At 67.7% G+C, this 57,127-nt stretch carries 49 protein-coding genes and 4 pseudogenes (1 of these 53 cut by a window edge); 26 read left to right on the forward strand and 27 right to left on the reverse strand.

Annotation, left to right across the window (positions count from 1 at the left end):
• Positions 1–40 precede the first annotated feature (40 nt).
• The 3 genes and pseudogenes from U0177_RS15160 to U0177_RS15170 all read right to left on the reverse strand — a co-directional run.
• On the reverse strand, positions 41–337 hold the full coding sequence (locus U0177_RS15160) for a hypothetical protein (RefSeq protein ID WP_409571485.1): 297 nt from the start codon (positions 335–337) through the stop codon (positions 41–43).
• A 25-nt stretch (positions 338–362) separates the two neighbouring features.
• Entirely contained in the window at positions 363–797 is a 435-nt protein-coding gene (locus U0177_RS15165; protein WP_409571594.1) for an FGGY family carbohydrate kinase, read from the reverse strand.
• Positions 798–882: 85 nt separating this feature from the next.
• Positions 883–1,410: pseudogene (locus tag U0177_RS15170) on the reverse strand (FGGY family carbohydrate kinase); the annotation flags it as partial.
• Here U0177_RS15170 and U0177_RS15175 point away from each other — a divergent pair.
• Both U0177_RS15175 and U0177_RS15180 read left to right on the forward strand, forming a co-directional pair.
• Positions 1,346–2,071 (forward strand): alanine racemase, encoded by a 726-nt coding sequence (locus U0177_RS15175; RefSeq protein ID WP_409571486.1) that lies wholly within the window; start codon positions 1,346–1,348, stop codon positions 2,069–2,071. The pseudogene U0177_RS15170 and the gene U0177_RS15175 overlap by 65 nt on opposite strands.
• Positions 1,999–2,267, forward strand: a pseudogene (locus tag U0177_RS15180) (D-TA family PLP-dependent enzyme); the annotation flags it as partial. The gene U0177_RS15175 and the pseudogene U0177_RS15180, both read left to right, overlap by 73 nt.
• A 155-nt stretch (positions 2,268–2,422) precedes the next feature.
• Here U0177_RS15180 and U0177_RS15185 read toward each other — a convergent pair.
• The 16 genes and pseudogenes from U0177_RS15185 to U0177_RS15260 form a co-directional block, all read right to left on the reverse strand.
• Positions 2,423–3,677, reverse strand: a pseudogene (locus U0177_RS15185) (enolase C-terminal domain-like protein).
• Between the two features lie 188 nt (positions 3,678–3,865).
• Positions 3,866–5,185, reverse strand: a complete 1,320-nt coding sequence (locus U0177_RS15190) for a mandelate racemase/muconate lactonizing enzyme family protein (RefSeq protein WP_409571487.1) — start codon at positions 5,183–5,185, stop codon at positions 3,866–3,868.
• 286 nt (positions 5,186–5,471) lie between these two features.
• On the reverse strand, positions 5,472–6,290 hold the full coding sequence (locus tag U0177_RS15195) for an RraA family protein (protein WP_409571488.1): 819 nt from the start codon (positions 6,288–6,290) through the stop codon (positions 5,472–5,474).
• Positions 6,291–6,441: 151 nt separating this feature from the next.
• Positions 6,442–7,272 carry an NAD-dependent epimerase/dehydratase family protein gene (locus U0177_RS15200; protein ID WP_409571489.1) on the reverse strand — a complete coding sequence of 277 codons (831 nt, stop codon included), beginning with the start codon at positions 7,270–7,272 and terminating at the stop codon, positions 6,442–6,444.
• 237 nt (positions 7,273–7,509) lie between these two features.
• Complete coding sequence (locus U0177_RS15205) at positions 7,510–8,484, reverse strand: mannonate dehydratase (protein ID WP_409571490.1); 975 nt, start codon at positions 8,482–8,484, stop codon at positions 7,510–7,512.
• Positions 8,485–8,556: 72 nt separating this feature from the next.
• A complete protein-coding gene (locus tag U0177_RS15210; protein ID WP_409571491.1) occupies positions 8,557–9,630 on the reverse strand; it encodes a GntR family transcriptional regulator in 1,074 nt (357 codons plus the stop codon).
• A gap of 121 nt (positions 9,631–9,751) precedes the next feature.
• On the reverse strand, positions 9,752–10,543 hold the full coding sequence (locus U0177_RS15215; protein WP_409571492.1) for an SDR family NAD(P)-dependent oxidoreductase: 792 nt from the start codon (positions 10,541–10,543) through the stop codon (positions 9,752–9,754).
• 78 nt (positions 10,544–10,621) lie between these two features.
• The gene (locus U0177_RS15220; protein ID WP_409571493.1) at positions 10,622–11,779 is read right to left on the reverse strand and encodes a mandelate racemase/muconate lactonizing enzyme family protein; all 1,158 of its coding nucleotides are present in this window, start codon (positions 11,777–11,779) and stop codon (positions 10,622–10,624) included.
• A complete protein-coding gene (locus U0177_RS15225) occupies positions 11,776–12,750 on the reverse strand; it encodes a hypothetical protein (RefSeq protein ID WP_409571494.1) in 975 nt (324 codons plus the stop codon). The genes U0177_RS15220 and U0177_RS15225 overlap by 4 nt, the downstream gene beginning before the upstream one ends.
• A 224-nt stretch (positions 12,751–12,974) precedes the next feature.
• Positions 12,975–13,793: a carbohydrate-binding family 9-like protein gene (locus U0177_RS15230; protein ID WP_409571495.1), complete on the reverse strand. Its 819-nt coding sequence runs from the start codon at positions 13,791–13,793 to the stop codon at positions 12,975–12,977.
• Positions 13,794–13,801: 8 nt separating this feature from the next.
• Positions 13,802–14,716, reverse strand: coding sequence for a dihydrodipicolinate synthase family protein (locus U0177_RS15235; protein WP_409571496.1), 915 nt, complete (start codon positions 14,714–14,716; stop codon positions 13,802–13,804).
• A 109-nt stretch (positions 14,717–14,825) separates the two neighbouring features.
• Positions 14,826–15,836, reverse strand: a complete 1,011-nt coding sequence (locus tag U0177_RS15240; protein WP_409571497.1) for an ABC transporter ATP-binding protein — start codon at positions 15,834–15,836, stop codon at positions 14,826–14,828.
• Between the two features lie 2 nt (positions 15,837–15,838).
• Positions 15,839–16,804, reverse strand: coding sequence for an ABC transporter ATP-binding protein (locus U0177_RS15245; RefSeq protein ID WP_409571498.1), 966 nt, complete (start codon positions 16,802–16,804; stop codon positions 15,839–15,841).
• A 7-nt stretch (positions 16,805–16,811) separates the two neighbouring features.
• Positions 16,812–17,711 (reverse strand): ABC transporter permease, encoded by a 900-nt coding sequence (locus U0177_RS15250; RefSeq protein WP_409571499.1) that lies wholly within the window; start codon positions 17,709–17,711, stop codon positions 16,812–16,814.
• Positions 17,712–17,721: 10 nt separating this feature from the next.
• Positions 17,722–18,720, reverse strand: a complete 999-nt coding sequence (locus U0177_RS15255) for an ABC transporter permease (protein WP_409571500.1) — start codon at positions 18,718–18,720, stop codon at positions 17,722–17,724.
• A 79-nt stretch (positions 18,721–18,799) separates the two neighbouring features.
• On the reverse strand, positions 18,800–20,722 hold the full coding sequence (locus U0177_RS15260) for an ABC transporter substrate-binding protein (RefSeq protein WP_409571501.1): 1,923 nt from the start codon (positions 20,720–20,722) through the stop codon (positions 18,800–18,802).
• Positions 20,723–20,999: 277 nt separating this feature from the next.
• Between U0177_RS15260 and U0177_RS15265 the strand changes: the two are divergent.
• The 14 genes and pseudogenes from U0177_RS15265 (at position 21,000) to U0177_RS15330 (ending at position 36,746) form a co-directional block, all read left to right on the forward strand.
• Positions 21,000–24,303, forward strand: a pseudogene (locus U0177_RS15265) (DUF5107 domain-containing protein).
• A gap of 76 nt (positions 24,304–24,379) precedes the next feature.
• Positions 24,380–25,849 (forward strand): PQQ-dependent sugar dehydrogenase, encoded by a 1,470-nt coding sequence (locus tag U0177_RS15270; protein ID WP_409571502.1) that lies wholly within the window; start codon positions 24,380–24,382, stop codon positions 25,847–25,849.
• A gap of 23 nt (positions 25,850–25,872) precedes the next feature.
• A complete protein-coding gene (locus U0177_RS15275; RefSeq protein WP_409571503.1) occupies positions 25,873–26,658 on the forward strand; it encodes a FadR/GntR family transcriptional regulator in 786 nt (261 codons plus the stop codon).
• Between the two features lie 53 nt (positions 26,659–26,711).
• Positions 26,712–27,548, forward strand: coding sequence for an NAD-dependent epimerase/dehydratase family protein (locus U0177_RS15280; RefSeq protein ID WP_409571504.1), 837 nt, complete (start codon positions 26,712–26,714; stop codon positions 27,546–27,548).
• A 210-nt stretch (positions 27,549–27,758) separates the two neighbouring features.
• Positions 27,759–28,937: a mandelate racemase/muconate lactonizing enzyme family protein gene (locus U0177_RS15285; RefSeq protein WP_409571505.1), complete on the forward strand. Its 1,179-nt coding sequence runs from the start codon at positions 27,759–27,761 to the stop codon at positions 28,935–28,937.
• Positions 28,938–29,031: 94 nt separating this feature from the next.
• Positions 29,032–30,090 (forward strand): lactonase family protein, encoded by a 1,059-nt coding sequence (locus U0177_RS15290; protein ID WP_409571506.1) that lies wholly within the window; start codon positions 29,032–29,034, stop codon positions 30,088–30,090.
• Positions 30,091–30,249: 159 nt separating this feature from the next.
• Positions 30,250–31,251, forward strand: a complete 1,002-nt coding sequence (locus tag U0177_RS15295) for a sugar kinase (RefSeq protein ID WP_409571507.1) — start codon at positions 30,250–30,252, stop codon at positions 31,249–31,251.
• 115 nt (positions 31,252–31,366) lie between these two features.
• Positions 31,367–31,990, forward strand: coding sequence for a bifunctional 4-hydroxy-2-oxoglutarate aldolase/2-dehydro-3-deoxy-phosphogluconate aldolase (locus U0177_RS15300; protein ID WP_409571508.1), 624 nt, complete (start codon positions 31,367–31,369; stop codon positions 31,988–31,990).
• Between the two features lie 100 nt (positions 31,991–32,090).
• A complete protein-coding gene (locus U0177_RS15305; RefSeq protein WP_409571509.1) occupies positions 32,091–32,858 on the forward strand; it encodes a dienelactone hydrolase family protein in 768 nt (255 codons plus the stop codon).
• Positions 32,859–32,861: 3 nt separating this feature from the next.
• Entirely contained in the window at positions 32,862–33,908 is a 1,047-nt protein-coding gene (locus U0177_RS15310; protein WP_409571510.1) for an aldose epimerase family protein, read from the forward strand.
• A 233-nt stretch (positions 33,909–34,141) separates the two neighbouring features.
• Entirely contained in the window at positions 34,142–34,609 is a 468-nt protein-coding gene (locus U0177_RS15315) for a DinB family protein (RefSeq protein ID WP_409571511.1), read from the forward strand.
• A 463-nt stretch (positions 34,610–35,072) separates the two neighbouring features.
• The gene (locus U0177_RS15320) at positions 35,073–35,306 is read left to right on the forward strand and encodes a hypothetical protein (RefSeq protein WP_409571512.1); all 234 of its coding nucleotides are present in this window, start codon (positions 35,073–35,075) and stop codon (positions 35,304–35,306) included.
• Between the two features lie 104 nt (positions 35,307–35,410).
• Positions 35,411–36,100: a class I SAM-dependent methyltransferase gene (locus U0177_RS15325; RefSeq protein WP_409571513.1), complete on the forward strand. Its 690-nt coding sequence runs from the start codon at positions 35,411–35,413 to the stop codon at positions 36,098–36,100.
• Between the two features lie 115 nt (positions 36,101–36,215).
• Positions 36,216–36,746 carry a MerR family transcriptional regulator gene (locus tag U0177_RS15330; protein ID WP_409571514.1) on the forward strand — a complete coding sequence of 177 codons (531 nt, stop codon included), beginning with the start codon at positions 36,216–36,218 and terminating at the stop codon, positions 36,744–36,746.
• Positions 36,747–36,938: 192 nt separating this feature from the next.
• On the opposite strand, the gene U0177_RS15335 is transcribed toward U0177_RS15330, so the two are convergent.
• Complete coding sequence (locus U0177_RS15335; protein ID WP_409571515.1) at positions 36,939–37,382, reverse strand: hypothetical protein; 444 nt, start codon at positions 37,380–37,382, stop codon at positions 36,939–36,941.
• A gap of 210 nt (positions 37,383–37,592) precedes the next feature.
• Between U0177_RS15335 and cysK the strand changes: the two genes are divergently transcribed.
• Positions 37,593–38,525, forward strand: coding sequence for a cysteine synthase A (cysK, locus tag U0177_RS15340; RefSeq protein WP_409571516.1), 933 nt, complete (start codon positions 37,593–37,595; stop codon positions 38,523–38,525).
• A 256-nt stretch (positions 38,526–38,781) separates the two neighbouring features.
• Here the strand turns inward: cysK and U0177_RS15345 are convergent, their stop codons facing one another.
• Positions 38,782–39,456, reverse strand: a complete 675-nt coding sequence (locus U0177_RS15345; protein WP_409571517.1) for a BON domain-containing protein — start codon at positions 39,454–39,456, stop codon at positions 38,782–38,784.
• Positions 39,457–39,788: 332 nt separating this feature from the next.
• On the opposite strand from U0177_RS15345, the gene ada reads away from it, so the two are divergent.
• The 9 genes from ada (at position 39,789) to U0177_RS15390 (ending at position 51,250) form a co-directional block, all read left to right on the forward strand.
• Complete coding sequence (gene ada / locus U0177_RS15350; protein WP_409571518.1) at positions 39,789–40,850, forward strand: bifunctional DNA-binding transcriptional regulator/O6-methylguanine-DNA methyltransferase Ada; 1,062 nt, start codon at positions 39,789–39,791, stop codon at positions 40,848–40,850.
• A gap of 400 nt (positions 40,851–41,250) precedes the next feature.
• Positions 41,251–42,201: a DMT family transporter gene (locus U0177_RS15355; protein ID WP_409571519.1), complete on the forward strand. Its 951-nt coding sequence runs from the start codon at positions 41,251–41,253 to the stop codon at positions 42,199–42,201.
• Positions 42,202–42,214: 13 nt separating this feature from the next.
• Positions 42,215–43,105: a drug/metabolite exporter YedA gene (gene yedA / locus U0177_RS15360; RefSeq protein ID WP_409571520.1), complete on the forward strand. Its 891-nt coding sequence runs from the start codon at positions 42,215–42,217 to the stop codon at positions 43,103–43,105.
• Between the two features lie 60 nt (positions 43,106–43,165).
• On the forward strand, positions 43,166–45,745 hold the full coding sequence (locus U0177_RS15365; protein ID WP_409571521.1) for a glycosyltransferase family 39 protein: 2,580 nt from the start codon (positions 43,166–43,168) through the stop codon (positions 45,743–45,745).
• Positions 45,742–47,916 (forward strand): glycosyltransferase family 39 protein, encoded by a 2,175-nt coding sequence (locus U0177_RS15370; protein WP_409571522.1) that lies wholly within the window; start codon positions 45,742–45,744, stop codon positions 47,914–47,916. Before U0177_RS15365 ends, U0177_RS15370 begins: the two co-directional genes overlap by 4 nt.
• Positions 47,917–48,023: 107 nt before the next feature.
• Entirely contained in the window at positions 48,024–48,659 is a 636-nt protein-coding gene (gene thrH, locus U0177_RS15375) for a bifunctional phosphoserine phosphatase/homoserine phosphotransferase ThrH (protein ID WP_409571523.1), read from the forward strand.
• A gap of 109 nt (positions 48,660–48,768) precedes the next feature.
• Positions 48,769–49,701 (forward strand): glycosyltransferase family 2 protein, encoded by a 933-nt coding sequence (locus U0177_RS15380; RefSeq protein WP_409571524.1) that lies wholly within the window; start codon positions 48,769–48,771, stop codon positions 49,699–49,701.
• Positions 49,698–50,678 carry a YbhN family protein gene (locus tag U0177_RS15385; RefSeq protein ID WP_409571525.1) on the forward strand — a complete coding sequence of 327 codons (981 nt, stop codon included), beginning with the start codon at positions 49,698–49,700 and terminating at the stop codon, positions 50,676–50,678. The genes U0177_RS15380 and U0177_RS15385 overlap by 4 nt, the downstream gene beginning before the upstream one ends.
• 164 nt (positions 50,679–50,842) lie before the next feature.
• The gene (locus U0177_RS15390) at positions 50,843–51,250 is read left to right on the forward strand and encodes a FixH family protein (RefSeq protein WP_409571526.1); all 408 of its coding nucleotides are present in this window, start codon (positions 50,843–50,845) and stop codon (positions 51,248–51,250) included.
• 22 nt (positions 51,251–51,272) lie between these two features.
• On the opposite strand, the gene U0177_RS15395 is transcribed toward U0177_RS15390, so the two are convergent.
• The 6 genes from U0177_RS15395 to U0177_RS15420 form a co-directional block, all read right to left on the reverse strand.
• The gene (locus U0177_RS15395) at positions 51,273–54,011 is read right to left on the reverse strand and encodes a GAF domain-containing protein (RefSeq protein WP_409571527.1); all 2,739 of its coding nucleotides are present in this window, start codon (positions 54,009–54,011) and stop codon (positions 51,273–51,275) included.
• Complete coding sequence (locus tag U0177_RS15400; protein WP_409571528.1) at positions 54,008–54,595, reverse strand: SpoIIE family protein phosphatase; 588 nt, start codon at positions 54,593–54,595, stop codon at positions 54,008–54,010. Before U0177_RS15400 ends, U0177_RS15395 begins: the two co-directional genes overlap by 4 nt.
• Positions 54,592–55,026 carry an anti-sigma regulatory factor gene (locus tag U0177_RS15405; RefSeq protein ID WP_409571529.1) on the reverse strand — a complete coding sequence of 145 codons (435 nt, stop codon included), beginning with the start codon at positions 55,024–55,026 and terminating at the stop codon, positions 54,592–54,594. Before U0177_RS15405 ends, U0177_RS15400 begins: the two co-directional genes overlap by 4 nt.
• Before the next feature lie 189 nt (positions 55,027–55,215).
• The gene (locus U0177_RS15410; protein ID WP_409571530.1) at positions 55,216–55,446 is read right to left on the reverse strand and encodes a hypothetical protein; all 231 of its coding nucleotides are present in this window, start codon (positions 55,444–55,446) and stop codon (positions 55,216–55,218) included.
• Positions 55,447–55,521: 75 nt separating this feature from the next.
• Entirely contained in the window at positions 55,522–56,586 is a 1,065-nt protein-coding gene (locus U0177_RS15415; protein ID WP_409571531.1) for a 6-phosphofructokinase, read from the reverse strand.
• A 175-nt stretch (positions 56,587–56,761) separates the two neighbouring features.
• On the reverse strand, positions 56,762–57,127 hold the end of the coding sequence (locus U0177_RS15420; RefSeq protein ID WP_409571532.1) for a 2-oxo acid dehydrogenase subunit E2. The gene runs 687 nt beyond the window's last position; the window shows 366 of its 1,053 coding nt (coding positions 688–1,053); its start codon lies beyond the right edge, outside the window; its stop codon occupies positions 56,762–56,764.

Consider the following 57,127-nt stretch of genomic DNA (forward strand, 5'->3'; position numbering starts at 1 on the left):
AAACATCTGCGCCCACACCGGCTGCGCGCGCCGCCGCCGATCATGCGGGCGAACGCGGGCGCAGCGCCAGCCAGCAGCCGCTCGAAGCTGGGCGCTGGTGGCCGTAGGCCACGCCCTCAAACAGCGCGCGCAGCAGGTCGGCGCGGGCGTGCCAGCCGGCCAGGCCGTAGAAGCCGAGCGCGGGCGGCGGCCTGTGTGTTCGAGCCGTAGAGAAACGGTGAAACACCAGCGACGTAGCAGCGGGCGCGCGAGCGGCCACTTTCTCGCCGCAGACCTCGTAGGCCGAGACGCCGCGCGCCTGCGCTTCGGCGCGCTCCTCGGCGCAGAACTCGCGCACGAACCACTCGAGGTTGGCGGCCGAGCTAGGGCTGGCGTCGATCGTCAGCCAGCGGCCGAGCGTATAGCAGGCGCTGAATAAGCCGGGCCGCGCTTCGCCGGGGCGCGCGCCACCAGCGCGTTGACGCCCTGGGTGCCGACGGTGGCGCACAGCCGCCCCAGCTCGATCGCGCCTGCCCCAAGCGGCCCGGCACAGGCGTCGAACATCCCGGCTGCCACTGGCGTCCCGGCGCGCAGCCCGGTCTCGCGCGCGGCGGCGCCCACCACCTCGCCCGACGAGCGCGCTGTTCGTGGAGCGGCGGCAGCGCGCCGGCCACCTCGGGAATGCCGAAAGACTCGAGCAGCTCGGGCGCGTAGCCGCGCGTACGCAGGTTCAGCAGGCCGGCCGCGCCCATGTCGCCGAAATCGCTGGCGGGCACGCCGGTGAGCCGGCTGGTCACGAAATCTTTGATCAGCAGCACCGCGCCGATCCTGGCGTAGGCGGCAGGCTCGGCAGCTTGAGCCAGCGCAGCAGCGCCGCGGCTGGGCAGCGTAGGGCGTCTGGCCGATCGCAGGGCGCACCGCGTCGAGCACGCCGCGCGCCTGCCAGCCGGCGATCACGTCGGCGGCGCGCGTATCCATCGAGAGGATGCCGGGGCGCAGCGGCAGGCCGCGCTGGTCGAGCAGGTACAGGCCATTGCCGTAGCCGCACGCCCCGATCGCGGCGATATCGCCCGGGCGGGCGCCGGAAGCTTCGAGCGCGGCGCGGATGGCCGCAGCGGTGTCGCGCCACAGCTCGTCGGCCGGCCGCTCGGCCCAGCCGGGGCGCGGGTAACACACGGCGGCCTGGCGCGCAGCCGAGCCGACCACCGCGCCAGAAAGGTCGAACACCACCACCTTCGAGACGGTGGCACCGTTGTCGATCCCCAGCAGATATTCGGGCATGCGCACCCTCCTGCGGCGTGGCCAGCCGTGCGTGCTATAATGCGGCGGCGCCGGCCTCGTGAATACGACACGCAAGGATACCACAATGCACATCGACCAGCTCGAAACTCCGGTGGCGGTGGTGGATCTCGACCGGCTTGAGGCAAACATCGCGCGCCTTCAAGCCTACCTGAGCCAGCACGGCATCGCCAACCGGCCGCACATCAAGACGCACAAGATCCCCGAGATCGCGCACATGCAGCTGGCAGCCGGCGCGGTGGGCATCACCTGCCAGAAGATCGGCGAGGCCGAGATCATGGCCCAGGCCGGCATCCGCGATATCTTTCTGCCCTACAATATCGTGGGCGAGGCCAAGCTCGAGCGGCTGATGCGGCTGGCGCACCGCGCCCGGCTGAGCGTCACTGCCGACCCTGGAGGCGACGGTGCGCGGGCTCGCGGGCGCGCGCGCCGCGCCGGGCCACGGCTGCCGGTGCTGGTGGAGTTCGACGGCGGCGCGGCGCGCTGCGGCGTGCAGTCGCCACACGAGGCCGCCGAGCCAGCGCGCGTGATCGCCAGCAGCGACAGCCTCGAGCTCGGCGGGCTGATGACCTTCCCGACAAACGAGCGCACCGAGCCATTCGCGCGCGGTGATCGACTTGCTCGCGCCCGACGGCATCGCGGTGCGCGCGTCAGCGGCGGCGGCACGCCCCAGATGTGGCACGCCCACGAGCGCCCGCTGGTGAACGAGCACCGTGCCGGATGTATATCTTCGGCGATCGCAACACGATCGCGTCGGGCGCCGTCACGCCCGACACCTGCTCGTTTCGCGTAATCACCACCGTGGTAAGCCGGCCGACCGCCGATCGCGGCATTCTGGACGGCGGCAGCAAGACGTTCTCGTCGGATCTGCTGGGGCTCGAAGGCCACGGGCAGATCGTCGAGTACCCCGAGGCGCGCTCTACGCGATGTCGGAAGAGCACGGCCACGTTGATTTTTCGGCCTGCGCGCGCAAGCCGGCGATCGGCGAGCGCGTCAGCGTGATCGTAAACCACTGCTGCCCGGTGGTGAACCTGTTCAACCAGCTGATAGGCTGCGCGGCGGCCTGGTCGAGGTGGTGTGGCCAGTGGCGGCGCGCGGCGCGCTGCAGTAGGCCGCGCGCCGCCACCGGCGAGCCCGGAGCGAGCTACGGCGTCCAGAGCGTGCCGTCGGGCCAGCGGCTCTGCGTCCACTCGATCGGCACCACGTCGATCGGTACACGCGGCCGCGGCCTCGTCGATATCGACGCCCCAGCCGGGCTTCTCGTTCGCCCACACATAGCCGTTGCGCAGCTCGGGCGTACCGGGGAACACCTCGTACAGCGCCTCGCTAAAGTTGATCACCTCCTGGATGCCAAAGTTGTGGCACGCCAGGTCGAGGTGCAGGTTGGCGGCGTGGCCGATCGGCGAGACATCGCCGGGGCCGTGCCAGGCGGTGCGCACGCCAAACGCCTCGCACAGCGCGGCCAGCTTGCGCGCCGGCGTCAGCCCGCCGATCTGGGTGATATGCGTGCGGATGAAATCGATCAGCTGCTCGGCGATCAGCGGGCGCCACTCGAGCGGGTTGTTGTGCAGCTCGCCCATGGCGATCGGTGTGGTTGTCTGCTGGCGCAGCCGCCGGAACCACTCGATCTGGTCGGGCGCGAGCGGATCTTCGAGGAAGAACAGGCGGTATGGCTCGAGCGCCCTGGCCATGCGGATGGCGTCGATCGGCGCGATGCGCTCGTGGATATCGTGCAGCAGGAACAGGTCGAAGCCGATCTTCGAGCGCACGTACTCAAACAGCGGCGGGATCGAGCGCGCGTACACGTCGGCGTCGTAGTAGGCGCCGGGAAACGCGCTGTTCGGCCGGTCGAGCGTCTTCATGCGGTGGGTGGCCTGCGGCGCATCCTTGCTGGGCACGGCGGTAGCCGCGGTGATATCTTTCACGCGCCCGCCGTAGCCGCCCATCTGGCAGCGCACCGCGAGGTAGCCCTGCTCTTGGTACTTGACGACATTCTCAAGCACCTCCTGCGGGTCGCGGCCGTCGGCGTGGCGATACACCATGGCGGCCTCGCGGCACTTGCCGCCCAGTAGGTCGTACACGGGCATATTCGCGAGCTTGCCCTTGATATCCCAGAGGGCCATATCCACGCCGCTGATCGCATTGTTCAGCACGCCGCTGTTGCGCCAGTACGAGTTGACGTACATCATGTGCCAGAGGTCTTCGATGTTGCGCGGGTCGCGGCCCTGCATCAGCGGGTCGAGGTAGTCGTCGACGGCCTTGGCCACGACAGTGGCGCGCTGGGTGAAGGTGGCGCAGCCCAGGCCATACAGGCCGTCCTGGTCGGTCTCGACTTTCACAACCACCAGGGCGATGCCTTCAGGGGCAGTGAGAATCGAGCGAACCTTGGTGATCTTCATTGACTCTTCCTGTTCTGCATTGGTTGGTATACTATTCGACGATCACCCCACCCCCTGCCCCTCGCCTGCCATGGGAGGGGAATTTTGTTTGGCGATTGCGGCGGTCGCTTCGCGACTGCCGCAATCGCCAGTGCCGTTTCCCGCTCTCCTTTGGGGAGAGGAGGAAGGGGGTGAGGGAAAACCAGAAACTACGACCAGAGGCGATCGTGGCTGGGCACGCGATCCCAGTCGGGCGTCGGCTCGAACAGGCCCTTATCCCACTCGACCAGGTGCTCCCTGAGCACGTCTTCATTCAGCTCAAAGCCCAGGCCCGGCCCCTCAGGCACGCGGATGTAGCCGCGCTCGATGATCGGCTTGGTTTCGCCGGCGATGCTGATGAAGTCGCTCCAGAACGGCATCTCGGTGAAGTGGTGCTCGAGCGCGATGAAGTTCTCGGTGGCGGCGGCGCAGTGCACGCTGGCCATGGTGCTGACCGGCGTGCCGGCCATGTGCAGCGCCATGCTGATACCGTGCTCCTGGGCCAGGTCGCCGATCTTTTTGGTCTCGAGGATCCCGCCGCTGGTCGCTAGGTCGGGGTGGATGATATTCACGCCGCGCGCCTGGATGAGCGGGCGGAAGTTCTCGGCCAGGTAGATGTCTTCGCCAGTGCATACGGGTGTGTTGAGCGCGCGCTCGAGCTGCACCCACTTGTCGGTATACTGCCAGGGCACCATGTCTTCGAGCCAGGCCAGGTTGTACGGCTCGAGCGCCTGGCCCAGGCGGATGCAGTCGTCGATGCCGATATGCCCGAAGTGGTCGGCGGCGATCGGCACCTCGTCGCCCACCGTCTGGCGCACCTCGGCCACGTACTGGCAGATCGAGTCGATGCCCTTGGGCGTCAGGCGCACGTGGGTGAACGGGTGCTGGAGCTGGTGGATGTTCAGCATGCGATCGATCTTGTCCTCGGGGTCGCCCGGCAGCATGCCCTGCGGCCACGAGAGCATGCCGGGCTTGCCGATCAGCGGCTGCACGCCGACGTCCATCTTCAGCATGGTGAAGCCGCGGTCGAGGCGCTCTTGCAGCTTCTTCCCCATGGCCGTGCCGGTATCTTCGTTGGGCGTATCGCAGTACATGCGGATGCGGTCGCGGAACTTGCCGCCGGCCAGCACGTAGGCAGGCACGCCATAGGCCTTGCCGGCCAGGTCCAATAGCGCCATCTCGACGCCGCAGACGCCGCCGGCCTGGCGGCCGTGGTGGCCGAACTGCTTGATCTTGCGGAACAGCTTGTCGACGTTGCAGGGGTTCTCGCCCAGCAGGCGGCTCTTGAGCATCAGGGCGTAGGTTTTGCTCGCGAAATCGCGCACCTCGCCGTAGCCGCTGATGCCCTGGTTGGTATCGATCCGCACGATCGTGAAGAACCAGTTGTCCCAGCCGACGGTGGCGGTGCGCAGGTCGGTGATCTTCAGCTCGCTCGGGCGCGACGCGGTGCGGGCGTGATCTTCCGGGCGAGGTGATTGATCTGCTGTCATTGCTTTATCCTCACTATTTTACGACCAGGGACCAAGGACGAAGGGCGCATGTCTAGCGATAGCAGTGAACGCTCAGCGCCATCGCGGCGAGCATCCGTCTTTGGTCTTTCGTCGACCAGGAACCAAGAGGGCGCATGTCTAGCGATAGCAGCAAACGCTCAGCTCCATCGCGATAAGCATCCGTCTTTGGTCTTTCGTCGACCAGGAACCAAGAGGGCGCATGTCTAGCGATAGCAGCAAACGCTCAGCTCCATCGCTGCGAGCATCCGCCTTTGGTCTTTCGTCACTAGCCCCTGGCCTGCTTCCATGCCTGGAAGTCGGCCTCGATGTCGGCGCGCCAGTTCGGCACGTCGATCTCGCCGCTGGTGTACTTGCCTTCGCCGATGCGCAGCTTGCCGAACTCGTCGCGCACGCGGATGTCTTCGCTGGCCTCGACGACCTCCTGGGCCAGGTGTGGCGGGATGGCGATGATGCCGGTGGGGGTGCCGAGGATCACGTCGCCGGGCAGCACGGTGATGCCGCCGATGCGGATGGGGATGTTCAAGCCCGCCAGCGTCACATCGGCAATCGCAGTCGGGTCGACGCCGCGCACGTAGAAGTTCACGTCGCTGAGCTGCACCAGGCCCTGGTAGTCGCGGATGCCGCCGTCGATCACCGCGCCGGCACGGGTGCGCGTGCGCACGGCGGTGCCGAGGTTGTCGCCCACCACCGTGCCGTCCTTCACCTTGCCAAAGATATCGACCACCATCACGTCGCCGAGCTGCAGCGTCTCGATCACCCACGAGTTCTGGCCGCCGACGCTGGCGCGGCCCTCGCGCAGCCCGGCCTGCTGCACGGCGTCGTGGTAGTCGGGGCGGTGCGGCAGGAACTGCGCCGTCACCGCGCGGCCCACGGTGATCGTGCCAGGGTGGGTTTCCATCCAGCTACCTTCGAACTGGCGGTGGTAGCCGTGTTTGCGCAGCACGCCCCAGGCTTCTTCGGTCGTCACAAGCTTCATGCGCTCGAGCAGATCGTCGGGCACGCGCGGGCGGCCGTCGGCGAAGCGCTCGAACGGGTTCAGGCTGGTCAGCTCGATCAGGTCTTCGCGAGAGGGTTGGACATGCATTAGTTTCCTCCAATAGTACATCAGGCGGCAGGCGACAGTAATCTGTCAAAGTCAGGACATACGCGGTCGGCACTTTTTCGCCTGCGGCAGCTCGGTTTTTCCGCGCGCAGCGCGAAAAAACCGAGCACAATCGGTTAAAAAGTACCACCACTCACCGCTCGTCGTGGTTCCAGCCGAGCAGGCGCGTGGCCTTGCCGCTGTCGAAGAAGCTGTGGTTGCCGCTCAGGTCGCCGCGCACCGGCACGTCGGGGTAGAAGCGTTCCGCCAGCTCGAGCGAGGGCGTCTCGACGACGGTGGTGGGCGCAATGATAAAGAACACCTCGTGGCCTTGGAAGTCGGCGGTGACGCCCAGCAGGCAGGCGCGCGCCGCCGCAGGGCGGTGCGTCCAGGCCCACAGGTGCTTGGCCCGGCCGGTCTCGAGGTCGCGGTAGAACTTGGCCGGCGCGGCGGGATCGTCTGTCACCCAATGGAAGCGCAGGCTGGCGATGCGCATCTGCTCGTAGCGGCGCGCGAACGAGTCGCCCTGCTGCTCGCAGATCCACTTCGAGAGGCTGTACGGGTCTTCATTGTAGGTCGGGTGCTGCTCGTCGATTGGGAAGTAATCGTAGCGCGGCGCGCGGCTGTACGAGTGGCCGATCGCGTTGACGCTGGAGGCCTGGCACACCCGCCAGACGCCGGCCTCGGCGGCGGCACGCAGCGCGTTGTAGCTGCCGACGACGTTGTTGTTATGCACGACGTGGTCGGGGTGGTGGCCGGGCGAGGGAATGGCCGCCAGGTGGATCAGCGCATCGCAGCCGCGCAGCGCGCGCTCGAGCGCGTCGTAGTTGCCTATATCGGCCTCGACAAATGTTACGTCGGCGCGCGCCAGCTCGGCGGGCGGGCGGGCGCGGTCGATGCTCACGACGCTGTGGCCCTGCGTCAGCGCCAAGTCGATGACGGCGCGGCCGATGCCGCCGCTGCCGCCGGTGATTGCGATTTTCATACGTTTCCTGAACATTCGGCGCGGGGCGAAGCCCCCGCACTGTAAACTCTACGTGTAGGGCTTACCTGCGTTATTCCGTATCTCGATGCGCCGCTTGTTGCCTGCGGCAGCATAGTTGTGTGCGGTTTTCCGCGCTACACGCGGAAAACCACAGATAGATACACAGTGAAGTACCACTCTGCCGAAGGCTGAACGTGCCAACTGCGTAAGTCGTACCCTGATCAAGCGAAGCGCGTATTATTCGGCGTAGACCGCCTGGCGCAGGCCACGGATGTAGCCGATCGCGTACAGGCGGCCAAACGACGAGTAGCCGGCGTTGTCGTTGTTGTCGCCCTCGACTGTCGGCACGTGGTCGGGCCGCAGCACGCCATCGAAGCCAATCTCGCGGTAGGCTTTCATGCAGGCGAGCATATCGGTCTTGCCAGCGTCGTGCCAGGTTTCCTCGAACTTCTCGGGCGTGCCCTTCACATCGCGGAAGTGCACAAAGAAGATCTTGCCCTGGCGCCCGAAGTCGCGGATCACACCCGGCAGGTCGTCGGTCATGAGCGTGAAGTTGCCCTGGCACAGGGTAATGCCGTTCATTGAGCTAGGGGCCATGTCGAGCAGGCGCTGGTAGTTCTCGACGCTGCGCATGATCCGGCCGATGCCGCGGATCGGCGAGAGCGGCGGGTCGTCGGGGTGCATGGCCAGCTTGACGCCGGCCTTCTCGGCCACCGGCAGCACTTTCTGCAGGAAGTAGGCCAGGTTGGCCCACAGCTCGTCTTCGCCGATCGGGCCAAGCTCGGTTGGCGGCGCATCGCGCATTAGCGCATTGTCGTAGCTCGTCACCACCGAGCCGCCGCGCGAGGGCGTGGTGGTGGCGGTGCGCATCCAGTTGAAGTCGGTCATCCACTCGTAGCACCACACCGGGATGCCCAGCCGGCCCATGTTCTCGAGCAGCGTGCAGACGGTGGCAATCTCGTCGTCGCGGCCGGGCAGGCCGCGCTTGGCCTTGTTCAGCGGCGGCCGCGCCTCGATCACCGCCAGGTTAAAGCCGCCGCTCTCGTAGCGCTGCTTCATGCGCAGCAGCGGCATGTAATCCCACGGGGCGTCGGCGCCGTTGAACGGCTCGCCGAACGGCAGGCCGCCCACGGCCCAGTCGACGCCGGCCTGCTTGGCGAGCTTCCAGAGCGGCGAGGGGGTTGGCGGAAGGAACTCGGCGATGTGGATCATGCGGTACTCCTGTTCATAGCTTGCGACACTGAAAGTATGGGCGGAGGTGCGGCCGGCGCGGCCAGCGCTCGGTCACGGCGTGGGCGCGGCCGGCGCCGGCCCGGCCGAGCCGCGCAGCACCAGGCGCGGCTGGATGATCACGCGCCGCGCCGGGCCGTCGTAGCGGCCGGTGATCCGGTCTTGCAGCAGCAGCACCGCCAGCCGCCCGATCTCGCCGACGGTATGGTCGACGGTGGTGAGCGGCGGGTCGAGGTGCGCCGCGCTGGGGATGTTGTCGAAGCCGACCAGCGAGATGTCGGCCGGCACGCGCAGGCCGGCGGCGCGCAGCGCGCGCAGCACGCCCACTGCTACGATATCGATCTGCGCGAACACGGCCGTGAAGGCCACGCCGCGCGTCAGCAGCGCGCGCGCGCCTTGCTCGCCGCCGCGCTCGAGGTCATCGACCGCGATCGACACCTGGAGGGCCGGGTCGGCCGGCAGGCCGGCCGCGCGCAGCGCCTCGAGGTAGCCGTGGTAGTGGCGCGCCTGATGAGTGACGCCGATGTAGGCGATGCGCCGGTGGCCCAAGCCGATCAGGTGCTGCATCAGCTCGCGCGCCCCGCCGACGTGGTCGGTCGCCACCGAGTCGGCCGCGATCGTCTCGGCCTGGCGCACCACGAACAGAAACGGCTTGCCGGCGCGCGCGAGCCGGGCGTACGGCTCGGCGGCGATCTCGGCGCCGCTGGCGATCGCGATCACGCCCTTCACCGCAGGGTTCTCGGCGTAGCGCGCCAGGTATGGCGCCTCGCTGTGGCCGGCAAGTGTCGACTGGCCCAGCAGCAGCTGGTAGCCGGCGCGCTGGCCTTCGCGCTCGATCGCCGTCGCGAGCTCGCCAAAGTACGGGTTCGCCAACGACGGCACGATCAGCCCGAGCGTCGCGTGCTCGGCCGCCGCAGCGCGCGGCGAGGCTACGTAGGTGCCCGAGCCCGGTACGCGCCGCAGCAGGCCTTCGTCGATCAGCGCCTCGATCGCGCGGCGCACGGTGGTGCGCGAAAGCGTGTGCCGGGCCGCCAGCTCGCGCTCCGAAGGGATCAGCTGGCCGGCGCCGTAGTCGCCGCGCGCGATCGCCGCGCGTAGTGTCGCCGCAAGGTCGTTGGTTCGATGCACGCGTATGCTCGTCTGGTATCATACCGGTTGGCAAGCAGATTATACGCGCGCTGCGGTGTCGCTGTCAAGCGGCAATACGCGCCGCTCCATAGGCCGATCGGCCAACTGGTATGATACCAGTTTAGCTATCTTGCATCACGGCGCTGCGCCCGCCGTCGATCAGGATCGTCGTGCCCGAGATAAAGCCAGCCAGCGGGCTGCAGAGGAACGCGCACAGCGCGCCGACCTCGGCCGGCGTGCCGATCCGGCCAACCGGATGCAGCCGCTCGACCTGCGCGCGCTTGGCTTGGGGGTCGGCGAAGCGGCCAAACCACTCGACGTTCATTGGCGTGTCGATAAAGCCGGGCGCGACGCCGACGGCGCGCACGTGCGGCCCCCACTCGAGCGCCAGCGACTGCACCAGCGCCGGCAGGCCGGCCTTTGCGACATTGTAGGGGAAGCTGTTGGGGATGGTGAAGAAGGCGTGGTTCGAGGCGATCACAATCACCACCGGCTGCGCCGCCTGGTCGAGCCAGGGCTTGGCGGCTTGGGCCACGCGCCAGTGCGCCGCCAGGTTCAGGTCGAGGTTGGCGCGCCAGTCGTCGTCGTCGCAGCCGGCGGCGCCGACATTGTAGTTGCGCCCGGCGTTCGACACCACGATGTCGACGCCGCCGAGCCGCTCGGCACCCCAGGCCGCGAACGCGCGCGCCGCAGCGCCGTCGGCCAGGTCGGCGGCCTGGTAGAACGCGCGCCGTCCCTCGCGTTCGGCGCTGGCCACAAAGCGGGCCGCGCCATCGCTATCGGCCGGCTCGGCGGCGCAGCCGGCCACGTCGCAGCCGGCCTGCGCCAGCGCCAGCGCGATGCCCGCGCCGATCCCGCTGCTCACGCCCGTCACGATCGCCCGGCGATTGGTCAGATCGATATTGAGTGTCATAGGTTTTGAACCACAGAGACACAGAGAACACGTGCTTTTGGTTCTTTCGCCTCTGTGCCCTTTGTGCCTCTGTGGTGATTACAATTGGTCGACCGGCTTGCGGCGCTCCCAGCCGGCGCGGAACAGCGGCAGGAAGTTGTTCGGGTTATACGGATGTTTGGCGATCTCGTCGTAGTTCAGGTCGGTGCCCCATCCCACACGGTCGTCGCTCAGCTCGATATAGCCATCGCGCACGACGATCGGGTTCGTCAGGATCTCGGCGCTCCAATCGTCGTTGAATTCGTCGAAGATCTCGTGGATGAAGAAGTTGGGCGTGGCGGTGTTGAGGTGCGCGCACACCAGCGAGCACAGCGGCCCCTGCGCGCTGTGCGGGGCGGTCACGCCGTTGTAGGCGTTGACCATGCCGCACACCTGCTTCGACACCGTGATGCCTAGGTACTGTGGCTCGAGCTGGATGATCTGCACCGCGCCGTGCGACAGCAGCTCGCCGAACTGCTGAGCGCAGTAGTAGTCTTCGCCGCAGGCCACCGGCACCGGGCTGCGCCGCGCCACTGCCACCATATCGCTGATGCGCTGCGGCGGCACCGGCGCCTCGAACCAGCTAGGGTGGTAGGGCGCCATGGCCTCGGCGAACTGCAGCGCGGTGTGCACGCTGAAGCGGTTGTGGCCCTCCACCAGGATGTCGACATGCGGGCCTACCGCGTCGCGCACGGCGGCGATGATCTCGATCGCCAGGCCGAAGTCGGCGCGATCGACCACGCGCCACGCCGGGCCGAACGGGTCGAACTTGAGCGCGGTATAGCCGCGCGCCACCACGTCTTTGGCCTTGTCGTGGAAGCTTTGCGGCTCGCGCGGGCCGCGGTACCAGCCGTTCGCGTACACGCGCAGGCGCTCGTGGCAGCGCCCGCCCATCAGCTTGTAGGCCGGCTGCCCGGTGGCCTTGCCCATGATATCCCAGCAGGCGAACTCGATCCCGGCCAGCGCCGCGCCCTGGATCTGCCCGCCGTCGGAGTACACTTCGCGGAACAAGCGCAGCGAGTGATTCTCGACATCGAACGGCTCCTGGCCGATCACGAACTGCTTCAGCTCGTGGATGGCGGTCTCGACGGTTTTGGCGAAGCCGTTGAGCGTAGCCTCGCCAATGCCATGCAGGCCGGCGTCGGTATCGACGCGCGTGAACACCCAGTTCTTCCAGGCATTGCCGACGATATAGGTTGTCACGTTGGTGATCTTCATACGTTTAGCTCAACCTCCAGCCACCATGTGCGGCGTGCGCCGGCGGGCAGCTCTTCAAACAGATTGTACGCCGTCACCGCGTCGGCGAGCGAGTCTTGCGCGCCGATGCACGGCTCGAGCCCCAGGTTGTAGTATGGCGCGCCGCCGTCGAGGCCGAACGCGCCGAGGTTCAGCCACACGGCCACCTGCGGCAGCAGCGCGGCATCCCAGCGCATGCGCAGCTCGCCGTCGTGCGCGCGCAGCGCCGCCCAGCCCTCGGCCAGCGGCTCGCTCCACAGCTTGATCGCCGCGCCGGCATTGCGCTCGGGCAGCGCCGTCAGGTCCACCACGCCAGCGCGCCCTGGCACGCTCAGCGGGAAGCTCAGGCCGCGCTCGTGCAGCACGCCGCCGGGGGTGAAGCGCACGCCGTGGAAGCGCGCCGCCGCCGGCAGCAGCAGGCGCATCCCCGGCTCGATCGCCAGCAGCGGGTGCGCCGACCAGATCCAGCGCAGCGGCGCGTCGCCGGTATTCGCCACGGCATACTCAAGCCGCATGCGCGCCGACCCCGCCGCCAGCCGGATCGTGCGCTCAAAGGTGTAGGGCAGCGCGATACCGTGCCAGCGCGCGCCGATGCTCACGCCGCCATCGGCCTGCTCGATCGCGAGCGCGGCGGTCTGGCCCCACAGCTCGCCGTGATCCTGCACTGCCGCGCCCTGCCAGGGCGGCGATGGGTAGGCGCAGGCCGACACGCTGGGGAAGCACTCGTCCCAGCCGCCGGTGTCGGCCACGGCGGTGTACACCGCGCCGTGCGGCACGCGGCGGTAGGCCAGGCGCGGGTGCCGCCACAGCCACTCGCGGCCCGAGCGCCCGTCGCGCAGGCTGCCGAGCTTGCCGCCCAGCTCGGGCACGATCGACACGGCCAGCGCGCCGGTGTCGGCCTCAAGCGCCTCGAAGCCCTCGACGTTGCCACGAGTAACTACAACATCACGCATATCGGCAGTCTTCTTCAACAATCGCCAGAAGCACCCAGGAGCTACGCGCCTGGCGCGCTCCGCCTTCGGCAGAGCGCGCCCTGATGACGGATCGGTGTGCGGCTTTTTCACGCTCGGCGCAGAAGAACCGCATACAGCAGGATGGCAAGTACCTTAAGAAGCTGTCTGCAAAGGGTGGTTTGGAGGGACGAGGCCTCTCCAAACGCCGCTCTTTCTGGCAGGTTCTAAAGCTCGTCGACGTAGCGCGACGAGAACTGAACGTGTGTGAAGCGCTCGGGGATGTGGGTATCGAGCGAGCCGTGCGGCGTCCAGCACCAAGCCGGCTGTGGCTCGGGCAGCGCGCCGGCCACGCCCAGCTTCTCGAAGCGCCCAAAGAAGATCCGCCAGACATCGCCGTCGCGCGGCGGCAGCGCGCGCTCGCCGGCAAGCCAGCCCATGTCGGCCCACGGGAACGCCAGCTCGACGCGCCAGCCACGGTCGACGACCGAGCGGTCGTTCAGCGTGCCATCGACAAACACGGCGCTGCGGGCGCCGGGGAAATCCCAATCGACAAACGCCCAGCGCGCGCCGCGCGGGTGCGTGCCCCACCAGAAGCTCTGGCCGCTGCGATCGTAGTTGCCGGCGAACGAGAGCGCCTTGCGCCCGAGCAGGTCGAACTCGGGCACGTCAAAGCGGCTGCCACGAGTGTAGGCATCTTGCCAGATAAAAAACACCTCGTAGATCGTGCCGCGCGCGTTGATCTCGAACTCGTAGTAGCAGTCGCCGCCGTCGATAAACACCTCGACGTCGTTCTCCATAAAGATCAGCGAGTCGCGCTCGGTGAGGTGCGCCTCGACAAACGGCTCGTCGATCCAGAAGCCGACGTACAGGTTGTGCTCATCCCACAGCGCGGCGGCGCGCGTGTCGAAGAACGCCGGCTCGCCGGTGACCATATCGACAAAGCGCGGCGATCGCGGCGCGCGCTGCCAGGCCGCGTGATCGAGCCGGCCGTCGAGCGCGGGCGGGGTGCGTGTGCGGTAGCAAGTGTAGTCGGCGGGCGGCATAGGCGCTCTCACGAGCCTGGCCCGAGCCAGGCGGCGAATTCGTCGAGAAACTGCTCGACCTGCGCGATCTCGCGCGCGTCGAGCGCGTAGGCCGGGCTACGGCAGTAGTCGCTGGCGATAATGCCGCGCCGCTTCAGGATCAGCTTTTCGGCCCGCACGATCAGCTCGACGCCCTGCATCCAATAGCTGATATACGGCAGCAGCCGCGCATGGAGCGCCGCGAAGCCGGCCGGGTCGGCGTGCCACAGCCGCCACAGCTCGGCATACACCTCGGTGAACGAGCAGCCCGGCTGAATGCCCACCGCGCCGCGCGCCAGCACGTCGGGCATCTGCACGCCGGCGTAGCCCACCAGCGCGCCCAGGCGCCCGGCCGAGCGCTCGACCAGCTGCGCGACATAGCGGCCGGGCGGCTGGGTTTCGACTTTCACGAAATCGGCGTTGGGCAGCTCGTCGCGCAGCCGCAGAAACACCTCCGGCGCAATCCGCACGCCCGTCTGCGCCGGCGCGTACTGCACGATCACCGGGATGCGCACGCTGCCGATCACCCGCCTGAGGTGCGTCATGATCGCATCTTCGCCCGGCCCGAGGAAGAATGGCGGCAGCAGCATAAGCGCGTCGGCGCCCTGGTCTTCGGCGGCGCGGGCGCGCGCGGCCGCAACCTCCCAGCTATGGTCGGTGATCGAGATCACGCCGGCCACGTCGGGCGAGGCGCCGGTTTCGGCCAGCAGGAGCGCCTGCATGCGCGCACGCTCGGCGTCGGCGAGCTTGTAGAACTCGGTCGCCAGCCCGAACAGCGTCAGGGCGCGCGCGCCGCTGCCCAGCAGGTGGCGCACCAGCGCCACAAAGCTATCTTCGTCGAGCGCGCCGGTTTCGCTGAACGGCGCGGCGACGATCGGCACGATCCCGTGTATCTGTTTCGGCATAGCCACCGCGATCCAGCTTCTGGCGGGTGGCGGCCACGAATATGGCCGCCACCCGCCAGTGAAGTGCGAGGGGCATAGCCCCTCGCGCACCGCCTTTTCAAACAGGCTCTTATACCGGCAGCAGCTCCGAGAGCTGCTCAGAGGCAATCTGCGGGCTGGTAGCGTGCAGGTAGCACGACGTCGCCTGGTGCTTGTTCAGCTGAAACAGCGGCGGCGGCGTGACGCACTGCTCCATGGCGAACGGGCAGCGCGGCGCGAACTTGCAGCCCTCGCCGTGGCTAGCGCCCTCGGACTCCCTGGCCTTTATCTCAGTCTCGCCCCAGCGGCGGCTGAGGTCGGGCCAGGGGATCGAGTCGATCAGCAGGCGCGTATACGGGTGCTGCGGGTTTTTGATCACCGCGTCGACATCGCCGGCCTCCATCACCGAGCCGCGGTACAGCACAATGATCGACTTGGCGATATGGTAGGCGGTGGTGAGGTCGTGGGTGATATAGATGATCGAGACGCCATGGTTGCGCTGCAGGCTGCGCAGCGTTTCGAGAATATTCGCGCGCAGCGAGGCGTCGACCATCGACACCGGCTCGTCGGCCACCAGCAGCTTGGGCTTAAGCACCAGCGCGCGGGCCACGTTGATGCGCTGGCGCTGGCCGCCCGAGAGCTGGTGCGGGAAGCGGCCCAGAATATCTTCGGGGCGCAGGCCCACCGCCGTCAGCGCCTCTTCCATGCGGTCGCGCGCCTCGGCCTTGTTTTTCGCCAGCTTGAACTTCTTGATCGGCACCGTCAGCAGGTGGTCGACCGTATAGAACGGGTTGAACACCGCAAACGGATCCTGGAATACCGCCTGCACCTCGCGCCGGAACGACACGCGCGCTGCGCCGCTGAGCCGGCTGATATCCTGGCCCTGGTACAGGATCTGGCCCGAGGTTGGCGTGATAAAGCCCAGCAGCAGCATCGCCAGGGTGGTCTTGCCGCTGCCGCTCTCGCCCGCCACCGTCATGATCGTCGGCTCGTTCTCGGCGAGCTTGAGCGACACATCGTTGAGCGCAGTGGTGGAAGTGCGCGAGAGCACGCCGCGCGAGTAGGTTTTGGTGACGTTCTTCAGCTCTAGTAAATCTGGCATGTTCAAGCCTTTTCGGGGTATAGATGGCACGCCACGCGCCGCCCATCGTCCAACGTCTCAAGCTCGGGGCGTTTTGTTGTACACACATCCATCGCGTGCGGGCAGCGCGGGTGAAACGCGCAGCCGCTCGGCAGGCGCAGCAGCGAGGGCGCCAGGCCAGGAATACCCTGGAACACGCCCTTGTTGTCGAGGCTCGGCAGGCTGCTGATCAGCGCCTGGGCATACGGGTGCGCCGGGGTCGTGAACATCTGGCGCACGGTGCTCATCTCGGCCAGGCGGCCGGCGTACATCACCGCCACCTTATCGACGAACTGGGCCATCAGGCCCATGTCGTGGCCGATCAGGATCACGGCTGCGCCGATCTGCTTCTGCACGCGGTCGATCGTCTCCATCACCTGGCGCTGCGTTACCACGTCGAGCGCGCTGGTCGGCTCGTCGGCGATGATCACCTGGGGCTTGAGCAGAATGCCGATCGCGATGCAGACGCGCTGCTTCATGCCGCCGCTGAGCTCGTGCGCGTACATCTTGTACACCGACGGCTTGAGATCGACCGACTCGAGCGCGCCGACGCAGCGATCTTCGACGGCGAACTTATCGGCCTTAGGGTCGTGGGCGCGGATCGCGTCGGCCATCTGGTCGCCGATGCGCATCACCGGGTTAAGCGAGTTCATGGCGCCCTGCGGGATGTAGGCGATCTTGCTGAGGCGCGCCTTGAGCATGTCGTCATTCGAGAGCTTAGTCAGGTCGGTATCGCCGACGATCACCTGGCCGCCCTCGATCCGGCCGGGCGGCTTGATCATACGCATCATCGCCAGCGCCATGGTGCTCTTGCCCGAGCCCGACTCGCCCACCAGCCCGAGCTTCTCGCCGGCACTAAGCGCGAGCGTCACGCCGTTGAGCGCAATCGCGCGGCCGGTGTCGGTGTAGTACGAAACCTGGAGATCAATTACTTGGAGAACCGGGTTCATGGATGCACTACTCCGTTCTGCGCACGCGCGGGTTTGCCAGCTCGTCGAGGCCCATATTGATCAGCGCCAGCGAGCTAAAGATCAGCACCAGCCCCAGCGCCGGGAAAACCGGCCACCACCACCAGCCATTGAAAAAGGCCGACTGCCCTTGCGCAGCCCAGATCAGATTGCCCATGAGCGGCTCGCGCAGCGGGCCAAGGCCCAGCACCGAGAGGTACAGCGACGCGAACAGCGACACAAACACCTGGTTCACAAACGCGGCAGCGATGAACGGCAGCAGGTTTGGCAAGATCTCGCCGAAGATGATCCCCACATCGCCCACCCCCGAGAGCTTCGCCACCGAAACAAACTGGCGCTCTTTCATCGAGAGCACCTGCGATCGGATCACCAGCGTCGGCCCCATCCATGCCAGCAGCAGCACCACCACCGCCATGGTGTAGATCGTCACCGAGCGCTTGTCGAGCGAGCCGGCGATCACCACCTGGAGCAGGAATGCCGGGATGGGCGTGAGGATCTGGCAGATGCCTTTGATCAGCGCGTCGATCAGGCCGCCGAAGTAGGCCGAGATAAAGCCCAGCACCACGCCGATCAGCGTGCCGACGCCGCCGGCCAGCAGGCCGATCACCGCCGTCTGCCAGAGGCCCACCACCATCGCGGCCATCAGGTTGCGGCCGAAGAAATCGGTGCCAAGCGGGTATTTCAAGCTCGGCGGCTGCTTCGAGCGCACCGACAGCGGGTAGGCTTGCTTGGTGTCCACGGTCAGCAGGCCAAACACTGTGAAGCTGATCAGGAACAGCAGGATCAGCAGGCCGAACACTAGGCTTTTGTTGCGGCGCAGGTAGCGCAGCAGCAGCGTAAGCCGGCCGGGTTGCTGTACCTGGGGTTGGGGAATGGCAATCGTTGTCATCCTGGCCTCTCTATGCCTCACGAATGCGCGGGTCGAGCAGCGGGTAGAGCAGCTCTACGAGCACCATCAGCGACGCGACCGCAATAGTAATGAAGAGCACAATGCCGTAGATCACCAGGAAGTCGTTCGACTGGATCGCGGCAAAGAGCACCTGGCCAAGGCCGGGCAGCCCGAAGAACTGCTCGACCACAATGCCCGACACCACCACATTACCCAGAGCCAGCGCCAGGCCGGTCACCTGCGGCAGCAGCGCATTGCGCAAGTAGTAGTTGCGGAAGATCGTATAGCCGCTGAGGCCTTTGTGCTCGGCAAAGTTCACGTAATCTTCGCCCTGGATCGTCACGCCCATGCCGCGCATCGAGAGCACCCAGCCGCCCACCGTGCCGAAGATCAGCGAGAGCGCCGGCAGGATCTGGTGGCGAGCTACGTCGAGGATGAACGAAAACGACCAGTCGGGGATGCGCCCGGTGGAGTAGGCGCTGCCGAGCGGCAGCAGCTTGAGCCGGAACGCGATGAAGAACAGCAGAAACAGCGCCAGCAGCACTGGCGGCACGCCCTGCAGCAGCACAAACGGCGTCGCGATCGCCCGCAGCCAGCTCGGTGCGCGCGGCCAGGCCGCCACTGCCCCCAGCAGGTTGCCGAGCACAAACGAGAGCACGGTGGTGACAAGCAGCAGCGTGATCGTCCACGGCAGCGACTCGGCGATCAGATCCCAGACGGTTTTCGGAAACTGGTTCAGCGACACGCCGAGGTCGAAGCGCGCGATGCTGCCGATATACTCGGTATACTGCTGCAGCAGCGGCTTATCGAGGCCGAACTTGGTGTTCATCGACGCGATGATCTTTTCGAGGTCGCCGGGCGAGAAGCCGCCGGTGCGCGCCAGCTGGGCGAAGCGCTCGCGGATCGGGTTTTTGGGAGACAGGCGCGGGATGAAGAAGGTGATCGTCGAGGCGGCCCACACCACCAGCACAAGGAACAGCAGCCGTTGGATGATTCTTCTAGCGCTCACGATGGTATCCTTTGCACTCCAGGCGAATCGGTTGCCGAGCGGCGCCCGTATGGGCGCCGCTCGGCAACCGGTCAGGTCCTTACTGGGCCGGCTTGAGCTGGGTGATCACCAGCATACCGGTGTGCGCCCAGAAGGCACCGTTGGTGCCACCGGCGACGTTGGCCTTGGTCGGCCAGTTGGTCCAGTAGGTCTGGTTGTAGGGGATGCGGTGCAGCCACTGGATGATCGGGATGTCGATCGTGTCTTTCCAGTAGATCTCGAGCAGCTTGACCGCGTCGGCCTGGAACTTCGGATCGTCGCTGCCGAGCGGGGCCATCTCGTCGAGCAGCTTGTCGTAGTCGGGGTTCTTGTAGCGCGAGAAGCGGTTGTTACCGGCCGAGGTGCCCACCGACGCGCTGTAGCGGCTGTGGAACAGCTCGAACGCGGCGTACGGATCCTTCAGGCTGGCGCCATGGCCGAACATGTACAGGCCGGGCTTGCCGTCGGCCATGTTCTGGTAGGCGTCGGTGCCGAAGTTGACGTTGGCGTCGAAGCCGGCAGTCTTGAGCATCTCGACGAGCACCGGCACGATGTCCGAGTGGATGCCCTCAAAGCCGTTGATCACGGCGTTGACCGTCTTGCCGCCCTTTTCCCACAGGCCGTCGGCGTTCTTGGTGAAGCCGGCCGCGGTCATGAGCTGGGCGCTCTTGTCGAGGTTGAACTCGCGCGGGTTGTACTTGGCCTCCAGCGCCTTGACGGCTGGCTGGTCCACGAACTTCTGCAGGCCGGGGTACAGCGGGAACGGATAGATCGTCGAGACCTTCGCGCCGTCGTACACCACCTCGTCGATCTTGTCGCGGTCGATCGCCAGGCTCAGGGCCTTGCGCACGTTCGGGTCGTTGTACGGCTCGATCTGGGTGTTCATCCACAGCGAGTTGGGCCACCAGTCGAGGTAGCCAAACGGCGGCTCGTTGCCGGTGTGCGAGGTGATCTTGGGGTTCGAGTCGAGCAGCTGCTTGGCGACCGACGAGCGCACGTCCAGGATGGCGTCGAACTCGTTGTTGACCTCGCGCTGCACCACGATGTCCATGTTCTGGCCAACCTGGCCGCCGATGTTCACCATGACGATGCGCTTGACTTCGGGGAGCGCCTCGCGGCCGGCCTTGACCGCCCACCAGTCCTCGCGCAGGTCGAAGATCTTCTGGTTCTTGTCCCACTGCACCAGGTTGTACGGGCCGGAGTGGGGCATCTCGAGGCCGCCGGCGAAGGCGTTCACGTCGGCCTGCTTGCTCAGCACGTGCGCCGGCACAATCGGGATGCCGGTGTCGAACTTGAGCGTCAGCACCTCGAACTTGAAGCGCGGCGCGGGGATCTTGAACGTGACGACCACGGTCTTGTCGTCGACCTTCTTGACTTCCTTCAGGTACTGGTCGAACTGCGCGTGGTACGCCAGCTTCTCATTCTTGGCCTGGCCTTCGAACGTGAAGATCACGTCGTCGGCGGTCACGGGCGTGCCATCGCTCCAGGCAGCGTCTTTGTTGAGCTTGATCGTCAGCTCGGTGAAGTCGGGCTTGGTGTACTCCATGCTGTCGGCCAGCCACGGGATGTCTTTGTCGGCGAAGATCCCGAAGTAGTACAGCGGCTCCCACAGGAAGGCGTTGCCTTCCTGGTGGGTGTAACCAGGCACGGCCCACGGGTTCGTCACGCCGATCGGCGAGCTGATGCTCCAGCCGAGGTTGACGGTGCGATTGCGCGGAACGTCTTTGAGCGGGCCAGCCGAGAGCGGGCCGGGCTCGGCGGTCGCGGCCGCAGTCGGCTCGGCGGCAGGAGCCGCAGTGGCCTCGGGCGCTTTGGTGGGTTCGGCAGCGGGAGCCTGAGTCGCCTCAGGGGCGGCGGGCGCCTGAGTCGCTTGCGGGGCAGCAGGTGCCTGCGTGGCCTCGGGCGCGGCCGGAGTGCCGCCACCACACGCCGCCAGCACCATCATCGTAACGGCCAGAATGATCAGAAACTTGAGCTTGGTCATGGTTTGCGTCTCCTCCATTGGAGTAGTCGATCGGCTGGATTGATCGATCTGCATGCCACCATCGCGTTCGCTGGGGAGAGTGATCTGATCAGTGCTTCTTGGCAACACCTCCTTACGCTGCTTGTTCACTTTGCCTTTTTTTGACGGGGCGTTTATAATTCTAGGCGATGTGCGGCTTGCTGTCAACTGCGATGTGGCAGGTTTTCGAAACCGATTTCAAACCGGTGCTCCACACGCAGTGCGGCCAAGTCATTTGATCAGTTGTGGAGTTGCTGGTATGAGTGCATCGCGCGACACAGTGCGGGCGTGGGCCGAGACGGTCAGCATCCCCTCGTATGGCACCGGCCAGCCCGACAAAAACCCCATGTTTTTGGAAAAGCGCGTGTACCAGGGCAGCAGCGGCGTGGTGTACCCGCACCCGGTCGTCGATCGCGTCTTCGACGAGCGCGCGAACCAGCCCTACACCGCGGTGTTTCTCGAAAATCGCTACCTGAAGATCATGATCCTGCCCGAGCTCGGCGGCCGGGTGCAGATGGCGCTCGACAAGACCAACGGCTACCATTTCATCTACTACAACCAGGTGATCAAGCCGGCGCTGGTGGGCCTGGCCGGGCCGTGGATCTCGGGCGGGATCGAGTTCAACTGGCCGCAGCACCATCGCCCCAGCACCTTCGCGCCGCTCGACTGGCGGATCATCCACGGCGCCGACGGCAGCGCCACGCTGTGGTGCTCGGAGATCGAGCGCATGTTCTTTACCAAGGGCATGCACGGCTTCACGCTCTACCCCGGCCGGGCCTACCTCGAGATCAGCGTCCAGCTCTACAACCGCACCGGCACGCCGCAGTCGTTTTTGTGGTGGGCCAACCCGGCGGTGCACGTGAACGACGACTACCAGTCGGTGTTTCCGCCGGATGTGCACGCGGTGACGGACCACGGCAAGCGCGACGTGAGCGATTTCCCGATCGCCACCGGCACGTACTACAAGGTCAACTACGCACCCGGCACCGACATCTCGCGCTACAAGAACATCCCGGTGCCGACATCGTATATGGCCTACCACTCCGACTTCGACTTCGTCGGCGACTACGACCACGGGCGCCAGGCGGGCATGCTGCACGTGGCCGACCATCACCTGGTGCCTGGTAAAAAACAGTGGACGTGGGGCAACAGCGATTTCGGCCGGGCCTGGGATCGCCAGCTGACCGACGACGACGGGCCGTACATCGAGCTTATGTGCGGCGCCTTTACCGACAACCAACCCGATTTTTCGTGGCTGATGCCGGGCGAGGAAAAGCGCTTCAGCCAGATTTTCATGCCGTATAAGCTGATCGGGCCGGCGACCAACGCCAGCCGTGATGTGGTGCTGCGCCTGGAATGCGCCGGCGGCACGGCGCGGGTTGGCGTTTATGCTACCAGCCCGCGCGGCATCCGCGCCGAGCTGTGGCACAATGCCGGGGCGGGAAGCGCGCGGCTCTGGGAAGCCACCGCCGAGCTCTCGCCCGATCAGGTGCTGGCCGAGTCGGTCGCCCTGCCCGCAGACACGCGGCCCGAGCAGCTGACGCTGCGCGCCCACGACGCCGCAAGCGGGCGCGAGCTGCTGGCGTTCACGCCGCCGCCCGATACGCGGGCGCCCATCCCGGCGCCGGCCAGCGCGGCCAAGCCGCCGGCCGAGATTATATCAAACGAAGAGCTTTTTCTCAACGGGCTGCACCTCGAGCAGTACCGCCACGCCACCTACGCGCCCGAGCCGTACTACGAAGAGGCGCTGCGGCGCGACCCGCACGACAGCCGCTGCAACAACGCTATGGGGCTGCTACTGTACCGCCGCGGCAAGTTCGCGGCGGCTGAGCCGTTTTTTCGCGCGGCGATCGCCAGCCTGACGCGGCGCAACCCGAACCCCTACGATGGCGAGCCATATTATAACCTGGGTTTGGCGCTTGCAATGCAGGGCCGCGACGCCGCGGCGTTTGACGCGTTCTACAAGGCCGCCTGGAACGCCGCCTGGCAGGACGCGGCATTTTTCGCGCTGGCCCGGCTTGCCGCGCGCGCCGGCAATTTTGAACAGGCGCTGGAGCTGGCCGCCAGCGCGCTGCGCCGCAACTGGTCGCACCACCAGGCGCGCCACCTGACGATCGCGCTGCTGCGGCGGCTGGGCCGCGCCGACGAGGCGCAGCGTACGGCCGAGCTGGCGATCGAGCTCGATCCGCTCGACCTGGGCGCGCTGCACGAGCAGCAGCTGCTAGGGCGCGCGCCGGCCGCGCGCGTGCCGCTGACAGCCCACAGCGCCATCGAGCTGGCGCTCGACTACCGCCACGCCGGGATGTGGGCCGAGGCGGCGGCGCTGCTCGAGCGCGCCCGGCGACGACCCGCTGGCGCTGTACTTTGCGGCCGAGTGCTACGCCCAGGCCGGCGACGCGGCCGCCGCCGCCGATGCGCTGGCGCGCGCGGCGGCGCGCCCGCCCGACTACTGCTTCCCGCACCGGCTCGAAAGCGTGCCGGCGCTCGAGCAAGCGATCGCCGCGAGCCCGGCCGACGCGCGCGCGCCGTACTACCTGGGCAACTTCTGGTACGCCCACCGCCGCTACGACGAGGCGATCGGCTGTTGGGAGCGCGCGCGCGCGCGCGACCCTGAGTTCGCCACCACCCACCGCAACCTCGGGCTGGCCTACTTCAACAAGCGCCACGACGCCGACGGCGCGCGCGCGGCCTACGCCCGCGCCTTTGCGCTCAACCCGGCCGACGCGCGCGTGCTGTTCGAGCTCGATCAGCTCGAGCGCCGGCTGAACGCGCCGCCGGCCGAGCGGCTGGCGCGGCTGGAGCGCCACGCCGGCCTGGTAGCGCAGCGCGACGACCTGACGATCGAATATATCACGCTGCTGAACATGCACGGTCGCTACGCCGAGGCGCTGGCCGCACTGCTGGCGCGCCAGTTCCACCCGTGGGAAGGCGGCGAGGGCAAGGCCACCGGGCAGTATGTGCTGAGCCTGCTGGGCCGGGCCGATGCGCTGCTCGCCGCCGGCGAGCACGCCCACGCCGCCGAGCTGCTGGAGCGCGCGCTCGACTACCCGCACAGCCTGGGCGAGGGCCGCCTGCCGAACGCGCAGGCCAACAATGTGCAGTTCTACCTCGGGCTGGCGCGCGCAGGCATGGCCGACGCCGCCGGGGCGCGCGCATGCTTCGAGCGCGCGGCGCTGGGCGCGGGCGAGCCGACCTCGGTAATGTACTACAACGACCAGCCGCCCGACCTGATCTTCTACCAGGGGCTGGCGCGGCGCGCGCTCGGCCGCGCCGACGAGGCGCGCGAGCTGTTCGAGCGGCTGGTGGCCTACGGCCAGGCGCACCGCGACGACCCGGCGACGATCGACTATTTCGCGGTGTCGCTGCCGACGTTTCTGGTGTTCGACGAAGACCTGGCGCTGCGCAACCGCATTCACTGCCACTACATGATCGCGCTGGGCCGGCTGGGGCTGGGCGAGGCCGCGGCCGCGCAGCAGGAGTTCGGCGCGGTGCTGGCGCTCGACGCCAACCATCAGGGCGCGCTGATGCATTCGAAGCTGCTGGTGGGGCTGGGTGGCGCGTAGCGGAAGCCTGCTGTGGCAGGCCCTTGTACATCGCCGGCCGCCACGCGGCGGCCGGCGACAGAAACGGCAACACAGAATGACAAGCAGGTACTCACAACTACAGGCGCCCGGCCGCTGGCGCGCCCGCACGAGCGCGCTGGCGCTCGCGCTGCTGCTGGCCGGCTGCCAGGCCGGCGCGGCCGCGCCCACCGCCGCGCCGCCGGAGCCCACCGCCGTGACGGCCCCAACGCCCACCAAGGCCGCAGTCGCGCGCCAGCCGATCGCCGGCGGGCCGACGCTGCTGCGCGACGGCATCGCGCTGCGCAAGGTGGCCGATGTCGAGGGCGGCAGCATCCGGCTGGCGCGCAGCCCGGCCGACGGCAACCTGTACATCCTGAACGCGGCCCAGGGCCTGTACCGCGTGACGCTCGGCCCGCCCGGCGCGGTGGCCAAGCTGGCGGAAAGCACCGCAATCTTCACCGACGCGGTGCCTTCGGGCATGGCCTTCGCGCCCGACGGCGCGCTGTTCGTGGTGGGCAACCGCAAGGCCGGCACCACCCGCACCCAGGCGCTGGTGCGCAAGGGCACGCCCGGTGGCGGCGGCTTCAGCTGGCAAACCTTCGCCGCCACCGGCTCGTACCCGCTCAGCAACACGCCGTTCGATCACCTCTTTAACGGCATTGCCGTGAGCCCCGACGGCAAATACGTGTTTCTGAACAGCGGCTCGCGCACCGACCACGGCGAGGTCGAGGCCAATGGCGCGGCGTTCCCGAATACCCGCGAGGTGCCGGTCACCTCGGCGATCTTCCGGCTGCCGGCCGACGCCAGCAACCTGCGGCTGCCGAACAACGAGCAGGCGCTGCAGCCGTACCTGTTCGCCGACGGCACGCGCAACTCGTACGACCTCGAGTTCGCGCCGAACGGCGATCTGTTCGCCGGCGATAACGGCCCCGACGCCGACTACCCCGACGAGCTGAACTGGCTGCGCGAGGGCCGGCACTACGGCTTTCCGTGGCGCTTCGGCAGCCAGGACAACCCGCAGCAGCTCGCGAGCTACGACGCAAGCAAAGACAAGCGGCTCCAGCCCGACTTCACCGCAGTGCAGATCGGCGCCTACCGCAACGACCCGACCTTTCCCAAGCCGCCCGGCGCATTCACCGACCCGGTGGTGAACCACGGGCCGGCGGCGGTGCAGTTCCGCAGCGACGACGGCCAGGCCCACGACGCCGCCAAAGAAGGCACCACGCTCACGACCTTCACGCCGCACCGCTCGCCGCTGGGCCTGGTGTTTGCAACCGATCCCAAGCTGCCCGAAAGCCTGCGCGGCAGCGGCGACACGCTCAGCGCGTTTATGCTCAGCTGGGGCGCGGCCGGCGGCACGCTCACAGACAAAGGCCAGGATCTGCTGCACCTGACGCTGACCAAAGCCGGCGACAACTACAGCGCCACCGCCGAGCAGATCGCGCGCGACTTCAAAAACCCGATCGACGCGGTGATGATCGAAAACCGCCTGTACGTGCTGGAGTTCAGCAACAACAGCGCGCTCTGGGAGCTGACATTCACATAGGCGCAGGGGCGCAGAGTGAAGCTATGACACGAGATCCGCCAGCGAACCTCGAACCGGCCGCGTCGGCCGAGCTGCTCGCGCATGCCAACCCGGTGTTCCAGGTGATCTTCGACGACCTCAAGCAGCGTATTCGCCGCGGCGAGTGGCTGCCGGGCGAGCGACTGCCCAGCATCAGCCAGCTCTCGAAAACACTGGAGGTAAGCACCGGGTCGGTGCGCGAGGCGCTGCGCTCGCTCCAGTCGATCGGGCTGGTGAAGATCGAGCACGGCCGTGGCGTGTTCGTTACCGGCTGGCGGCCAACCACCGACCTGTCGCACTATTTTCAAAATCTTGGCACCGGCCTGATCCTGGCGCTGGCCGAGACGCGCCGGATCATCGAGCCCGAGCTGGCGGCGCTGGCGGCCGAGCGCGCGACCGACGGCGAGCTGGCCGAGATCGAGGCTTTGGCGAAAGAGATGGAGGACGAGGCGCTGCGCGGGCTTGATTTTGTCGAGCCTGATGTGCAGTTCCATCGCCGGATCGCCCAGTCCGCGCGCAACCCGATCCTGTTCCGCATGATGGAGAGCGTGAACGACCTGTTTCTCGAGAGCCGCCAGCTGACCTCGCTCGAGCCGGGGATGACCGCGCGCGCGGTGCGCTACCACCTGCTGATCGCCGACGCGCTGCGCAGCCGCAGCGCGGCGCAGGCGCGGCTGCTGATGCTGGCGCATATGAACGATACGCTCAGCGGCGTGCTGGCAGCCGAGAGCCACGCCCACCAGGGAGCCTCGGAAGGTCGCAGCCCGCCGAAGCTCCCGAAACCACTGTAGCACCGCTCGCCCAATGCGCTTGTACGCGGCGGGGTATCGAAGAAAGAGCAACTATGCGAATCGCTGTAACTGGCGGCAGCGGCGACCTCGGCCGCAACCTGGTGGCGTACCTGCTCGAGCAGGGCCACGCGGTGGTGAGCATCGACCGCGCGCTGCCGCCCATGCCAACCACCTGGCCGGCCCGCCGCGCCGAGCATATGGTGGCCGACACCCGCGACTTCGGCCAGATCGTCGCGGCTATTCGCGGCTGCGACGCGCTGATCCACCTGGCCGCGCACCGCTCGCCGGGCGGCAGCCCCGACACGGTGGTGTACACCGAGAACACCGCCGGCAGCTACAATGCCCTGAGCGCGGCGGCCACGCTCGGCATTACACGCGTGTGCCTGGCCTCGTCGATCAATGCGATCGGCGGGGCGTTCAGCCGCGCGCCACGCTACGACTACTTTCCGCTCGACGAGCAGCACCCGACGTATGCCGAAGACCCGTACAGCCTCTCGAAGTGGGTGCTCGAGCAGCAGGCCGATGCCTTCGCACGGCGCTACGAGCAGATGCGCATCGCCAGCCTGCGCTTTCACTGGCTGGTCGAGAGCCGCCAGCAGGCTGTCGAGCGCACCGCGTACTTTGGCCCCGGCGGCGTGCGCCACCTGTGGGCCTACACGCTGCTGGCCGAGGCCAGCCGGGCCTGCCTGCTGGCGATCACCGCCGACTTCCAGGGCCACGAGGTGTTCTATATTGCTGCGCCAAACACCGCCATGGCCGAGCCGTCGCTCGATCTGGCGCGCCAGCACTACGCCGACGTGCCGGTGCGCGGCGACCTGAGCGACCATCGCAGCTTCTTCGACTGCTCCAAAGCCGAGCGGCTGCTCGGCTGGAGTCATAGCAGCGAGTAAATAATCGCTCGGCTGTGTCATACGCTGTTCGCTTGATCACGCATAGATTGTGTTGCACGACGTGGCTTCGCCACGTCGTGCAACACAAAAAGAAATTTGAGGGCGGCGAAGCCGCCCCCAAACCCCCACCAAAGTGTACGTCATCAAGCGAATTTGGTGCCATCTGTGGACGTCCTGCAATTTCGCGATAGTACAACTGGAGCCAAGTCGATGCGTATCACCGACATCAAGCCCTACCCGGTGTGGGTGGGCAACCGCAACCAGCTCGTCGTGAAGGTCGAGACGAGCGAGGGCATCTACGGGCTGGGCGAATCCGGGCTGAGCGGGCGCGAGCTGGCGGTGATCGGCGCGCTCAAGCACTTCCGCGAGTTTCTGATCGGCAAGGATCCGCTGCAGCGCGGGCGGATCTGGCAGGAGCTGTACCGCAGCCAGTATTTCGAGGGCGGGCGCGTGCTGCTGGCGGCGCAGAGCGCGATCGATATCGCGCTGCACGATATCGCCGGCAAGGCGCTTGGCGTGCCGGTGTACCAGCTGCTGGGCGGCAAGCATCGCGACAGCATCCCGTGCTTCGCGACAGCGGCCGGCGGCACGGGCGAGCAGATGCTTGCCAGCATCAAGATGCTGTGGGAGCACGGCTGGAAGGTGATCCGCACCATGCCGCTGCTGCCCGCGCCGCCAAGCGATCCGGCGGTGTTCGAGCCGCGCGAGAGCATCGCCTACACCGCCGAGTGGCTGGCGCGCGCGCGCGCCGAAGTGGGCGGCGCGCTGACGCTGGGCATCGACTACCACCACCGCCTGTCGATCGCCGAGACCGCCTCGTTCTGCCAGCGCATGCCGCGCGGCACGCTCGACTTCATCGAGGAGCCGATCCGCGACGAGACGCCCGAGGCCTACGCGGCGCTGCGCAAGCTCACCGACATCCCATTCGCCGTGGGCGAGGAGTTCGCCAGCAAGTGGCAGTTCCTGCCCTACATCGAGCAGCACCTCACCGACTTTGCGCGCGTCGATATCTGCAATGTCGGCGGGTTTACCGAGGCGATGAAGGTGGCCGGCTGGGCCGAGGCGCACTACATCGACCTGATGCCGCACAACCCGCTTGGGCCGGTGTGCACCGCCGCCACCATCCACATGGCCGCAGCAGTGCCGAACTTCGCCTGGCTCGAAGTGCGCGTCACCCAGTCGGAGAACCTGTACTACGGCAAGAACGGCATCAACGACGCCGATCTGCTGTTCCCGACCCAGCCACGCCTGGACGGCAACGGCTTCGCGGTGCCCGACACACCCGGCCTGGGGATCGACTTCGACGAGCAGCTGGCCCAGCAGCACAGCTGGCAGTTCTGGGAGGCGCCGCACTACCGCCGCGCCGACGGCTCGGTGACGAACTGGTGAAGGCCGAGCTTCAGATTTGAACGTTCGCATGGTCGCAGGCTGAGGGTTACCGCCGATAAACCTGCCAGCCTGCAACTGCAATCAGGAGAACGCGATGGTTCTTTCCGAAACACGGCTGGTGCTGGCCGGCAGCTACGCCGCGGCCGACGCGCCGGGGATCTTCTTGCTGGAGTTCGACTCGACCTCGGGGGCGCTGAGCCAGCGCGCGGCGTGCGCCGGCGTGGCCAGCCCGTCGTTCCTGGCGCTGCACCCGAACGGGCGCTGGCTGTTCGCCACCAGCGAGACCAGCCAGGCCAGCGGCGCGCCCGGCGGCGTGTGGGCGCTGCGCTTCGACCGCGACGCCGCCACATTCGAGCCGATCAACTCCCAGCCTAGCGGCGGCGACTGGCCGTGCCACCTGGCGATCGACCCGAGCGGGCGCTGGCTGCTGGTGTCGAACTATGGCAGCGGCAGCGTGGGCGTGCTGCCGATCGGCGGCGACGGCGCGCTTGGCCCGCTGGCGCACCTGGCGCAGCATGCCGGCGGCGGCCCGAACACCGCGCGCCAGGAAGGCCCGCACGCGCACTCGGCCACGTTCACGCCCGACGGCCAGTTTGTGATCGTGGCCGACCTGGGCATCGACCAGCTGGTGCTCTACCGGCTCGACGCAGATAGCGGCGCGCTGGAAGAGCACGCGCGCGTGGCCATCCAGCCCGGCGCCGGCCCGCGCCACCTGGCCTTCCACCCCAACGGCCGCTATGCCTATGTTGGAACCGAGCTCGGCAACACCGTGGTGGTGTTTGCCTACGGCCCGGCCGGCGCGCTGCACGAGCTGCAGACGATCGCGACGCTGCCTGCGGGCGCGCCCGAGAGCTACGTCGCCGACATCCACGTGTCGGCCGATGGGCGGCGGCTGTACGCCTCGAATCGCGGCCACAACAGCATCGCAGCCTACGATATTGGCGCCGATGGCAGGCTGGCGCTTGCGGGCATCGCGCCGTGCGGCGGCAACTGGCCGCGCAACTTCGCGCTGGCACCGGGCGGCGGCTGGCTGCTGGCGGCAAACCAGTACAGCGGCGCGGTGGCCGCGCTACCGCTGGCCGAAGAGCGCCCGATCGGCGCGGCGGCAGAGCTGCTTGCTGTACCGGCGGCCTCGTTCGTGCTGTTTGTGTAGCCGAGCGGTGGGATCATACAGCGCGCATAGAAAATCTGTGTGATCTGCTTGTGCTCGGTTTTTCCGCGCTGCGCGGAAAAACCGAGCACAGAAAAGAGCAAGTACCATGCTGCCGCAGGCACAAAACCGGTTAGCTACGTATATCGTGGTAAAAAGGCAATGAACAAACAAAACAAGCGCTTCGACGTAGTCAGCCTCGGCGAGTCGATGCTGCGCATGAGCGTGCCGATCGGCGCGCGGCTCGACGCGGCCCAATCGCTCGACCTGACGATCGGCGGCGCGGAGGGCAACCTGTGCGTGGCGCTGGCGCGGCTGGGCCGGCGCTCGGCCTGGGTCGGCAGGCTGCCCGACCACGCGCTCGGCAGCGCGGTGGTGCGCACCTACCGCGCCGATGGCGTGGACGTGTCGGCGGTGCGGCGCGTGCCAAACGAGCGCCTGGGCACCTACTTCATCGAGTACGCCACGCAGCCGCGCGCCATCCAGGTGATCTACGACCGGGCCGACTCGGCCGCCGCGCGCATGACCGTCGACGATATCGACTGGGGCTACCTGCTCGACACGCGCGTGCTGCACCTCACCGGCATCACCGCCGCGCTCAGCGACAGCTGCTACGCCGTGCTTGCCGAGGCGATCGCGCGCGCGCGCCAGGCGGGCGTGCTGGTGAGCTTCGACGTGAACTACCGCGCGCGGCTGTGGGACGCGGCAACAGCCGGGGCTAAGCTGCGGCCGCTGATCGCCGAGGCCGACCTGCTGTTCTGCAAGAGCAGCGACGCCACGCTGCTGTTTGGCTGCGCGGGCGAGCCGCACGAGCTGATGGCCGGGCTGCAGGCGCTGACGCGCGCCCAGGCGGTGGTGAGCACATTCGGCGAGCAGGGCGCGGCGCTGCTGTCGGGCGAGACGTTTGTGCGCCAGCCGGCCCTGCCGGTGCAGATCGTCGACCGGATCGGCAGCGGCGATGCCTTCGCGGCCGGCGTGCTCGACGGCTGGCTCGACGCCGCCGACCCGGCCGGGCCGGGGCTCGGCGGCGCGCTGCGCGAGGGGCTGCGGCGCGGCGTGGCGCTGGCGGCGATCGCGCTCTCGCAGTACGGCGACTGCGTGCTGACAAGCCGGGCCGAGCTGAATACGGTGATGGGCCAGCAGCAGCGCGATATCGCGCGCTAGGCACGCTTCATTAGACTTTAAAGGAAGTTTTCAGGGGCGGCTTTGGCGCACCCGAACCCCCACTGCTCTGCCGCAGGCTGAGCACGCCAGCTGCGCAGCCAATAAAGGAAAGCTCATGAACCCAACCGAAAAGATCCTCCAATCGAAGATCGTCGCGATCGTGCGGCTCGACGACTACGACCAGGCAATCGAGGTAGCGCGCGCGCTGGTGGACGGCGGCATCGACGTGCTTGAGTTCACGCTGACCGGCAAGGGCGCGGTCGCGGCGATCGGGCGGGTGCGCGCGGCGCTCGGCGCGGCGGCCTGCGTCGGCGTGGGCAGCGTGCTGCGGCCCGAAGAGGCCGTGGCGGCGATCGACGGCGGCGCGGAGTTCGTGGTGACGCCGGCGCTGCGCACCTCGGTCATCGCTGCATGCGTGAACCGCAATGTGCTGGCGCTCGCGGGCGGGCTGACGCCAACCGAGCTGCTCGAAGCCCACGAGGCCGGCGCCGCGCTGGTGAAGCTGTTCCCGGCGCGGCTCGGCGGCCCAAACTACCTGAAAGACGTGCTGGCGCCGCTGCCGTTCCTCAAGCTGGTGCCAACCGGCGGCGTCAGCGCGGCCAACGCCCGCGAGTACCTGGCGGCCGGCGCGGCGGCGCTGGGCATTGGCGGCAACCTGGTGGCGAAGCAGGCGGTCGCCAGCGGCGCGTTCGAGCAGATCACCTCGGCCGCGCGCGAGTGCGCCGCCGCCGTACGATAGATTTCATTGGAAATAACAATAGTGGGGGTGTGGGGGGCTTTGCCGCTCCGGCTCCCTTATTTTCGATAAAATCTCATACGTTGCTGAAAGGAAAACCTGCATGTGCTACGACGACAACGCCCGGCCACCTGGCCCGCCCGGCCCAATCGGCGCGACACGCTCGGAAGACCTGGTGCTCACGGCCGCCGATGGCAACCGCTTCGCCGCGTTTCTGGCGCTGCCCGAGCGCGCCGCCAGCGCTGCCGTGCTGATCCTGCCCGACATCCGCGGCCTGCACCAGTTCTACAAGGAGCTGGCGCTGCGCTTCGCCGAGGTGGGCCTGGCGGCGCTCGCGTTCGACTACTTCGGCCGCACCGCCGGCCTCACCGGGCGCGACGACTCGTTTGAGTTCTGGCCGCACGTGCAGCAGATCCGTGGGGCAACCATCGCCGCCGATGTCGACGCGGCGCTGGCGCACCTGCGCGCCCAGGCCGGCGCCGGCACGGCCAGCTTCAGCGTCGGCTTCTGCTTCGGCGGCACGCAGTCGTTCTTCTGCGGCATGCGCGAGACCGGCCTGGCCGGCGTGATCGGCTTCTACGCCGGGATGTCGCGCGATATGGGCGAAGGCACGCTGCTCGACCGCGCCATCCAGCTGCGCACGCCCGCGCTCGGGCTGTTCGGCGCCGCCGACCAGGGCATCCCGGCCGAGCAGGTCGAGGAGTTCGACCGGTGCCTCGACGCGACCGGTGTCGAGCATACGATCAAGCTCTACCCTGGCGCGCCACACAGCTTCTTCGACCGGCGGGCCACCGAGTTCGCCGAGGCTTCGGCCGACGCCTGGCAGCAGGTGCTGGGCTTTATCGCCGGGCATAGCGCGGCAGGAACATAGCCCATGGGCATCACACGCGCCGATTTCGGCACCGCCGAGGGCGCCCCGGTTCAGCGCTATACGCTGACAAACGACACCGGCATCGCCGCCGAGATCATGACCTACGGCGGGACGCTGCTGGCGCTGCGCGCGCCCGACCGCCACGGCCGCACCGCCGACATCCTGCTGGGCTTCGACGAGCTGGAGCCATACCTGGGCGCGCAGCCGTACATAGGCGCGCTGATCGGCCGCTACGGCAACCGCATCGCCGAGGGGCGCTTCACGCTCGACGGTGCCACCTACACGCTGGGGCGCAACAATGGCCCGAACAACCTGCACGGCGGGCCGATCGGCTTCGACCGCGCGGTCTGGCGCACCGAGGTGCTGAGCGATGGCGCCGAGCCTAGCCTGGCGCTGCAGCACCTCAGCCCCGACGGCGACCAGGGCTTTCCCGGCGCGCTGGCGGCCACGGTGACGTATACGCTCACTGCGGCCAACGAGCTGCGGATCGACTACGACGCGACCGCCGACAGGCCGACGGTGGTGAACCTGACCAACCACGCCTACTTCAACCTTGCCGGCGCCGGCGACGTGCTCGGCCACACGCTTGAGCTGGCGGCCACGCGCTTTGTGCCGGTGAACGCCAACCTCATCCCCACCGGCGAGCTGCGCCCGGTGGACGGCACGCCGATGGACTTCCGCGCCCCCACGCCGATTGGCGCGCGTATCGCCGCCGCCGATGAGCAGATCGCCATCGCCAACGGCGGCTACGACCACACCTGGGTGCTCGACGGCGCGGGCCTGGCCTTTGCCGCGCGCGTGGCCGACCCAGCCAGCGGCCGCGTGCTAGAGGTGTACACCACCCAGCCGGGCGTGCAGTTCTACTCGGGCAACTTCCTCGACGGCACGCTCGTGGGCAAGGGCGGCCAGGCATATGCCAAGCATGCCGGGCTGTGCCTGGAGACGCAGCACTTCCCCGACTCGCCAAACCAGCCGCAGTTCCCCAGCACGGTGCTGCGGCCCGGCGAACGGTACCGCCACACAACGGTGTTTCGGCTTGGGGTCGCGTAAAACCTGCCCATACGACCGTTTGTTGCAGTTTCGGCTGCGCCGCCCCCGAGGTATCGTTTGCAATGGCCTGCCCCGTTTCGCTGGGCAGGCCATTGCAAAAAGAAAGCGGTCAAACGGAATTGGCATGATCGGGGGCGGCGCCGGAAGCGCGGCGCTTTGACAAACCTCAGAGCCGCTGCTACACTCTGCACGCGCCACACGCGAACCACACAATCACACAATCAGGAGGCTTTATGCCCGCCTTCTCCCGCGACGAACTGCTGGCCGCGCTCGAGGCCGAGCGCTCCGCGCTGCTGGATCTCCTGCCGCGCTTCGGCGACGCGCAGCTCCGCGAGTCCGCCCGCGCCGACGGCTGGACCGCGCACGATATCGCCGCGCACGTGGCCGACTCGAGCTTTGGCCTGGCGCGCCTGGTGCTCGGCGAAGCCCCGCCGGTTCTGCCCGTCAACCCCACCACCGGCTGGATGGATCCGAGCGATTACAACAACCAGCGCCGCGAGCAGAACCGCGCGCTCAGCCGCGAGAAGCTCGGCGCGCGCCTGGCCGGCGGCTTCGACAACGCCCGCCGCGCGATCGAGACCGTGGCCGACTACGACGCACCCGGCCCGTATGGCCCGAACCACACCAAGGGCCAGTGGCTCCAGCGGATCGTCGACCACGCCCGCGAGCACCGCGAAGAGCTGGCGGCCATGCTCGGCTAGCCCCGCTCGCCGCCCCTACCGCACGAACCCCGCACAGGGGTTCTTTTTGTTTCTCCGCGCGCCGCTGCCCCACGACAGATGACACTGATATCACAGTTGCTCAGGCCAACTCCGTCTGATCACTTTCGTTTGTGATACCCCGCCCGGCGAAGCCTGCTAGGGCATCTCAAAAAGAAATTCGGGGCTGCTTCGCCGCTCCCGACCCCCACTAAAAACAGCACGTGTTCAGCCGAATTTGGCATCAGATGGACGTCAGATCAGCACAAGATATATCCCATTTGCATACATTCTATAGTATGATAGATTGTCGTGAGTGCCACAGCGCCCGCGGCGGGCTCGCAAGGCAGCGAGCTGCGGCGCGGCGCGGCGGTGGTTTGCGTTCCTAGGCGGCACCACACCAGTGCAAGTGCGAGGCGCACGCTGGCGCGCACACAGCGCACCGGCGCGCAAAGGAGCATACGCCATGCCCCAGGTAACCGAGCGCGCGGAGCAGGCCAGACGGCAGGCCCGCCATCTACAGGAGCTGCGACGCCGCACCCAAGAGCTCGAGCGCATGCTCGAGATCGGCTCGTACGATGTGAAGATTCGCCAGCGCCAGGCCGAAATTCAATCGCTGATCCAGCGGCGCGCCTCGATCGAGAGCGAGCTGTACCACCTGCGCCGCGCGCTCAGCCAGCTCGAGGGCAGCGGCAACTAGGCGCATACGCCCGATGCCGAGCACAGCCGGCAGCTACTCGGCAAAACCGCCGACTGCCGGCTTTCGTTCCATAACGCACTGCCGCTGATAGAAATATGGTTGCCATGCCCAACGATTTCACACCCGAGAGCGACGCCGCCATGCGCGCCTACTACCAGCAGCGCGCCGGCGAGTACGATGAGTGGTATCTGCGCGAGGGGCGCTTTGCCGGCCGCGCCGAAAGCGAGCGCTGGCACGCCGAGGTGGCCCTGCTGCGCGAGCGCGTGCAGGCCTTCGGCCATGGGCGCCTGCTCGAGATCGCCGCCGGCACCGGCTGGTGGACGCAGCACCTGGCACGGCGCGCCGCCGTGACTGCGCTCGACTACGCGCCGGCCATGCTGGCGCAGCTCGGCAGCCGGCTCGCGGCCCACGGGCTGCAGGCCGCGCGCGTGCGCGGCGACGCCTACGCGCTGCCCTTTGCGGCGCAGTCGTTCGAGTGCGGCTTCTTTGGCTTCTGGCTGAGCCACGTACCCCATGCCCGCCTGCCCGAGTTCGTGGCCGAGCTGCGGCGGGTAATCCGGCCCGGCGGCCTGGTGATGGTCGTCGATAGCGCCCCAACCGACCCCGAACAGATACCCGGCCGCGAGTTTCTGCACGAGCGCGTGCTTAACGACGGCTCGCGCCACCATGTCCTCAAGATCCTGCATACCCCTGCAAGCCTGTCCGGCACGCTGGCACCGCTGGGCGGGCCGATCGATAGCTGGTCGACCGGGCGATTCTTCAGTGGCATAATCGTCAAAATTCCGTCAAAATAATACTTTCAATCCGCCTGAAGCGTGCTATAATCCGTAGTAATTCCAGGCCGAACTATACTTCAGACGCTGTGCCACGTGGCAGGCGCCTGTACCTGAGAGTGAACAGGAGAGGCACATGGCATACCATCGGATTGCCGAGGTTGCGGATCTGCTTGGCATGAGCGTGTCGATGCTGCGCGCGTGGACGCTGGAGCTGGCGCCGTACCTGAGCGATGGCGCGCAGTGGCTCATGCCACTCAATGGCCAACGGCCTTCGCCGCGCTACGGCGACGCCGATATTGTCGTGCTATGCCGGGCGCAACGCCTGCGCGAGCAGGGGCTTTCGTTCGAGCAGATCCGCGTGCGGCTAGCCGAGCACGACAGCGCGAGCGAGCCGGATGAGCTGGGCGACGCCGGCGAGGCCGCGTCCGAGGCCACCGGCCGCGCAAAGCACGCCTACGAGCTAGCGCTCGACGCGCTGCACGATGCCATGCGCGTGCAGGGCACGCTGATCCAAAGGCTGCAGGAAGAGACCCACGATCTACGCTCAGCGCACGATCATCTGATCGAATCGCACGCCGCCCAACGCTCGCACTACCTATCGATCATCCGCATGCTGCTGATGCGCGAGTTCAAGCGCACGCGCCGCCAGCAGCTCGGCATATAGCCAGCCTGTATCATACCAACTCCGTTTGATTACTTGTGTTTTCTTGTGCGGCGCCCGGCAAAGCCGGGCGCCGCACAAGAAAGAAATTTGGGTGCGGCAAAGCCGCCCCCACACCCCCACCAAAAGAAATTTGGGGGCGGCTTAGCCGCCCCCAAACCCCCACCAAGTGGTTGTTCGCCCTACGCCGAAGCGCTACTCGTCGAGGCGCGTGGTCTCGCCGGTGGCGGGCGGCGTGCTCTGGCTCGGCGCGGCCGTGTGGCCGGCAGCCTCGGCATCGATCCGGTCGACGACCTTGCGCAGCTGCGTGTTCAGCTGGGCCAGGCCGCTGACGATCGTCTCCTGAATATCCTGCACCACCTTGCTCTCGCGGGCCTGCTCGACGGCCTTGCGGCCGCGCTCTTCGGCCTGCTGGAAGCGCGGATCGTTCTGCAGCGACTTCACAGCCGACTGCACCTGCGTCGACAGCTCGCGCACGCCGCCGACAATATCCTTCTGCAGCTGCTTGGCGCGGTCGCTCTCGATTGCGGCGCGGAAGGCCGCCTCGAGCTGCTGGCCCATCTCGCGCAGCTCCTTCAACAGATCCGACGAAGCGTCCTGGCCCGAGCCGGGGTTGGTGTTCGGTGTATTTTCGCTCATGGTCTTGCTCCTCTTGATAGCCTCACGGCTGCGCCTCTGCGCACCCGGTAATCATCGGCGATCCAAGCATTAGGACGATGCGTAGGAGACGATTGTTGCGGCTTGTATTGTAGCACGCTTTGCGCGGCCACGCAGTGAATTTGACGCATCGCGGCGTGGTGAGTACAATAGCACAAAACTTGATAGACAAATACAACAAAAGGGGGCGGTATGAGCCGGATCTACAACAATATCACCGAGCTAGTGGGCAACACGCCGCTCGTGCGGCTGAACCGCGTTAACGACACACAGGCCACGATCCTGGCGAAGCTGGAGTTCTTCAACCCGGCCAGCAGCGTGAAGGATCGCATCGGCCTGGCTATGATCGAGGCGGCCGAGCGCGAGGGCAAGATCCAGCCTGGCAAGACGGTGATCGTCGAGCCGACCAGCGGCAACACGGGCATTGGCCTGGCGTTTGTCGCGGCGGCGAAGGGCTACCGCATCATCCTGACAATGCCCGACAACATGAGCCTCGAGCGGCGCAAGCTGCTGAAGGGCTTCGGCGCCGACTTGGTGCTGACGCCGGCCGCCGAGCGCATGCCCGGCGCCATCCGCAAGGCCGAGGCTATTGCCGCCGAGATCCCCAACGCCTGGATACCGCAGCAGTTCCAGAACCCGGCCAACCCCGAGGTGCACCGCAACACCACCGCCGAAGAGCTGTGGAACGACACCGACGGCAAGATCGACATTCTGGTGGCCGGCGTGGGCACTGGCGGCACGATCACCGGCGTGGCCGAGGTGATCAAGCAGCGCAAGCCCGGCTTCAAGGCGATCGCGATCGAGCCCGAGGGCTCGCCGGTGCTGTCGGGCGGGCAGGCCGGGCCGCACAAGATCCAGGGCATCGGCGCGGGCTTCGTGCCCGACGTGCTGAATACCGGCATTATCGATGAGATCGTGCAGGTGTCGAACGACGACGCCTTTGATACCGCCCGCCGCCTCGCCCGCGAGGAGGGCCTGATGGTTGGCATCAGCTCGGGCGCCGCCGCTACTGCCGCGCTGCGCGTGGCGCGCCGGCCCGAAAACGCCGGCAAGCTGATTGTGTTCATCGTGCCGAGCAACGGCGAGCGCTACCTCAGCACCGCGCTGTACCCCGACGAGGCCTAAAGCTCGTTCAAGTAGCCACAAAGACTCGAAGGCGCGAAGAATTTGTAGCTTCTTGTTGCCTTCGAGTCTTTGATTCTTTGTGGCAAACATCCCCTTGTCGGCGTGTTTGATACGCTGTTCGCTTGATCACTCCGATTGTGTTGCACTACGTGGCTTCGCCATGTAGTGCAACACAATAAGAAGGGCGGCTTTGCCGCCCCAAACCCCCACCAAAGAGTAAGTAGTCAAGCAAATTTGGTATGAAGGGTAGTCGGGTTTAGTCGAGCCCGCGCACGCGCAGCTCGTCTACCACCTCTTCAACGCCCTCAACATACTCGGCCACCGCCAGCAGGTTATCGCTGTCGGTCAGGTCGTCGACGAGGCCGCGCAGCGTCACGACGCCGCCGCGAGCTTCGATCGCGATCCGCGTGACATACTGCGTGGTGCTGCTGTCGGCGCGGATGGCCTCGCGCACCCGCCCGGCCATCTCGTCGTCGCCGGGCAGAAAATCGCTGTGGTGGCTGGCATTATACGGCTCGTCGAGCGCGGATGTGCCAAGCCCGCTGGCAACTTCGGCATTCTCAAAGCTGTCGCTCGGCACCGTCGGCGGGTCGACCGGCGGCACATAGGTCAGGCCCTCCTCAATCGCCTCCATTGCGTCGTCGGTCTCGCCGTCGCGCAGCTCTAGCTCGGTCAGCATCTCAAGCGTCTCGGCGTCCTCGGGGCGGTCGGCGTTGCCGGCGATCAGCTCGCCCTCGTCAATATCTTTGCGCGTCAGCTCGCCAAGGTTGTCGACTTCGTCGGCATCAAAGATCGTGCCCTGGTCTTCGGGCGCGCGGTAGCCGGCCATGGCGCGCAGCTGCTGCTCGATCGGCGGGGCCGGCGGGTTCAGCGGCGTGTCGGTCGAGGGGTCGCTGCTGGGGCGCGCGGGCTTGCGGCTGCGTTCGGTCATGATCGCTCCTTTCGCTTGAACTGCCACGATCGCTGTGCATACGGCGTGCCACCGGCCACAAAGTTTAAAGCGCAAGATTCGCATAGACGTGCTGGCGCATCTGTTCTATCATGGGGGCAACAAGCAGGCGGAACGGCTCTCACATACACGAGTTACGCGGTGGGGTTCGGGGGCGGCTTTGCCGCCCCCGAAAACTCTTTGGCCGGTCGCGGCCACGGCGGTGGCCGCGACCGGCCAAAAGAGATGATTTTGGAGGGCTTGCGCCCTCCAAGCCTCCCACGCGGGAGGACACCGCGTAACTTGTGTCAGACAGGGAAGTGCAGGTGCAGCCAATGAACGACGAAATGCGCTGGCAGGCGGTCGCGGCGCGCGACGCCACAATGGACGGCCAGTTTTTCTACGCGGTGCGCTCGACCGGGATCTACTGCCGGCCGAGCTGCCCGTCGCGCCGGCCGCGCCGCGAGCAGGTGCAGTTCTTCGGCCAGGCCGGCGAGGCCGAGCAGGCCGGCTTCCGGGCATGCCGGCGCTGCCGCCCGCGCGACGCCGGGCCGCCGCCGGCGCAGCGCGCGCTGGCCGAGCGCGCCTGCCAGCTGATCGACGCGCAGCCCGATGCCGCGCCTACGCTGCGCGAGCTTGGCCAGCAGATCGGCGTGAGCCCGTTTCACCTCCAGCGAGTGTTCAAGCAGGTGCTGGGCATCTCCCCGCGCCAGTACGCCGAGGCGCGCCGTGTCGAGCGGCTGCGCGCACGGCTGAAAGAGAGCAATACCGTGACCGACGCACTGTACGAGGCCGGCTACGGATCGAGCAGCCAGCTGTACGCGCAGGCGCCCGCGCGCCTGGGCATGACGCCGGCCAGCTACGGGCGCGGCGGCGCGGGCGCGCAGGTGCGCTATACCATCGCCAGCACGCCGCTGGGCCAGCTGCTGGTGGCCGCCACCACGCGCGGCGTCTGCTTCGTCAGCCTGGCCGACGACGCGCCCGCGCTCGAGGCTGCGCTGGCGCGCGAGCTGCCAGCCGCCGCGCTTGTGCGCGACGACGGCGCGCTGGGCGCGTGGGTCCAGGCGATTGTGCGCCACCTAAGCGGCGCGCAGGCCACGATCGAGCTGCCGCTCGACGTGCGCGCCACCGCATTTCAGCAGCGCGTGTGGCAGGCGCTGCTGGCCATACCCTACGGCGCAACCCGCACCTACGGCGAAGTCGCCGCTGCGCTCGGCCAGCCAACCGCCGCACGCGCGGTGGCGCGCGCCTGCGCAACCAACCCAGTGGCGCTGGTGGTGCCGTGCCACCGCGTCGTGGGCGAGGGCGGCGAGCTGCGCGGCTACCGCTGGGGCGTCGAGCGCAAGCGCCAGCTGCTCGAGCACGAAGCTGCGGCGCCCGTCGAGAGCCACGCCTGAGAAGCTTCCTGAAAAGGGCGGTTTGGGGCGACTTCGTCCTTCCAAATATCACTCGTTCTGGCGGGTCGCGGCCACATTTGTGGCCACCACCCGCCAGAAGGGAAGTGCGAGGGGTTATGCCCCCGCGCACCCCTTTTTCAAACAAGCTCTGGGTATGCTTCAATTTGGGACAATAAATGTTAAAGCTGGTTTGAGACATGCTAGGACTTACGCAGTTGGCGACCTCAGCCTTCGGTAGAGCGGTACTCTATCTCCATATCGTGTCCATTTTTCGCGCAGAGCGCGGAAAATTGACACAGAAGATGAGCAAGTACCATGCTGCCGCAGGCTCAATCTCGTCGTTTGAGGAAGCCGAATCACGTAAGTGCGTAACTCCTAACATGCCTAACGGAGAGAATGCATGAGCATGGGAAAAGCGCTCGCCGGACGCGGCAAACCGGGCCTGCTCGACGCGGCCGGCCCCGAGCTGGCGCAGCTGGTAGTGGTTGGCCTGTGGGCCTCGACATTTATCGTCACCAAGCACGCCTTCGCCGAGCTATCGCCGCTGGCGTTCACATTTGTGCGCTTCGGGCTGATGACGACGCTGGCCTTCGTGGTGCTGGCGGCGCGGCGCCGTGCCGCGCCGGGCACGCCGATCGGCGTGCGGCGGCGCGACATTCCGCGCTTCGTGGCGGCTGGGCTGGCCGGCTACACCTTCTACCAGCTTGGCTTCGTGCTCGGGCTGCACGAGACATCGCCATTCGCCAGCTCGCTGCTGATCGCCATGGTGCCGCTGTTCACCACCGGCTTTCTGGCGCTGCGCGGCGAGCGCACCAGCGCGCGCGGCTGGGCCGGCCTGGCGATCGCGCTCGCTGGCGTCGGCATCTTTCTGGCCGACCAGTGGAACCGCGGCGCGCCGGGCTCGCTGCTGGGCGACGCGCTGAGCCTAGGCGCGGCGGTGTCGTTCGCGCTGTACGGGCTGGTGAACCGACCGCTGGTGCGCGATTACCCGCCGGCCACGTATACCGCCTACACGCTGCTGGCCGGCAGCCTGCCGCTGCTGGCGCTGGCCACGCCTGCGGCGCTGGCCCAGGACTGGGGCCGGGTGTCGGCGATCGGCTGGATCGAGATCGTCTACATGGTAGTATTGCCGGTGTACGTGGCGTACATGCTCTGGAACTGGGCAATCGCCCGGCGCGGCGCCGCAGCCGCCACCAGCTTCTCGCTGCTTGTGCCGGTTGCCAGCGGCACGCTCTCGGCCTGGCTGTTCGCCGAGCCATTTGGCGCGGCCAAGCTGCTCGGCGCCGCGCTCGTGCTGGGCGGCCTGGCGATCATCCGCACCCCGGCGCGCCGCGCCGAGCCAAACGAATAGGCACACTGTGAACATGCTCTTCGCAAGGCGCCAGGCCGCCGCCGAGCGCGGCCACCGGCTGGGGATCGCGCTGGCGCTGCTGGCGGTGTACATCATCTGGGGCTCGACCTACCTGGCCATCCGCTACACGCTCAGCAGCTTCCCGCCGTTTCTGATGGCCGGAATGCGCTTCACGCTGGCGGGCGCGCTGCTGCTGGGCCTGGCGCGCTGGCGCGGCGCGGCGCTGCCCAGCCGGAAGCAGTGGCGCAACGCCGCGCTGATCGGCGGGCTGCTGCTGGTGAGTGGCAATGGCGTGGTGGTGTTCGCCGAGCAATGGGTCACCTCGACCATGACCGCGCTGATGCTGGCGACCGTGCCGATCTGGACGGCGCTGATCGCCGGGGTGTGGGGCCGCTGGCCTGGCCGCGCCGAGTGGGCCGGGCTCGTGCTTGGCTTTCTCGGCATTGTGCTGCTGAACATGGAAGGAAACCTACGCGCCAACCCGCTCGGCGCGGCGCTGATGCTCGCCGCAGCAATCAGCTGGTCGCTCGGCTCGGCGCTCAGCCGGCGCCTCGAGCTGCCGGCCGGGCTGATGGGCAGCGGCGCCGAGATGCTCTGCGCCGGCCTGATGCTCGCGCTGCTCAGCCTTGGCCGGGGCGAGCATATGGCCGCCGCGCCAAACGCCGCCGCGCTGGCCGCGTTCATCTACCTGATCATCTTCGGCGCGCTGGTGGCCTTCAGCGCCTACGGCTTCCTGCTGGCGCACGCCCGGCCGGCGCTGGCGACCAGCTACGCCTATGTCAACCCGGTGGTGGCCGTGGCGCTCGGCGTGGGCCTGGCCGGCGAGCATATTGGCCCGACCGGCCTGGCCGCGATGCTGATCATCCTGGCCGCCGTCGGCCTGGTGATGCTGGCGCGGCGCTAGCGCGTTGCCCGTTGCCCTGATCTATGTTAGACTCGCGGCCTGATCAGGCAAGGGCACAGCATGAGGCGCGATTCGACAGCCTACTCGGCACCGGCGGCCGACACACCCAGCCCCGCACGCGCAGCGCGGCGGCTGAGCGGCATCGCCACGCTGGCGCGGCTGGCGGCCGCGATGCTGCTCGGCGCGCTGCTGATCGCGCTGGCCTACCAGCTCCCTACCGCCCACACTGTCGACATCGGCGGCTACGACGCGGCCTACGTCCAGGGCTTCTACGACCCCGAGCGCGCCGCGCCTGAGCTGGCCGGCTCCGACGGCAGCGCCCGCTGGACGCGCGACACCGCCGATCTGCTGTTTCCCCAGGCCGGCCTGCCTGCCCAGGTGTCGCTGCGGCTGCGCGCCCCCGACGGCGCGGCGCGCGACGTGACGGTGCTGCTGAATGGCGCGCAGGTGCTGGGGCGCTTCACGGCTGGCCCTGCGTGGCAGGAGCATAACTTTGCCATCAGCGGCGGCCTGCTGAAGCCCAACGACGTGGTGATCGAGATCCGCTCGTCCAGCGCGCCGCGCTCGCCCGACGACCCGCGCCCGGTGGGCGTGCTGATCGACCGCGCGGTGTACCGCGCCGGGCCGGCGCCGCTGCTGCCCTACCCGCCCCAGCTGGTCTATGCCGCGCTGGCCGCAGGGATGCTGTATCTCCTGACCGCACCTTGGCGAGCGGCAAGGCTGCCAGGCGACACACCGCCAGGTACGCGCCTTTCGTTCTGGCCTCCTGGTATCGTGGTCTGGGGCTCGGGCGTGGCGCTGCTGGCGCTCGCCTTTCTGCTGCTGTACCGCGCGCAGCCGCCCTACCCCTACCCCCTGCTGCGGCTGCTGCCTGCCATCGACGCGCTGCTGGCGGCGGCGCTGGCGCTGCGCTACGCCCCGGCGCTGGGCCGCCGCACGGCGCTGCTCGACGCGCTTGCGCTCGGCGGGGTGGCGGCCTGGGCAGGCGCGGTGCTGCTCGCCGCCCGCGATCACCTGACGCTGTCGGTGCCGGGTGTTGAGAAAGATTTTCGCGTGTTCGCGCTGCGCTCGGCGCACCTGGCCGGCAGCTTCCCGGCTGGAACGACCGACCCGGCGCTCGACGGCGTGCTGCGCGCTGACGGCTTCTACAACCTGGGCTACCCGCTGCTGCTCTGGCTCACGCGGCCGCTCGCCAGCGACAACCCGTTTCTCGCGGCGCGGCTGCTGGCTGCGTTCGCCGGCGCGCTGCTGCTGCTGGCAGGCTGGCTGCTGGCGCGGCGTCTGCTTGGCGCCGCACCGGCGCTGCTGGCACTGCTGCTGCTGGCGCTCAGCCCGCTGGTGGTGCAGGGCGCGCTCACGCTCGGCACCGATATGCCCTTCGCCGCCGCGAGCGCGCTGGCGCTCGCGCTGCTCGTCCCGCCGCCCACTGGCCGGCTAGCGCCCTGGCGCTATGCGCTCGCCGGGCTGATCGCCGGGCTGGCGTTCCTGCTGCGCCACCCCGGCCTGCTGCTGCTGCCGTTCGGCTGGCTGGCGATCGGCCTGGGCGCAGCCCCCGGCGCGCCACACAATCCACGCAGGGCGGGCCTGCTCGCCTTCTCGCTGGCCTTCGCCGTGGCGGTCGCGCCGCAGCTATACGTAAACCTGCGCGACGCCGGCGCGCCGCTGTACAGCCAGCAGGGCAAGAATGTCTGGCAGGCGGTGTTTGGCGAAGGCGACTGGGGCCGCTGGGCCGAGGCGCGCAACGACATCGGCGTCGCCCAGGTGATCGCCCAGGACCCGGCGCGCTTCGCCCAGAACTGGTGGAACAACCTGCGCGGCTTTGCCGGCACCGGCGGCGAAGATACCCGCGAGTTCGGCCAGGCGCTCCAGCTGCGGCTGCTCGGCTTCCCGGCCAACTGGCTGGCGCTGGCCGGGCTGCTGGGCTGGGCTGCCGCGCTGTTTACGCCACGTGGAAGCCGCGAGGGCCAGATTGGAAGGCCGGAAAGCAAGCACGGCGGCGTCTTGTCACGTTTCTCCTTGCCCGGCCTTGCGCTGCTGCTGGCCTGGGTCGCGATCTACGTGGTGGCGATCAGCGTCGGCCTGCCGCTGCAGGGCCGCTTTGTGCTGCCGCTGGCGCCGATCTATGCCGCCGCCGCAGTGTGGCTGCTGGGCGCGCTGGCGGGCCACATTTCAAACACTGCCGGCCAGGCAAGCGCAGGCGCTGCGGCTCGCACCGTGCGCCGCGCGCCTACGCTGCTGGCTGCCCTGCTGCTGCTGCCGCTGCTGTGGGGCGGCTTCGCGATCGGCGCCGGCCAGGTGCTGCGCAGCCGCCCGGTCGACGAGCCCGCGCGCGCGCGCGCCGAGGGCCGCGCCGAGCTTCCGGGCCAGCCCGCCGACGAGCACGAAATAATCGCCCAGGCGCTGGCGCGCCTCCAAGCTGGCGAGCGCCTGATCGTGCGGGCCGCGCCGGGCGCGCCGATCGGCAAGTACTCGGCGCTGGCCCACCTGGTGCTGCCCGCCCCCGCCGGCGACCGCCCGGCCGCGCTGCGCGCCAGCGGCGCGGCCTACCTGATCTGGTCCACGGCGCTCGGCAAGGCGCCGGATCTCGGGCCGCCGCTCGCCAGCGCCGGCACCTACCAGCTCTACCGACTGAGCCAATGACCAACACCATCCCCGCTAGCTCGCCCCGCCCGCGCCCGAACTGGCCGCTCCTGCTGCTGGTGCTCGTCGGCGTGGCGCTCCGGCTCTGGCTCATCGCCGCTAGCCCGCTCGACCCGCGCTTCTCCACCGCCGACGACGGCGACTACTACCGCCGCGCGCTGCACTTTGCCGTCACCGGCCAGTATGTCGACGACAGCTGGCTGATCCGCCCGCCGCTGCACGTGTTCTTCTTCGCCTTCTGGCTGAAGCTTGCGCTGCTGCTCGGCAACCCCACGCTGGGCGTGCGCCTGATCCAGCTGGCCCAGGTTGCCATCGGCGCGCTGACAATCGTGCTGGGCTACGCTAGCGCCCGGCGCCTGTTCGCCAGCCGCGCGGCCGGGCTGTGGTTCGCGGCTTTTCTGGCGCTGTGGTATTCGTTCGCCGAGCAGCCCAGCGTGCTATTTAGCGAGCTGCTGTACCTGGCGCTGTTTCTGCTCCACTTCTGGCTGCTGCTGCGCTTCGACGCCAACGGCCGCCGCCGCGACCTGGCGCTCTCGGGCGTGGCGCTCGGCGCCGCCGCGCTCACACGCTCGCCGGCGCTCTACTCGCTGGCGTTTGTGGTGCTGTGGCTGCTGCTGCGCCACGCCCGAGCCACGCATCCCGAACCGCAAGCTGGCCGCACAAGCGCCACGGCTGGCTCTTGGCTCGCGCTTCTCGGCACGATCGCGCTCTTCGTCGCCTGCACGCTCGCGGTCGTGCTGCCCTGGACGGCGCGCAACTACGTGGTGTACCACAAGCTCATCCCGGTCGATACCCTCGGCCAGATCAACCTGTGGCTCGACCTCGACAGCGTCGACATGCGCGACAAGCACATCAACGAGCTGCGCAAGCTGCCGCAGGCCGAGCGCGCCGGCTACGCGCTCGCCAAAGCCCGCGCCATCCTCGCCGCCGACCCGCTGCGACCCTTCCGGCCAATGTGGGACACGTTCAGGCATATCTGGAAAGCTCAGTTCGTCGAGGACTATTTCGTCAAGCGCAGCTTCTTCACCCGGCCGCTGCGCGCCACCGCGGCGCTCGGGCTACCGGGCGACCTGCTCTGGCTGGCGTACACCCTCGCCGGGCTCGTGGGCCTGGCGCGGCCGCCGCGCGAAGGCTGGCACAACCGGCTGTTCATACTGGCCTGGCTGGGCTACTCGTTCTTCACCGTGCTGATCTTCCATGTCGAGCCGCGCTACCTGCTGCCGATCTGGACGCTGCTCGGCCTGTACGGCGCGTGGGCGCTCTCGGGCATACGCAGGCCTAGCCGCAAGCTGGCGCAGCCACCCGGCAAGAAGCGCGGCGCCTGGCGCTCACAGCTCTGGATCCTCGCGCAAGCGCTGCTGGTGGCCGCCTTCCTGGCGCTGCTGCTGAGCTACCGCAACTACCCCGCGATCGTCGCGGCGGGCGCGGCGCGCGAGTGGCATATGGCCGCCGGCGACCGCGCCTACGCCGCGGGCAACTACCCCGCCGCCGAGCAGGCGTTTCGCGCCGCGCTGGCCGCTCAGCCCGAGTTCATCGACGCGCGCGCCAGCCTGGCGCTGGCGCTGGCCGCGCAGGGCCGCTACGCCGAGGGCCGCGCCCTGCTCAAGCCGAACGAGTCGCGGCGCAGCGATGTCGTGCTCGGCGCGCTGGCGCGCGACGCGGGCGACCTCAAGGCCGCGCGCGAGCCGCTGGCCAGCGCCGAGGGTCGTGCCGGCGAAGACATCCAGCTCTGGGCGCTCGAATGGCTGCGGCCGCCGGTCACCGGCACGCTCGCGCTCGGCGGCGGCTTCGACCTGGGCTATATCGACGGTTTCACCGAGGCCGAGAGCGGGCCGCTTGGTAGCTTCCGCTGGCTGGCTGGCAACGGCCGCGTGGTGCTGCCGCTCAGCGCGCCGCTCCGCCCGGGCAGCAGCTTGCTGCTGCGGCTCGCCAGCGGGCGGCCCGGCAGCGTGCCGCTGGAAGTGTGGGCCGGCGGCCAGCTGATCGGCCAGGTGCAGGTAGCCAGCGGCGAGTGGCGCACCTACCGCCTGCCCCTGCCAGGCAACCTCGCCGGCCAGTCGCGCGTCGAGCTGGGCCTGCGCGCGCCGGCATTCGTGCCCGCGCACGAGTTCGCCGGCAGCGACGACGCGCGCATGCTCAGCTTGATGATCAGCCAGGTTCGGGTACAATAGGGCGCCTGCGGTGGCCTGAACCAGGCGCGCGCTCGGCCCCGGCGCCGCCGCGCCTTCAGCAGTCGCGCTCGCGCTATATTCGAACTATCGCACACTGGAGATACTCCATGCCATCCCAACCAACACTGCTTGCCACCGACCTTGAGGGCGTGCTCGTGCCCGAGATCTGGGTCGCCGTCGCCGAGCGCACCGGCATCGAGCGGCTGCGCCTCACCACCCGCGAGATCCCCGACTACGACGCGCTGATGCGCGGCCGCATCGAGCTGCTGCACCAGCATCACCTGCGCCTGAGCGACATCCAGGCGGTGATCGACACGATCGATCCGCTGCCGGGCGCGCGCGAGTTCCTCGATTGGGCGCGCGCGCGCATGCCGCTGATCATTCTGTCCGACACATTCTACGAGTTCGCCGCGCCGCTCATGGCCAAGCTTGGCCAGCCCACGCTGTTCTGCAATACGCTCCACACCGACGAAGCCGGCAGCGTCAGCGGCTATACGCTGCGCCAGGCCGATGGCAAGCGCACGGCCGTGGCGGCGCTGCGCGCGCTTAACTTCCGCGTGATCGCCATGGGCGACTCGTATAACGATACCGCCATGCTCGCCGAGGCCGACCACGGTGTTCTGTTTTGCCCGCCCGCTAATATCGTCGCCGAGTTCCCGCACTTCCCGGTGCACACTGAGTACGCGCCATTGCGAAAGTATATTATGTCAATTATTAGTGCCGCGCCCAATCCCAGTAGTTAGGCGCTTGTTTGAAATAGTGCCCTGAAAGTGGCGCGGAGCGCCAAAATCCGAGTACGACATCACGCAGCAGCCAACATCCAGAAATGCCAAGAGCGCATTGGAGCAGGTTATGTCAATATTAAGTATCGAGCAGGCGCAGGCCCAGCCAGCCGCACGCCCGCCGGCCACGCAGTGGCCATTCAGCATCAGCATCGTCATCCCGGCCATGAACGAGGCCGCGACGATCGGCCAGGTGATCGCCGGCGTGCGCGACCACTGCCCCGACGCCGAGATCGTCGTCGTCGACGACGCCTCGCGCGACACTACCGCAGAGGTGGCTGCGGCCGCCGGCGCGCGGGTGATCCGCCGGCCCTACAATGTCGGCAATGGCGCCGGCGTGAAGACCGGCGTGCGCGCCGCCACCGGCGACGTGGTGGTGATCGTCGACGGCGACGGCCAGATGAACCCGGCCGATCTACCGCTGCTGCTGCGCCACATCGGCCCCTACGATATGGTGATCGGCGAGCGCGACCGCGCCGGCCAGCAGAACGCGCTGCGCTGGCTCGGCAACACCGCGCTCAATCGCTTCGGCAGCTACCTGGTGGGCATGGAAATGCGCGACCTGACGTCGGGCTTTCGCGCGTTTCGCCGCAGTGTGATGCTCGAATTCCTGCACCTGCTGCCCAACCGCTTTTCGTGGCCCACCACCAGCGCCATGGCCTTCGCCAAGGCCGGCTACCACATCCGCTTCGAGCCGATCGCCATGCGCCGGCGCCAGGGCGGCCAAAGCACCCAGAAGCTCATGCGCAACGGCGTGCGCTTCGGCCTGATCATCCTGCGGATCGTCACGCTGTTCAGCCCGCTGCGGGTGTTCTTCCCGATCTTCCTGGCGCTAGAGGCGCTGGCGCTCGCCGCGTACTTCTGGTCGGTCGCCAATGGCGATCGCTGGCTACACATTCCACCTTCCACCGGGATCTTCTTCCTCGGCGGGATCATTATCTTCCTGTTCGGCCTGATCTCCGAGCAGATCGCCAGCCTGCGCTTTAAAGGGCCAGAACGATGAACAAATACGCCCGCTGGGCCATCCGCCTGATTGGCCCGGCGCTGCTCGTGCTGTTTCTGTGGCGCACCGACTTTAGCCGGCTCGCCGAGGGGCTCGCCCGCGTGCAGATCTGGCCGCTGGTGCTCTCGCTGGCGCTGTTCTTGCCGTTTATCGCCGTGAAGTCGTGGCGCTGGAATATGCTTATGCGCGAGCTGGGCATGCAGCCGCCGTCGCTCGGCTTCGCCATGGCGCTCTATATGATCGGCCTGTACCTGGGCGGCACTACGCCCGGCCAGTCGGGCGATTTCGTCAAGGCCTGGTACCTGCGCGAGCGCGGCCAGCCGCTGGCGCCGGCGCTGTTCAGCATCCTGCTCGACCGGCTGTTCGATTTCGTGATCATGGCGCTGCTGGCACTGCTGGCGCTGGTCGCGTTTCTCGACGTGCTGCCGCAGTCGGCTCAGCTCGCCACGATCGGCTTCGCGCTGGCGGTGTTTCTCGCAACCCCCGCGCTCATGGCGCGCGGCCCGCGCGAGTGGCTGTTCGCGCGCGTGCTGCCGATCGCGCCGGCCGGCATCCGCGCGCGCCTTGAGCGCTGGCGCGAGCAGTTCGCTCAGCTCAGCCTGCGCCCTGGCCCGGCCGCGCGCCTCATGCTCGCCTCGGTCGGCTCGGCTACCTCGACGATGCTGCGGATCTACCTGCTGTTCGTGGCAATGCAGCTGCCGAACGTCCCGCTGCTGGCGATCGTCTCGTCGACGGCGCTGATCTCGATCCTGCAGGCGCTGCCGATCAGCTTCTCGGGCATTGGCGTGCGCGACGCGATTCTGATCGCCATGCTGGCGCGCTACGGCTACTCGAAAGAGCTGGCGCTGATCCTTTCCGCGCTGTACCTGATCGTCAATATCGAGCACATGCTGCTAGGCTTCTTTGTGTCGCTGCGCTACCCGCTTGGCGCGCCACCCGCCGAGCTCGGCAGCGACCGCTCGCCGCTCGAAGGCTGAGGCATGTTTCAGTTCATACGTAGGAATTACGCAGTTGGCGCCCTCAGCCTTCGGTAGAAATGATCGACAAGTATCATTGTGCGGGCGCGCTATCGTGCCCCTATGCCTTTGCTGCGGGTTTGGGCCGGCTTCGCCGCACTGCAAGGTAGACAGGAGCGAACGCAATGCTGAGATTCTTTACTGTGCTCGCGGCTGTGGCGCTGCTGCTGTGCGCGTGTGGCGGGGCGGGCGCGCGGCCGGGCTACACCGCCACCCAGCAGGCCAGCGATGGCGTCACAATCACGCTCGAGCGCCCAAGCAGCGTGACACTACTACAAGACTACGAGTTCTTCGTAACGCTGAGCGACGCTGGCGGCCAGCCGATCGACGGCGCGACGGTGTTTCTCGAGCAAGACATGCCGGCCATGCCCATGGGCACCAACCAGCCGCTCGGCGAGCCGCTTGGGAAGGGCCAGTATCGCATCAAAGGGGTGTTCACCATGGATGGCCAGTGGATCGTCAAGATCCACGCCAGCATCGCGGGGAAAGAGCACGTCGCGACCTTCGAGCAGAGTGTCGCTCCGGTGAAGTAGCGCCAGCTTGCGCCGCTGCGTTCTAGGCCGCCGGGATGGCCAGGCTAAAGGTACTGCCCTCGCCAAGCGTGCTGCGCACCCAGATCCGGCCGCCAAACAGCTCGATCAGCGGCCGCACCAGCGAAAGCCCCAGGCCGGTGCCGCCGGCCTCGATCTTTAGCGGGTTCTCGGCACGGTAGAAACGCTCGAAGATGCGCTCGAGATCCGCGGGCGCGATGCCCACGCCGGTGTCGCGCACTTCCACCAGCGCAAAGCGGCCCTTCGGGTTCAGCCCCTCGCGCAGCTCGGCGGGCAGCGCCTCGCAGTCGATCTCGCGCGCCTCCAGCGCGATCTTGCCGCCGCGCGGCGTATACTTCACCGCGTTCGAAAGCACGTTGCCGATGATCTGGTTCAGACGCTTGGCATCGGCGCGCACCAGCGGCAGCCCTGGCGGCAGGCTGATCGCCAGGTCGTGCTGGCGCTCGCGGATGGCCGGCTGCAGCTCGAGCATCGCGGTGCTCAGCGTCTCGGCCAGGTGCAGCGGCCGCAGATCCAGCTCGACGCTGCCCGTCTCGATCTTGGTGATGTCCAGCAGGTCGTTGATAATCGAGATCATGCGCTCGGCGTTCGCCTGAATGATCTGCAAAAACTCGCGCTGCGTGTCGTTTACCGCACCCAGGCTGCCCATCGAGAGCAGCTGCGTAAAGCCTTTGATCGAGGTCATCGGCGTGCGCAGCTCGTGCGACACGGTGCCGATAAACTCGGTCTTCAGCCGATCCGACTCGATCTCGCGCGTGATGTCGCGGAACACCACCACCGCGCCCATGAGCGCGTCTTTGCTGGTGAGCACCGGGCCGAGCGAGATGCTGATCATACGCGTGCCAAGCTGAAACACGCCGGCGAACGCGCGCGGCCGGTGGCGCTCGTCGATCGGCCGCGCCAGCAGATCTTCGATCGGCAGCTCGTCGGCGCGGCGGCCCAGCAGGCGGCGTAGCAGCTCGGGCAGGTTCCAGATCACCAGCTCCTCGACCGGGCGATCGAGAATGCGCTCGCAGGCCGGGTTGGCCGTCAGCACCGCGCCATCCTCGCCGCACACAATCACGCCGTCGGTCAGGCTTTGCAGGATCGCCTGGCTCTGGCTGGCTTCGGCCTCCTGGCGCTGAAGCATATCGCTGCGGTGCATCAGCTCTTTTTCTAGCTCGGTGTACAGCTGGGCATTGTTGATGCCGATCGCAATCTGGCCAGCCGAGGCGATCAGCAGCCGCAGGTGGTCGTCGTTGAAGTAGCCGATCGCGTCGTGCGAGAGCAGCAGCACGCCTAACGTCTGGTGGTGCGCGATCAGCGGCACCGCGATCAGCGATCCACCGGTCTTGTGCAGCTCGCCGTGCATGTCCGGCAGATCCAGCCAGCGCGGGTCCTTCGTCACGTCGGCGACGATCGCCGGGCGCTTGTGCTGCGCCACCCAGCCGACGATGCCCTGGCCCATCGCAAAGCGCGTGAAGCCGAGCGCGTCGCCACGGCCAAGCACGGCGCAGTCCACCAGGTGCTCGGTCTCCGGCTCCACCAGCATGATCGAGCCATAGCGCACGCCCACCAGCTCGGCCAGCGCGCTGAGCGAGGCTTCGAGCAGCGAGTCACGGTCGAGCGTGCTGCTGGTCTCGATCGCGATCTGGTTGACGGTCTCGAGCGTATCGCGCTCGATCTGCAGCTGGCGCGTGCGCTCGGCGATGCGCTGTTCGAGCACCGAATTGAAGCCCAGCACCTCGTTGTACAGCCGGGTATTTTCGAGCGCAATCGCCGCCTGGCTGGCGGCCGACTTCACGAAATCGTGCTGCGACCGGTCGCCAAGCGCGTCGGCCGAGGGGTCGAGGATGGCGATCACGCCGATCACCTGGCCCTGGCTGATCATCGGCACCGCCAGCACCGCGAAGCCAGCGCGGTACCAGGCACCCTGCTGCGCAGCGGCGGCGCCGGGCTGGAAAATGATCTCGGCGTCGCGAAACGCCCGCACGATCAGGTCGTCGGGGCTGGCGCTGCCGAGCGCCAGCGGCGGCGGGGCAGCTTCGCCGTCGGGGGTACAGCGCTCGGGCCGCAGCAGCTGCGATTGCTCGTCGTACAGCCAGATCGACAGCATCGCCACTTCAAGCGTCGACTGCAGCTTCTCGGCCACGATCGCCAGCTGCTGATCGCGATTCATGCTGGCGGCAAGGCCCTGCGCAATCTGGTTCAGGTTCGACACCTGCAGGGTTGTGCGGTCGGTCGCCTCGGCGTCGTGGTACAGGCTCTCGACGAGCAGCGTGGTTTCGCTCAGCTCGTGGCGCACCTGGTCGGCGGCGGCAGCCCACTGCGCCGCCAGCTCGGCGGCGGTGCGCTCAAGCAGCGCGTCGAGCGCCTCGACGAGCTGGCTCCAGTCGCGAAAGGCGCGCGGGCTAGCGGGCCGGTGCTCGGCGTCGGTCAGCAGCTCCCAGGCGGCGCGGCGCAGCTTGGTGGTAAGCGCAACATACCGCGGCAGATCGCCAACGCTGGCGTGGGCCAGCAGGGCCTGGGCAGCGTGCAGATGCGCGCCGATCGGCGTGTCACCGTCGGCAGCGGCCAGCAGCGCATCGTACAGCGCGTGCTGGAAGCTCGCCAGATTGCTCAGCGGCGGCGCGGCCTCCTCGGCGCCTGAGTCGGCTAGGCCGGCCGGGGCCAGCGCGTACGCCGGCGCCACGGCCAGCGCGTACCAGCGCGCCAGGAGCGGCTCACGATATTGGGTCAGCCACAGCTGCAAAGGCGTCTTCATGGTCGCTCTGTTGTTTTGATCACCACGGCCGTCGCGTCGTCGCTGAGCTTGCCATAGCCTGCGAGCAGCTGCTCGGCCATGCGCTGTGGCGGCTGCTTAAGGTCGATCGTGCCGTCTTGCGCGAAGCCGCCCGAAATGCCATCGCTGTAGAGCACGAAGATGTCGCCGGGGTCGTACGCATAGCGCAGCTCGAGCAAGGTTGGCAGGCGGAAGCCGAGGATGCCATTTTTGGAGATCGGCTTGATCGGCTGGCGGCTGTACACCTGTACGCCAATATTGCCAACCCCGGTATACAAAGCCAGGTGCTGCGCCTGCTCGAGCCGCAGCAGGCCGATCACGGCGCCGCGGGTTGCGTGCAGTGCGGTGTGGGCGCGGCGCAGCAGCTCTTGCAGCGGGTAATCGGGGAACTGCAGCAGCACCTGGCGCGCCAGCAGCGCCGCGTGGGCCGCCTCTTCGCCGCCGCCAAGCCCATCGATCACCGTGGCCAGAAGCATACCTGGGGCGTACTCGTGCACCAGGTACACATCGCCAGACACCGGCTGGCCCTGTTTTGCGCGGCACACCGCGCCCCACGAGATCGTCACGATTGGCGCCCTCCGCTGAGGCGCTCCCGCCGCTTGCTCAGCCACTTTACCGCGCGCACCGTGGTGCCGCTCCCCACGCGCGACTCAATCGCAAATTCGTCCATCAGCCGGCGCACGCCCGGCAGCCCGGCGCCGAGTGTATGCGCGGTGCTGTAGCCATCGCGCAGCGCAAGCTCGATGTCGGCGATGCCCGGCCCGGCGTCGCTGGCGGTGATCGCCATGCCGCACCGCACGCCGTCGTCGATCTGCTCAAGCCCAAGCTCACCGCTGACAGCATGCACCAGAATATTCCGCGTCAGCTCGAGGATCGCAATTTCGATCCGGGTGCGGTCGATCTCGTCGAAGCCGACTGTTGCCGCCATCTCGCGCCCGCGGGCGATGGCGATATAGATATCGACTTCGCGCCCGATCGCGCAGTTTACTACGCCCATGAGTGTACCCCTGGATAGAGGCTGCGGCTAGCCTGCCGAATTACAATTCGCTGACACGCCCAGGCACGCCGCTGACAGTAGTGTAACCCGAGGGGGCAATCGCGCGCCTGATCAAAACGGCAGCGATCCGGGTACGGTTCGGTAGAAGTGGCGCAAACCGCCGATTGCGACACCGTGTCGGAGGTGGGGTTAGCTGCGCGCACCGCGCCACTGCAGCCAGCGCTGCCGCAGCTGGTCGACCGTCCAGCTCGAAGGCAGGTACGCGCCCTCGCCGGTGACGACGATCGCGCGCACGTTGGCGGGTACGCGGCCATATGCGCGCGTAATTCGTGCGTCGAGCGAAGCGTTATATTGGAGTATCGCCGCTACATCGCCGTAGCGCACCGATAGCCCATCGTACCCAAGCCAAAGTAGTTCCATGCAGTACGGCAGATCATCAGCGGGGGAGATTGCAGATCGAGCGCTGCAATCCGCAATCTCCCCCTGTAGTGCGCGCTAGTCGCCGAAGCTCACGCCCAGGCCACGGGCGGTACGCACGAGGTCGCTGTGCGGCCGCACCGTCTTGAGGTGGCCGCATGCTTCTTCGAGCGGAACCGTGATGATATCTTGCGCGCGCAGCGATACCATCTCGCCCGTAATACCGTCGTTGAGCGCATTGACCGCGGCGGCGCCGAAGCGCGTGGCCAGGATACGGTCGTAGGGCGTTGGCGGGCCGCCGCGCTGCAGGTGGCCCAGCACCACCGCGCGGCAGTCCTTGCCGGTGATCTGCGCCAGCTGCTCGGTGAGCGTGGTGCCGACGCCGCCAAGCCGGCCGGGGGCCATATAGAAGGCGGTGCCGCCTTTGGGCATCGCGCCCTCGGCCACCACCACAATGCTGAAGGTGCTGCCGCGCTGCTCGCGCTCCATGATCTTGTCGGCCACCTTCTGCACGTCAAAGGCGATCTCGGGAATGAGGATCACATCCGAGCCGCCGGCGATGCCCGAGTGCAGCGCGATCCAGCCAGCGTGGCGACCCATCACCTCGAGCACCATGACGCGGTTGTGGCTAGCCGCGGTGGTATGCAGGCGGTCGATCGCGTCGGTGGCCACCTGCAGCGCGGTATCGAAGCCGAAAGTGCGGTCGGTGCCGGCCAGGTCGTTGTCGATCGTCTTGGGCACACCGATCACCGGCGCGCCCATCTGCGCCAGCTCGAGGCCGATCGCCTGGGTGCCCTCGCCGCCGATGGTGATCAGGCCGTTGAGGCCGAGCTTCTTGATATTTTCGAGCGCTTCCAGGTATGGGTCGTTCTCGGCGCCAACCACGCGCTTCCCGCCGAAATGGCCTTTGTTGGTGGTTTGCAGCATTGTGCCGCCCATGGGCAGCAGGCCGCGCACATCGGCGCCCGTCAGAATGCGATAGTCGGTATCACCCAACAAGCCCTCGTAGCCGCGCTGAATCCCGAGTACCTCGTAGCCGTAGCCGTTCGCGGTTTTCACCACTGCGCGGATCACCGCGTTGAGACCAGGCGCGTCGCCGCCGCTGGTCAACACGCCGATACGACGCCCCTTTTTGCCAGTCATTCATGCCTCCATAGTACCTAATTGTTTTCTGGCATACGTGGTCGTGGCGACCAGCTCAGTCCGCCTACCAAGCTGGAAACGTCGTTGTCTCGAGTATATGCGCCGCACACGAGCATTCTAGGCCCATTATACACCAGCTAAACCAGATTCCTTCTGTTGTTTGCTGCGGCATGCTCTACCAGGCACCATAGCGCTCGACGCGCGCAACCACATCGCGCAGAAACGCGTCGGCGCGGGCTTGATCGGCGACGCGCGCGTCGTACGCTAGTGTCAGCAGCGCGATCGGGCGCGCCACGATCTGGTCGGCGCCGCCGCTGGCGCGCACCACCGGCCGCAGCTGCGTAGCGCCGATCGTCAGCGCGGCGGCGCAGCGCGGGGCGTACGGCTGAGCGAACCGGGCGCCGGCAGCGACGATGCCAAACGTGCCGCCCGGCGCATCTGCCGGGCCAGCCGCGAGCGCGCGCGCCATGCCGCGCAGATTCAGGTCTTGCGCCTCGGCGATCAGGCCGGCCCAGCCCGGCGCCTCGACCCGCACATGCAC

The organism is Kouleothrix sp. (genome assembly GCF_046328425.1).
Taxonomy (GTDB): Bacteria; Chloroflexota; Chloroflexia; order Chloroflexales; family Roseiflexaceae; genus Kouleothrix.

What these genes read in the sequence shown, in the direction of transcription:
- U0177_RS15175 (WP_409571486.1), top strand. Translation starts at nt 1,346, where the DNA reads ATGCACATCGACCAGCTCGAAACTCCGGTGGCGGTGGTGGATCTCGAC.
- U0177_RS15190 (WP_409571487.1), bottom strand. Translation starts at nt 5,185, where the DNA reads ATGACAGCAGATCAATCACCTCGCCCGGAAGATCACGCCCGCACCGCG.
- U0177_RS15195 (WP_409571488.1), bottom strand. Translation starts at nt 6,290, where the DNA reads ATGCATGTCCAACCCTCTCGCGAAGACCTGATCGAGCTGACCAGCCTG.
- U0177_RS15200 (WP_409571489.1), bottom strand. Translation starts at nt 7,272, where the DNA reads ATGAAAATCGCAATCACCGGCGGCAGCGGCGGCATCGGCCGCGCCGTC.
- U0177_RS15205 (WP_409571490.1), bottom strand. Translation starts at nt 8,484, where the DNA reads ATGATCCACATCGCCGAGTTCCTTCCGCCAACCCCCTCGCCGCTCTGG.
- U0177_RS15215 (WP_409571492.1), bottom strand. Translation starts at nt 10,543, where the DNA reads ATGACACTCAATATCGATCTGACCAATCGCCGGGCGATCGTGACGGGC.
- U0177_RS15220 (WP_409571493.1), bottom strand. Translation starts at nt 11,779, where the DNA reads ATGAAGATCACCAACGTGACAACCTATATCGTCGGCAATGCCTGGAAG.
- U0177_RS15225 (WP_409571494.1), bottom strand. Translation starts at nt 12,750, where the DNA reads ATGCGTGATGTTGTAGTTACTCGTGGCAACGTCGAGGGCTTCGAGGCG.
- U0177_RS15230 (WP_409571495.1), bottom strand. Translation starts at nt 13,793, where the DNA reads ATGCCGCCCGCCGACTACACTTGCTACCGCACACGCACCCCGCCCGCG.
- U0177_RS15235 (WP_409571496.1), bottom strand. Translation starts at nt 14,716, where the DNA reads ATGCCGAAACAGATACACGGGATCGTGCCGATCGTCGCCGCGCCGTTC.
- U0177_RS15240 (WP_409571497.1), bottom strand. Translation starts at nt 15,836, where the DNA reads ATGCCAGATTTACTAGAGCTGAAGAACGTCACCAAAACCTACTCGCGC.
- U0177_RS15245 (WP_409571498.1), bottom strand. Translation starts at nt 16,804, where the DNA reads ATGAACCCGGTTCTCCAAGTAATTGATCTCCAGGTTTCGTACTACACC.
- U0177_RS15250 (WP_409571499.1), bottom strand. Translation starts at nt 17,711, where the DNA reads ATGACAACGATTGCCATTCCCCAACCCCAGGTACAGCAACCCGGCCGG.
- U0177_RS15260 (WP_409571501.1), bottom strand. Translation starts at nt 20,722, where the DNA reads ATGACCAAGCTCAAGTTTCTGATCATTCTGGCCGTTACGATGATGGTG.
- U0177_RS15270 (WP_409571502.1), top strand. Translation starts at nt 24,380, where the DNA reads ATGACAAGCAGGTACTCACAACTACAGGCGCCCGGCCGCTGGCGCGCC.
- U0177_RS15275 (WP_409571503.1), top strand. Translation starts at nt 25,873, where the DNA reads ATGACACGAGATCCGCCAGCGAACCTCGAACCGGCCGCGTCGGCCGAG.
- U0177_RS15280 (WP_409571504.1), top strand. Translation starts at nt 26,712, where the DNA reads ATGCGAATCGCTGTAACTGGCGGCAGCGGCGACCTCGGCCGCAACCTG.
- U0177_RS15285 (WP_409571505.1), top strand. Translation starts at nt 27,759, where the DNA reads ATGCGTATCACCGACATCAAGCCCTACCCGGTGTGGGTGGGCAACCGC.
- U0177_RS15290 (WP_409571506.1), top strand. Translation starts at nt 29,032, where the DNA reads ATGGTTCTTTCCGAAACACGGCTGGTGCTGGCCGGCAGCTACGCCGCG.
- U0177_RS15295 (WP_409571507.1), top strand. Translation starts at nt 30,250, where the DNA reads ATGAACAAACAAAACAAGCGCTTCGACGTAGTCAGCCTCGGCGAGTCG.
- U0177_RS15300 (WP_409571508.1), top strand. Translation starts at nt 31,367, where the DNA reads ATGAACCCAACCGAAAAGATCCTCCAATCGAAGATCGTCGCGATCGTG.
- U0177_RS15305 (WP_409571509.1), top strand. Translation starts at nt 32,091, where the DNA reads ATGTGCTACGACGACAACGCCCGGCCACCTGGCCCGCCCGGCCCAATC.
- U0177_RS15310 (WP_409571510.1), top strand. Translation starts at nt 32,862, where the DNA reads ATGGGCATCACACGCGCCGATTTCGGCACCGCCGAGGGCGCCCCGGTT.
- U0177_RS15315 (WP_409571511.1), top strand. Translation starts at nt 34,142, where the DNA reads ATGCCCGCCTTCTCCCGCGACGAACTGCTGGCCGCGCTCGAGGCCGAG.
- U0177_RS15320 (WP_409571512.1), top strand. Translation starts at nt 35,073, where the DNA reads ATGCCCCAGGTAACCGAGCGCGCGGAGCAGGCCAGACGGCAGGCCCGC.
- U0177_RS15325 (WP_409571513.1), top strand. Translation starts at nt 35,411, where the DNA reads ATGCCCAACGATTTCACACCCGAGAGCGACGCCGCCATGCGCGCCTAC.
- U0177_RS15330 (WP_409571514.1), top strand. Translation starts at nt 36,216, where the DNA reads ATGGCATACCATCGGATTGCCGAGGTTGCGGATCTGCTTGGCATGAGC.
- U0177_RS15335 (WP_409571515.1), bottom strand. Translation starts at nt 37,382, where the DNA reads ATGAGCGAAAATACACCGAACACCAACCCCGGCTCGGGCCAGGACGCT.
- cysK (WP_409571516.1), top strand. Translation starts at nt 37,593, where the DNA reads ATGAGCCGGATCTACAACAATATCACCGAGCTAGTGGGCAACACGCCG.
- U0177_RS15345 (WP_409571517.1), bottom strand. Translation starts at nt 39,456, where the DNA reads ATGACCGAACGCAGCCGCAAGCCCGCGCGCCCCAGCAGCGACCCCTCG.
- ada (WP_409571518.1), top strand. Translation starts at nt 39,789, where the DNA reads ATGAACGACGAAATGCGCTGGCAGGCGGTCGCGGCGCGCGACGCCACA.
- U0177_RS15355 (WP_409571519.1), top strand. Translation starts at nt 41,251, where the DNA reads ATGAGCATGGGAAAAGCGCTCGCCGGACGCGGCAAACCGGGCCTGCTC.
- yedA (WP_409571520.1), top strand. Translation starts at nt 42,215, where the DNA reads ATGCTCTTCGCAAGGCGCCAGGCCGCCGCCGAGCGCGGCCACCGGCTG.
- U0177_RS15365 (WP_409571521.1), top strand. Translation starts at nt 43,166, where the DNA reads ATGAGGCGCGATTCGACAGCCTACTCGGCACCGGCGGCCGACACACCC.
- U0177_RS15370 (WP_409571522.1), top strand. Translation starts at nt 45,742, where the DNA reads ATGACCAACACCATCCCCGCTAGCTCGCCCCGCCCGCGCCCGAACTGG.
- thrH (WP_409571523.1), top strand. Translation starts at nt 48,024, where the DNA reads ATGCCATCCCAACCAACACTGCTTGCCACCGACCTTGAGGGCGTGCTC.
- U0177_RS15380 (WP_409571524.1), top strand. Translation starts at nt 48,769, where the DNA reads ATGTCAATATTAAGTATCGAGCAGGCGCAGGCCCAGCCAGCCGCACGC.
- U0177_RS15385 (WP_409571525.1), top strand. Translation starts at nt 49,698, where the DNA reads ATGAACAAATACGCCCGCTGGGCCATCCGCCTGATTGGCCCGGCGCTG.
- U0177_RS15390 (WP_409571526.1), top strand. Translation starts at nt 50,843, where the DNA reads ATGCTGAGATTCTTTACTGTGCTCGCGGCTGTGGCGCTGCTGCTGTGC.
- U0177_RS15395 (WP_409571527.1), bottom strand. Translation starts at nt 54,011, where the DNA reads ATGAAGACGCCTTTGCAGCTGTGGCTGACCCAATATCGTGAGCCGCTC.
- U0177_RS15405 (WP_409571529.1), bottom strand. Translation starts at nt 55,026, where the DNA reads ATGGGCGTAGTAAACTGCGCGATCGGGCGCGAAGTCGATATCTATATC.
- U0177_RS15410 (WP_409571530.1), bottom strand. Translation starts at nt 55,446, where the DNA reads ATGGAACTACTTTGGCTTGGGTACGATGGGCTATCGGTGCGCTACGGC.
- U0177_RS15415 (WP_409571531.1), bottom strand. Translation starts at nt 56,586, where the DNA reads ATGACTGGCAAAAAGGGGCGTCGTATCGGCGTGTTGACCAGCGGCGGC.